Genomic DNA, 56567 nt, shown 5'->3' with positions numbered 1-56567 from the left:
TCTTCGCCACCCACTTCCGGCAGGCCCAGTCACACGCCCGGGACGTCGTGGTGCTCTCCACCGTCGCCGCCACCGTCTCACTCGCCGCCATCGCCGCCCTGCTCGGCTGAGTTGGCGAGGTCGTGCCCAACCCCGACATCGTGCTCAAGCGGCACGGTCGCGCTCAACCGGCGGCGGCGCGACGCCGGAGAGCGGCGTACCCGAGCCGGCCGGCCAGCCGGATCGCGGCGAGCCGACGCCGTGGTGCGAGCAGCCGGGCGCCGGCCAGCAGCATCGGGATCCCGGCGCGCACCTCGGCCCGGCCACCGGCCCGGAGCAGGACCAGCAGCGGCCGGGCGCACGGCCGGCGGCCGAGTCGTCGGGCCAGGACCGGGAACTCGACGGTCAGCCGGGGATCCCGGCAGGACCGGACCAGCACCTCCGGAGCCAGGATGTCGGGTAGCCGGCCAGCGATGCCGGAACACGTCCCGCACGCCGCGTCGAAGACCACCACCAGGCCGGTGATCTCGCCGCCCCGGTCTGACCCGGGCCGGTTCACCGGTCGACCAGGATCAGACCGGTGCCGAGCGCCGCCACGGTGGCCAGCGCGGTCGCCACGGCGAGCAGCCTCCGGTGCGCCCGCCAGCGCTCCTCCCACGAACCGTCGCCGCCGTAGCCGAGGCTGGCCGCGGGCATGATCCAGCGGGCCGCGGCGAAACCGATTCCGGCCGTCACCGCGCCGGCGAACGGCACCGCGAGCAGGATCGCGAGCAGCACCAGGTGCGGCAGCGCGGACGGGGAGTAGGTACGCATCCCGGTCCCCATCTCGAAGCCGAACTGGATCGTGCCGAGGAACCGCCCCCGGTGCTGTACCGCCTCGGGGACGAGTCGCTTGTTCTCCGGCACCGGCAGGGTCAGCAGCCCGGCCTCGCGCAGCAGTACGGCCCCGGCCAGCAGGGCGAGCGGCGCCAGCCGTACGGGTGCGGGCAGCAGCGCCTGGACCAGCCCGCCGAGTACGGCACCGACGACCGCCACCAGCAGGGCACCGAGTTGCAGGCCCAGGCCGAACCCGAGCAGTGGAACGGAACCGCGCCAGACCGGCGCGCTCAGCAGGAACGCCGAGTTGTTGCTTCAAGTGGAGCCCGAGTTGGCGTACCCGGCGGCCAGGCCCGCCCAGGCGAAGGCGAGCAGCGCCAGAGCCGTCCCGGCAACGTCCCCGGTGCCGCTGGTCGCGCCGAGCACCGCCGGTACGACGGCGCCGGCCACCACCGGAACGGCCACGGTGAGCGGGTGCGACAGGGCCCGGCGGAGCCGGGCACCCGTCGTACGCCCGATGGGATCGGCGGTCATCCGGCGAGATCCACGAGACAGCCCTTAGCCGTAGACGCCGATGAAGCAGACCGCGATGGTCAGGTCGGCCCGGTCGGTCCCGTCGTCCCAGTAGATGTGGGTCCAGGCGTCGGAGCACCGAAAGGTGTTACCGCTCGGGGCCGACCAGCGCCAGGCGTTCCGCCCGCTGCAATAGTGCGTGGTGCGCTGCGACCAGACGTCCTCGTACCACGGGCTGCTGTAGGTGAAGTGGCCGTCCCAGTGCCGGTTCTCCGCGTTGCACGGGCGGCCACCCCGGCGCCAGCCGCCGTGGCACATCGCCGGCCCCTCCCACCAGTTGCACGTCCCGGGGGTGTACCCGCTGGAGAGGTAGTCGGTGCAGTGCGGGTTGGTCCACTCGGAACTGGGCGCCGCCGCGGCGGCGGCCTCGCGGCGCGCGAGGACCAGGTCGAACGGGACCAGCGCGGCGGAGAGCGCCCCGACACTCAGGGCCTTGAACACCGTCCGCCGGGCGGCCGGAGGGTCGGGGATCAGCGCGCGGACCCGGCTCGGCGTGGCGTCGGCCGGAGCGGCGTCCGTGTCGGGGATGAGATCAAAGCGCACGGCTACTCCCGGAGGTCTCGGGTGCGGAGACGTCGAGTGCGGGGACGAGGCCGGCCAGCAGCGCCGGTACGTCGGTGTCGCCGTAGACGAACCGGCGGTCGGCGACGCGTCCCTCGGCGTCGATCAGGAAGACACACGGGGTGTAACCCTCGGAGAGGGCGCCCCACAGGTCGGGGTCCACGATGGTCGTCACCCCGGAGATGTCGTCGAAGGCGGCGACCGCGTCCGGCGAGGCGAAGAGCCCGACGACGCGTACGTCGTCGAGGTCCTGACCCGGCACGTGCCGGGCGGCGACCTGCCACACCAGGTGGCAGAGGGCACAACCGTCGCTGAGTTGCAGTACCAGGGTGTGCCGCTGCTCCCCGGTCGGCCACAGCGCGGTCGGCGCCGACTCGGCCTCGTCGGCCAGCAGGGCGGTACGCGGATTCAGCGCGGTCCGTTCCAGCAGGCGCAGCCTCGCGTACACGGCACCGACAGCCAGCAGGGCGAAGGCGGAGAGCAGCAGTGCGACGAGGGCGATGGCGGTGGGCAGACTCATGGCGGGCCCGTCACCCCGCCCACGAGACCTGTAGCCCGGCCAGCACCCTGTTCACGTGCTCCTCGTCCACCGCCTGGGCCAGTCGCACGCCCGGGGGCGGGGTGCTGCGGAAGGTGACGTCGAAGACCGAGGTCGAGTTGGCGAACGTGTACCGCCACTCGAAGGGCGTACCGGCCAGCCTGGTCGCGTCCTCCTCGCGGAGGTCCATCCGGCTCCGCCACACCTCGGTGTCCCCCCGGGCCATCCCCTGCCACGTCGGCAGCTCGGACCGGGCCTGCCGGGCGTCCCGGACCATCAGCGTCATCCGGGCGTCGGACCCGATCAGCATCGTCCCGTGCTGCTGGAGGTTGGCGGCGGGGTTGTCCGCCATCCGGGCCCCGATGGGCGAGTCGCTGAACGTCACCATCGAGATGATCCGGTTGAGTACCGCCGGACGGGGTGCCGGGCCACCGAACCAGGTGGTCGCCTCGTTGTGCGGCCCGGCGAAGACGAGGCAGCCGTCCGACCGGTCGGCTGCCTCGTACACGATCAGATCGAAGCCGCGCCGGCGGAACACCTCGGTCCGTCCACCCGGGAAGATCTTGTGTGGGATCACCTTGTGCGCTCCGGCCTGGGCGAAGCTGAAGTCGCGCAGGAACTGCGACCCGCTGAACCGGGTGGCGCCGTACCACTTCAGGGTGCCCGCCTCCGGGGGCAGGGTTACCGAAACCTGGGCACCGTCCGGTGCCGCGCGGACGACCTCGGTCATCTGGCCTCCTCGGTGAAACGCGACCGAGCGTGGCTGACAACTTTTGTCGGGCCATCGCTCGTATTCGAAGATTTCTATCCCGAGGGACAACCCATGTCAATGCCAGCATCCGCTGTCACGACTGGCTCTCGACCTGCTAGATCAGCAACATCGCAGGTCGCGGCACCTCCATCGAACTCGGAGAACATCCCATGACTAGCGGGTGAACGATCCGTCCAGCGTGGACGGGCCTCGGAGGCCGCCGGCCGGTCAGGCGCGGTCGTCGATCCGTACCGGGGCGTCGTCGGCGAGCCGGTAGCCGACCCCGTGCACGGTGGTCACCAGCGGCACCGACCGGGCGAACTTGGCTCGTAGCCGGCGTACGTGCACGTCGACGGTACGGGCGACGGCGTGCTCGTACCCCCAGACGTTGCTGAGCAGCTGCAACCGGGTGAACACCCGGCGGGGGTTGCGAGCCAGGAAGACCAGCAGGTCGAACTCCAGCCGGGTGAACGGGACGGGTCGCCCGCCCTGGAGTACCACCCGAGGCCCGGTCAGCACCCGCAGCGCGCCCGTGCCGGCACCGCCCGGACCGGTCGCCGACGCTGCGGCGCTGCTGCCCGGACCGGTCGGCTCGGCCCCGGTCTCCACCGGCCGGACCGGCGCGACGGCCCCGGGCACCGGACCGGCGACACCGCCCAGGAGCGGCTCCGACAGGCCCGGCAGAGCCGATCCGGCAATGCCGGGCAGGCCCGATCCGGCGACGTCGGACAGCACCGATGCGGCGACGTCGGGCAGTACCGAATCCGGCAGGCCGGTTAGCACCGAGTCCGGCAGGCCGGGCAGGCCGGGATCGGTGGCGGGCCGGCCCGGCAGGCGGGTCTCGGTCACCACGTCGGCGCCCTGGTCGCGCAGCTCCCGGACCAGTCCCAGCAGCAGGGTCAGTTCCGGGGTGACCCGCCCGCCGACCAGCGGGAGATCGACGGTGACCCGGATGACCGGTGCGGTCTCGGCGACCGGTGACCGGCGCCGGGCCGAGGCGGGCCGGCGCGGTCCGGCCGGCGACGGCGTACGCGGGTGGATGGCGACGACCGACATGGAAACTCCTTCGTGGGACGTTGGTCCGGTCCGCCCGCGTGCGGTGGCGCGCGGGGTCAGGTGAGCGCCCGCCGGGGGATCACCGGCGGGACGAAATCGGGCTGGGCGTAGACGTCGGTCGGCCCGAAGGCGGGCAGCCCGAGCCCGCGCCAGGCGACGAACCCGCCGACGATGTCGGTGGCCCGGTGCAGGCCGAGGTCCTGGAGCGCGGCGGCGGCCAGCGACGACGTGTAGCCCTCCTGGCAGAAGACGACGACCGGCAGGTCGTACCGGTCGGCGAGCGGGAGCCGGGCCGAGCTGCGCGGGTCGAACCGCCACTCGAGGACGTTCCGCTCCACCACCAGCGCGCCGGGGATCGATCCGGTGGCGGCCCGCTGGGCGGCCGGGCGGATGTCCACCAGCACCGCACCGGCGCGGGCGGCGAGGTGCCCCGCCTCCGGTTCCAGGCGGCGCAGCCGCACCCGGGCGGCGGCGAGAATCTCGTCGATGCTCCGCGAACCGGCCGGGGCCTGCGCTCGGCGACAGCCGTCGACCGGCTCTCGGAGGTTGGTCAGGTTCACCGTGCTGTCCTTCCGTCGTGTCGGGCCTCGAACCCGCGCCGGGTGCCGCACCCGGTCACCAGGCGACCCCCGCCTCGGCCACGTCCGCGACCCGCAGCCGCCCGCCGTCGAGCCGGTAGCGGGTCATGCTGCGCAGCGCGGGACGGTAGACGTGCACGCTCACCGCGGGCTGGTCGCCGTTGTTGGCGACCCGGTGCACGTGCCGGGCACCGAACCGGCGACCGGCCCCGGTGCCGAGCCGCCGGGGGTGGAGCCCGCCGCGGGCCACGGTCTCCTCGACCAGCGTTCCGGCGGCGACCAGGAAGGCGCCGGCGGATCCGCCGTGGTCGTGCAGGTCCGTGTGCTGGCCGGGCAGCCAGGTGAGCAGCCACACCTCGTGGTCGGTGGCGCTGGCCAGACGGTGGTACCAGCGTTCGACCGGATCGAAGCGCAGCGGCACCGCCCAGCCGGCCGGGCCGGCCGCGTCCGCCGCGTACCGGCGGGCGATGGCCAGCGGATCTGGCCCGGTCAACGGGTTCGGAGAAATGGAGATCATTTTCGGTCCTCAGGGCAAGTGTTCGACTACCCGCGAGAGTAGCCCATAAAACCTATCTGCTTAGTAGGTTTTACCACAAGCCCCGATCGGCACTCGGAGTGACTTTCCCGGCCACCACCAACCGGGAAAGCCCGACGAGCCCGATACCGCCCTCGGCCGGCGCCCCGAGGCCGTACTCTCCGCTCAGGCGCCGCCCTCGTTCAGCTCAGGCGCCGCCCTCGTTCAGGGTGACCGTGATCGGCTGGTACCCGGTGCCGGTGACGTCGAGGCCGGCCGCCCGTACCTGGTCCAGCGCCGCCCGGACGTGGTCGTTGGTGTACGCGGTCGGCTCCGGCCGCTTGGTCAACACCGTCTTGCCGTCCTGGTTCCGGGCGGTCAGTGCCAGGTCGACGGTGGCGTTCCAGGCCGCCTCGTCGACCACCCCGATCCCGCCCGGCGACGGCCAGACCAGCTTGTTGACCTCGTTCGCCTGCCACAGTTGGTGACTGGCGCCCAGTTTGGCCCCCCGCTTCACCACCAGATCACGGCACTGTGCCACGTTGTCCCGGCAGTAGATCCACCCCTTCAGGGTGCCGGCCAGGAACTTCGTCGCGGTCTCCTGGTACGCCTTGTCGTTCGCCAGCCGCTCGCTGCCGGCCCAGATCGCGTCCTGGAGCATCGCCGTGCCGACCGAGTTCCAGTCGAGCACGGTGAACGCCTCCGGCCGATAGAGCTGACCGGTCTTCGGATCCTTCGCCTCCAGCAGTTGGGCGTACTCGTTGTAGCTCATCGCCTGGGCGGCGTCGATGTCACCGCGCAGCAGCGCCTGCATGTCGAACTGCTGCTGCACCAGCGTCACGTCCCGGCCCGGGTCGAGGCCGGCCTTGGTCATCGCGGCGAAGAGTTCGAACTCGTTGCCGAACCCCCAGTTGCCGACCTTCTTGCCCCGCAGGTCGGCCGGCGAGCCGATCTTCCGGTCCGCGAAGCTGACCTGGTAGGTCCCGGAGCGCTGGAAGATCTGTGCGATCTGGGTGATCCCGGCACCCTGTTCCCGGGAGGCGAGCGCCTTCGGCACCCAGGCCACCGCGAAGTCGGCCTGCCCCTGTGCCAGCACGGTCTGCGGCACGATGTCGACGCCGCCCTCCAGGATCTGCACGTCCAGGCCCTGTTCGGCGTAGAAGCCCCGGTCGGCGGCGGCGATGAAGCCGGCGAACTGGGCCTGGACGAACCACTGCAACTGCAACCGGACCTTGGTGGTCCCGCCCGCCCCGGTGCTCGGGGTGCCGGCGTTGTCCGCCGTCCCGCAGCCGGTCAGCAGGGCGACGCTCAGTATTCCGGCGACGAGGCCGCGGCCGAGGTGGCCGCCGAGGCCCGGAAGCCGGCGTGCGGATGTTCGCATCGTTCCTCCAGCGGTGAACTCCGGTCGGAGCCGGTCGGCCCCGGGGTCGGGCTGCGCCGGGCGGGCGAGGGCCAGGCGGGTCGGGGCTCAGCCCGGCCGCCGCGCGCGCCAGGGCATCGCGAGGCGTTCCAGGCCGAGGGCGGCGAGATAGAAGACGAGACCGAGTACGCAGGCGCCGAGCACGAACGCCCAGGCGCGCGGGTACGCGGTGTAGGAGGCGGCCGAGGTGATCCGGGAACCGAGCCCGTCCTGCCGCCCGCCGAAGTACTCGGCCACCACGGCGGCGATCACCGCCAGCGAGGCGGCCTGCCGCAGTCCGGTGAAGACGAACGGCAGCGCCCCGGGCAGCCGTACCAGCCGGGTGAAGGCCCAGCCGCCGGCCGCGTAACTGGTCATCAGCTCCCGGTGCACCGGATTCACCTCGGCCAGCCCGCGCAGCGTGTTGAGGAAGACCGGGAAGAAGACCACGATCGCGACCACCAGCCGGCGCGGGATGCTGCTGGTCGAGGAGAACATGTTGTTCAGGATCGGGGCCAGCGCGATGATCGGCAGCGCGTTCAGCGCCGCCGCGACCGGCAGCGACACCTCGGCCAGGAAGCCGAACCGGCTGGCCAGCATCGCGGCGGCGAGCGCGGCCAGCGTACCGAGCAGCAGCCCGATTCCGGCGTTGCCGCCGCTGGCCAGTCCGACCTGCCAGATGGTGGCCCGGTTGTCCCAGAACTCGGCGCCGATCCGGGACGGTGCCGGCAGCAGGAACGGCGCCACCCGGCCGAGGGTGACCGTCAGCTCCCAGACCAGCAGCCCGAGCACGCCGAAGAGCAGCGGCGGCCAGGCCGACCGGAAAAGCCCGGTGGTTCCGGCCGCCCGGCTCCGCTGGCGGACCCCGACCGGCGCGGCCGGATCCACCGCCACGGTCGGGTCGACGAGCCCGGCCGACCCGGCCGACGAACCCGGGGCGGCTCCGTCGGAGGTCATGCCGGTGCCCCGGCAGCGGCCTGGTCCGCGCCCGCTGGCGGGGCTGACCGTGCTGGCGTACCCCGCAGCGCCTCGCGGACCCGGGTGATGCCGGCGAAGAACGCCGCCGACTGCCGGGTCGCCTCGGTCCGCTCCCCCAGCTCCACGCCGACGATCTCGACGATCCGGCCGGGCCGGGCGGACATCACCACCACCCGGTCCGACAGGTAGACCGCCTCCGGGATCGAGTGGGTGACGAAGAGCGCGCTGGTGCCCTTGCGGGCGCAGATCCGCAGCAGCTCGTCCTGCAACCGTTCCCGGGTCATCTCGTCCAGCGCCCCGAACGGCTCGTCCATCAGCAGCAGCGGCGGATCCACCGCCAGCGCGCGGGCGATCGCCACCCGCTGCTGCATCCCGCCGGAGAGCTGGTCCGGATAGTGCCCGGCGAAGTCGGCCAGCCCGACCAGTTCCAGCATCTCCCGCGCCTTGCCCTGCCGGTCCCGCCGGGACAGCCCGCGCAACTCCAGCGGCAGTTCCACGTTGCGGGCCACCGTCCGCCAGTCCAGCAGGCCGGCCTGCTGGAACGCGATGCCGTAGGCCAGGTCCCGCCGGGCCTGCCGGGCCGACCGGTCCGCCACCCGTACCGTCCCGCCGGTCGGCGGCACCAGGTCGGCCACCAGCCGGAGCAGGGTGGACTTGCCGCACCCGGACGGCCCGATCAGGCTGACGAACTCGCCCCGGCCGACGGTCAGGTCGACGCCGTCGAGTGCGGTGACCTCGTCCGGACGGCCGGCGTTGAACACCTTCGCCACTCCGGCCAGTTCCACCGCCGGACCGGGCTCGACTGGTCGGCCGGAGGCCGTGCTGGCGCTGGCCGCTCGCCCTGCGCGGCCTTTCGGGATCACGCCGCCGGTCGACGGCATCACCCGATCGATCACCGCCTCGGCCGCCCGGTCGACCACCGCCTCGCCCTCCGCCGGGTCGGTCACCGCGTCCGGCGCGCGATCGGTCACCGCACCGGCCGGCGCCGGGTCGGTCACCGCACCGGTCTCCATCTCCGTCACCGCGTCGAGGCCCTTCGTCGGGGGGACAGCAGCAGTTCCGCCAGGCCGACCGCGCCGGCCACCACCAGCCCGAGCAGCGCCGCACCGAGCAGCGCGGTGTAGACCTTGGCCGGGTCGGTGGTCGCCTCCCGGGCGTACTCGACGACCAGCCGGCCGATGCCGCCCCGGGTACCGGTGGAGATCTCCCCCACCACCGCACCGACCACCGCCGCCGCGCCGGCCAGCCGGAGCGCCGGGAAGAGGTACGGTCGGGCCGCCGGCAGCCGCAGTTTCACCAGCGTGCGCCACCAGCCGGCCGCGTAGCTGCGCATCAGCTCCTCGGCGATCGGGGCCGGGGACTGGAGTCCGCGCAGCAGCCCCACCGCGATCGGAAAGAACGCCAGGTATGTCGCGATGACCGCCACCGACATCCACGGCTGCCACGGGCGGGAGCCGATGCTGAACTGCCCGCCCCAGCCGGCGATCACCGGGGCGAGGGCGATCAGCGGTACGGTCTGGGACAGGACCACGTACGGCAGCAGTCCCCGCTCGGCGACCCGGAACCGCTGCATCAGCACCGCCAGCAGCGCACCGACCAGCACCGCCACGGCGAAGCCGACCGCCACGCCGCGCAGGGTGAACGCGGCGGCCCGCAGTACCACCATGCCGACCGGTTCGCCGCCGGCCAGTTCGGGATCGGCGAACCGGCCGAGGATCTCGGCGACGTGTGGCATCGCCGCGTCGTCGGCCCGGGGCAGCAGCCGCACCCCGAACAGCATCGTGCCGTCCGGGTCGCCGACCGCCTTGTAACCCTCCCAGAGCAGTACGCCGAGCAGCGTCGCGCCGAGCGTGCCGGCGGCCACCCGCCCCCGGCCCCGCCAACCGCCGCGACCCGACGTGGGCATGCCGCGCTCAGCCCGCCGTCGCCGGTACGTCGACACCGCCCCGGGGCGGTGGGGTCCCGGGTGCCGTACCGCCCAGCGCCGGGATGACCGACTCGCCGTACGCGGCCAGGGTGTGTTCCTTGTCGTCGTGCTGGAGATAGACGGCGAACTGGTCGACGCCGAGTTCCCGCAGCGCGGCGAGCTTCTCCAGGTGTGCCGAGACCGGCCCGAGCAGGCAGAACCGGTCGACGATCTCGTCCGGTACGAAGTCGGTGTGCGTGTTGCCGGCCCGGCCGTGCTCGGCGTAGTCGTAGCCGCGCCGCCCGGCGATGTAGTCGGTCAGCGCTCTCGGCACCGCGCCGGAGCCGTCGGCACCGTACCGGGCGACGATGTCGGCGACGTGGTTGCCGACCATCCCGCCGAACCAGCGGCACTGATCGCGCTGGTGCGCCAGGTCGTCACCGACGTAGGCGGGGGCGGCCACGCAGAACCTGATCGCCGCCGGGTCCCGGCCGGCCCGTTCGGCGGCCCGCCGCACCGTGCCGATCATCCAGGCCGCGATGTCCGGGTCGGCGAGTTGCAGGATGTAGCCGTCGCCGATCTCGCCGGCCAGCGCGAGCGCCCGGGGCCCGTACGCGGCGATCCACATCTCCAGCGCCCCGCCGCTCACCCACGGGAAGCTCACCTCCCGCCCCCGGTAGTCGGCGCTCCGGCCGTGCGCCAACTCCCGGATCACCGTCACGCAGTCCCGCAGCTCCCCGATGGTGGTCGGCGGATAGCCGAGGGTACGCAGCGCCGAGTCACCCCGGCCGATCCCGCAGACCGTACGGTTGCCGTACATCTCGTTGAGGGTGGCGAAGAGCGAGGCGGTGACGGTCCAGTCCCGGGTGCCGGGGTTGGTCACCATCGGCCCGACCATCACCCGTTCGGTCTCGGCGAGGATCTGCGAGTAGATCACGAACGGTTCCTGCCAGAGCAGGTGCGAGTCGAAGGTCCAGACGTGACTGAAGCCGGCCGCCTCGGCCCGTTTCGCCAGCGCCACCACCTCGCTGGCCGGCGGGTCGCACTGGAAGACCACCCCGATGTCCATGAGCCGCTCACCGCACCTTCGGGAAGCCGAGGTCGACCTCGCTCGAGGCCGGGTCGGGCCAGCGCGAGGTGACCACCTTGGTCCTGGTGTAGAAGGCCAGCCCTTCGGGGCCGTACATGTGCAGGTCACCGAAGAGCGACGACTTCCAGCCGCCGAAGCTGTAGTAGGCGACCGGTACCGGGATCGGCACGTTGATCCCGACCATGCCGCAGACCACGTCGTACTGGAAGCGCCGGGCCGCGCCGCCGTCCCGGGTGAAGATCGCGGTGCCGTTGCCGTACTCGTTGGAATTGACCAGCGCGACGGCCTCGGCGTAGGTGTCGACCCGGACCACCGACAGCACCGGTCCGAAGATCTCGTCGAGGTAGTAGCCGGAGTCGGTCGTGACGTGGTCCACCAGGGACGGGCCGAGGAAGAACCCGGGCCCGTCGGCGGCCGGCAGCGCCCGCCCGTCCACCACCACCTGACCGCCGGGCCGGTCGAGGTACGCCCGCACCCGGTCCCGGTGCTCGCCGGTGATCAGCGGCCCCATCTCGGCGTCCGGGTCGCTGGCCGGGCCGACCCGGATCCGCGCCATCCGCTCGGAGATCGCCTCGACCAGCGGGTCCGCGACCGCACCGACCGCGACCACCACCGAGACGGCCATGCAGCGCTCCCCGGCCGAACCGAACCCGGCCGAGACCGCGGCGTCGGCCGCGGCCCCGACGTCGGCGTCCGGCAACACCACCATGTGGTTCTTGGCCCCGCCGAGCGCCTGCACCCGCTTGCCGGCAGCGGTGCCGGCTGTGTAGATCGACCGGGCGACCGGGGTCGAGCCGACGAAGGAGAGCGCGGCGACCTCCGGGTCGGCGATCAGCGCCTCGACCGCCGACCGGTCGCCCTGGACGACGTTGAACGCCCCGTCCGGCAGCCCGGCCCGGCGCAGCAGGTCGGCCAGGAGCAGCGAGACGCTCGGGTCCTTCTCGCTCGGCTTGAGCACGAAGGTGTTGCCGGCGGCCAGCGCGGTGCAGAACATCCACATCGGCACCATGGCCGGGAAGTTGAACGGGGTGATCCCGGCGACGACGCCGAGTGGCTGCCGGATCGAATAGACGTCCACCCCGGTCGCGGCCTGCTCGCTGTAGCCGCCCTTGAGCAGGTGCGGGGCGCCGGCCGCGAACTCGACGTTCTCCAGGCCCCGGGCCACCTCGCCGGCCGCGTCCGCGACCGTCTTGCCGTGCTCGCCGGAGAGCAGGGTGGCGATCTCCTTCCGGTTGGCGTCCACCAGGTCGCGGAACCGGAACATCACCTCGGCCCGCCGGGACAGTGACGCCGCCCGCCAGCCGGGTTGCGCGGCGGCGGCGGAGCGGACCGCCGCGCGTACCTCGGCGTCGGTGGCGGCGACGATCTCGGCCTGCCGTTCGCCGGTCGCCGGGTCGTACACCGGCAGCCGCCGGTCCCCGCTGCCGGCAATCTCGGCCCCGTCGATCCAGTGTGGAATCTTCCGCATCACGCCACCTCAGTTCAGATAGGTCGACAGCCCACGCGGCAGATAGCGCCCGTGCCCGCGCCGCCCGTGGTACGCCCCGTCGGCGACCAGTACGCTGCCTCGACTGATCACGGTGTCGACCCGGCCCGCGATCTCGTAACCCTCGTACGCCGAGTGGTCCATGTTCATGTGGTGGGTGGCGACCCCGATGCTGGTCCGGCCGGCCGGGTCGTAGACCACGATGTCGGCGTCGGAGCCGGGCGCCAGCACGCCCTTGCGCGGATAGAGCCCGAACATCCGGGCCGGGGTGGTGGCGATCGTCTCCACCCAGCGTTCCAGGCTCAGCTTGCCGTCCACCACACCCTGGTAGAGCAGGTCGACCCGGTGTTCCACCCCGCCGATCCCGTTCGGGATCTTGGAGAAGTCGCCGAGCCCCAGCTCCTTCTGGTCCTTGAAGCAGAACGGGCAGTGGTCGGTGGAGACCATTGCCAGGTCGTTGCTGCGCAGCCCCTGCCACAGGTCGCGGTGGTGCGACTCGTGTTTGCTGCGCAGCGGGGTCGAGCAGACCCACTTGGCGCCCTCGAAGCCGGGGGCGCCGAGCTGGTCCTCCAGGGTCAGGTAGAGATATTGCGGGCAGGTCTCGGCGAAGACGTTCCGGCCGGCGTCCCGGGCCGCCGCGACCTGTGCGAGGGCCTGGCTGGCGCTCAGGTGCACGATGTAGAGCGGGCAGTCCCGGGCCACCTCGGCGAGCCGGATCGCCCGGTGCGTCGCCTCGGCTTCGAGGGCCTCCGGCCGGGTCAGGCCGTGGTGGATCGGGTCGGTCTCGCCCCGGGCCAGGGCCTGCTGCACGAGTACGTCGATCGCGATGCCGTTCTCGGCGTGCATCATGATCATGGCGCCGTTCTCCCGGGCCCGCTGCATCGCCCGGAGGATCTGGCCGTCGTCGGAGTAGAAGACCCCCGGGTACGCCATGAAGAGCTTGAAGCTGCTGATCCCCTCGTCGGCGACGAGCATGTCCATCGCCTTCAGCGCGTCCTCGTCCACCCCGCCGAGGATCATGTGGAACGCGTAGTCGACGTGGCAGTTGCCGTCGGCCTTGGCGTGCCAGGCGGCCAGCCCGTCCTGCACCACCTCGCCGGTCCGCTGCACCGCGAAGTCGACGATCGTGGTGGTGCCGCCGTACGCCGCCGCCCGGGTGCCGGTGTCGAAGGTGTCCGAGGCGTTGGTGCCGCCGAACGGCAACTCCATGTGGGTGTGCGCGTCGATCCCGCCGGGGATGACGTACTTCCCGGTCGCGTCGACGACCTGGTGGTCGCCGTCCGGCGCCCGCCCCGGGGCGAAGAGCGCGACGATGGTCTCGCCGTCGACCAGTACGTCGGCGGCGTGCGTGCCGGTCGCCCCGACGACGGTGCCACCACTGATCAGCAGTGTCATGAGCTGCGCCTCCCGTCTACGGCTGGACCAGTCCGTCGTACGCGTCCGGGCGGCGGTCCCGGTAGAAGGCCCACCGGTCGCGTACCTCGGCGAGCAGTCCCAGGTCGAGGTCCCGGACGATCAACTCCGGGGCGTGGTCGTCGCCGACCTCCCCGACGAACTTCCCCTCCGGGTCCACGAAGTACGACGTGCCGTAGAAGTCGTTCTCGCCGAGGTCCTCCACCCCGACCCGGTTGATCGCGCCGACGAAGTATTCGTTCGCCACCGCCGAGGCCGGCTGCTCCAGCTTCCAGAGATAGGCCGACAGCCCCCGGCTGGTCGCCGACGGGTTGAAGACCACGGTGGCGCCGGCCAGGCCGAGCGCCCGCCAGCCCTCCGGGAAGTGCCGGTCGTAGCAGATGTAGACGCCGATCCGGCCGACGGCGGTGTCGAAGACCGGATATCCGAGGTTGCCGGGGCGGAAGTAGAACTTCTCCCAGAAGCCCTTCACCTGCGGGATGTGCGTCTTCCGGTATTTGCCGAGGTAGCTGCCGTCGGCGTCGACCACGGCGGCGGTGTTGTAGAGCACGCCGGGCTGCTCCTGCTCGTACATCGGCAGCACCATCACGATGCCGAGTTCGGCGGCGAGCGCGGCGAACCGCTCCGTGGTCGGCCCGGGGATCGACTCGGCGTACGCGTAGTAGCCCTGGTCCTGCACCTGGCAGAAGTACGGGCCGTAGAACAGCTCCTGGAAACAGATGACCTTGGCGCCCTGGGTGGCGGCCTGCCGGGCGTACTCCTCGTGCGCCTTGATCATCGATTCCTTGTCGCCGGTCCAGTTCGTCTGCACCAGGGCCGCGCGGATGATCTCTGCCATGGTCGAACCTCCTCGGCACCGTGCTGGTGGTGGTGCTCGTCGGTGGAGAGTGTGCGGGCCCGCTGCCGAGCCTGCGATGACCTTGTGGTGACCTTTGATTTTCCGACCGGATGGCGTAGGACTTTAGTGACACAAGTCGGGTCGGACAATGGCCAATTTGTTACTGATTTTTTCGGAGAAGTAACATGCTGCAGCTCATCGCCAGTGCGATCGACGACCGTACGGCCCGGGGCGTCGCCGCGGCGGTGAGCCGGCTGGTCCGGACCGGTGAGCTGCCGGCCGGTACCCGGCTGCCGACGGTCCGCTCGGTCGCCCGGGAGCTGGGGATCAGCCCGACCACGGTCAGCGAGGCGTGGCGCTCCCTGGCCAGCGCGGGTGCGATCCAGACCCGGGGCCGCTCCGGAACCTTCGTACTGCCACCCAACCGGCTCCGGCAGAGCCTCCGGTACGCCCGGCTCAGCGCCAGCCCGGCGACGCTGCCGCACGACTTCTCCACCGGCGTACCCGATCATGACCTGCTGCCGGACCTGGCACCCGCGCTGCGCCGGATCGGCGACACCCGGCTCACCACCTCCTACCTGGAGGAACCGGTGCTGCCCCGGCTCGAAGTGGTACTCCGGGACCGCTGGCCCTTTCCGCCGCAGCAGCTCACCGTGGTCGACGGCGCACTGGACGCGCTGGACCGGGTGGTCGGCACGGTCGTCCGACTCGGCGACCGGGTACTCGTGGAGAATCCCACCTTCCCGCCGCTGCTCGACCTGCTCGACACCGTCGGCGCGGTGCCGGTGCCGGTCTCGCTGGACCGGTCCGGCATCGATCCGGCCTCGCTCGCCGCCGGCCTGGACCGGGCCCCGGTGGCGCTGCTGCTCCAGCCCCGGGCGCACAACCCGACCGGCGTCTCGATGACGCCGGAGCGCGCCGCCGAACTGGCCGCCGTGCTCACCAGGCATCCGCTCGGCGGCACCGTCGTGGTGGTCGAGGACGACCACGCGGGCGAGATCGCCTCCGCCCCGCCGGTCTCGCTCGGCGGGTGGCTGCCCGACCAGGTGGTGCACATCCGCAGCTTCTCCAAGAGCCACGGCCCGGACCTGCGGCTCGCCGCCGTCGGCGGGCCGGCCGCGCTGGTCGCCTCGGTCGCCGACCGGCGCCTGCTCGGCCCCGGTTGGTCCAGCCGGGTACTCCAGGCAGTGCTGCTCGACCTGCTCACCGACCCGGCGACGGTACGGGTGCTGGCCGGCGCCCGCCGCGAGTACGCCCGCCGCCGCAACCTGCTCACCGCCGCGCTGGCGGAGCGCGGCGTCGACGCTCCGGCCCCGGACGGGATCAACATGTGGATCCCGGTACTCGACCAGCAGCAGGCGATGCTCTCGCTCGCCGCGCACGGGATCGCGGTCGCCCCCGGTACCCCGTTCGAGATCGACCCGTTCGGCACCGACCACGTACGGCTCACCGTCGGGCTGGTCCGGGACGGCTTCGACGACCTCGCCGACCTGCTCGCCGATGCCGCCGGCGGACCGAACCGGGCCAGCGGCCGGCGCCTGCGTACCCTGCGCCGCAGCATCCGCTGACGCACCGGCGATCCGGTCGCTCATCGCCAGGGTGGTGGCGGTGGGGCCCGGACCGCGAAGAGGGTGTGCTCGCCGTCGGCCACGTAGACCGTCTCGCCGGTGGCGGCGGGTGCGCCCGAGTTCCGGTCCCCGGCCGGGAAGCGCCAGCCCGGCTCGCCGGTCGCCGGGTCGAACGCGTACACCGTGCCGTCGTCGGCCGCGCGGGAGTAGAGGATCGCACCGGCACTGACCAGCTCCGAGGCGTGGAACGCCGCCGACCAGAGCAGCTCACCGGTCGACGCCCGGTAGGCATTGGTACGCCAGCGGTCGAAACAGCACCCGGTGCCGACCGGTACGTAGAGGGTGTCGTCCCGGACGACCGGGCTCGCCACCAGATCGGCCTCGTGGCTCCACAGTTTCCGGCCGTCCCACAGGTCGAAGGCGCCGAGGTAACTGTCAGCGGCCGTGATGTGCACGGCCCGCTCCGAGACCACCGGGGCGGCACCCACCGGCCCCGGCAGCTCCGGATAGCTCCACCGCACCGCCCCGGTACGGGCGTCGAGTGCGTACAGCGTGTGGTCGCCACCGACGTAGACGAGGCCGTGCGCCACCGTCGGACCGGTGCCGTCGAGGTGACCCAGGTCGCGGGTCCAGCGGAGTTGGCCGGTCGCCTGGTCCAGCGCGTAGAGAGTCGGGCCGAGGCTGCCGTGCTGGTCGGCGAGGTAGACGAGCCCGTCCGCCGCGCTCAGCGTCGACCGGAGGCTGCCGCCGACCCGATAGCTCCAGCGGAGTTGGTGCGTGTCGACGTCGAGCGCGGAGAGCAGCTCGGAACCGGCGAGATAGAGGACGCCGTCGGCGACCGTCAGGGTGGTGTCCGGCTCGGGGATCGGATGCGTCCACCGGACGGTGCCGGTCGCGGCGTCGAGCGCGTACAGGATGCCGTCGGCGCTGCCGAGATAGACCGTGTCACCCGCGACGACCGGGCCGGCGTGGGTCTCGACGGCGGCGCTGAAGGTCCACCGGAGCTGCGGCCCGGTGGGGGCGGTCGGCCGGCCCGGCAGTCCCAGCCGGGCCCCGGGAAGGTAACCGAGCAGCAGCGCGAGAACGGCGCCCACCATGGCTCCGGCCAGGGTGCCGGCGGGGCGGCGCCGGGGCGGCCCGGGTGGGGCCGGCGGGCCGGTCGAGCGATGGTCGATCCCGGTGACGTTCACGTTTCCCACCCATTCCCAGCACACGTCGGCTACGACGAAGCGGGGTCCGGGTAAGCCACCACTTACGCGGTCATCGTAACCCTCGAAATGACGTACTTCAATCAAACGGGCGAACAGCGGCAAAGCACCGCGATCACGGTGGCGGGTCAAGATCCTCGGCGAGTTGTGGCCGGCTGCGAACTGTTCAGTCCCATCACAGGCGGCTGCGACCCACAGTCCGCCGAGAATCTTGGTGACCTCGACCGGGACGGCGGTCAGCGGACGCCGCACTAGGATCGACATGCCGGGCGTGCGGCCGACGAAACAACGGCCGAGAGTGCGGCCGACGGATCGGCGGGTGCGGCTCACACCGGACGGGGAGGACCTGATGGGCGCGGTGGTGACGGCGGTGTCCCGGGACGAGGGGCACCATTTCAGCAAGCCGACGAAGCACAGCATCCGGCTGCTCGCCGGGCTGGGCGTGGAGGGCGACGCGCATCTCGGCGTCACCGTCAAGCACCGCTCCCGGGTGGCGCAGGATCCGACCCAGCCCAACCTCCGGCAGGTACACCTGATCCACTCCGAGCTGCACGACGAGCTGCGCGAGGTCGGTCACGAGGTGGCGCCGGGCGAGATGGGCGAGAACGTCACCACCCGGGGCGTGGACCTGCTCGGGTTGCCGGTCGGCACGCTGCTCCGGCTCGGTGACGCGGCCGTGGTCGAGGTGACCGGGCTGCGCAACCCGTGCGCGCAGATCGACGACTTCCAGCCTGGGCTGCTCAAGCGGGTCGTGCACCGCGACGAGGGCGGCAACCTGGTCCGGCTCGCCGGAATCATGGGTGTCGTACGCGAGGGCGGCGAGATCCGCCCCGGCGACGAGATCACGGTCGAGCTGCCGCCCGAGCCGCACCGCCCCCTCGACCGGGTCTGATCCACACCTCCAGCCCGCAGAGCCGGGGTCAGACCAGCAGCCCGCCGGTCGCCCGGATGTTCTGCCCGGTGATCCACCGCGCGTCCGGCCCGGCGAGGTACGCGACGACGGCGGCGATGTCCTCCGGTTGCCCGAGCCGGCCCAGCGCGGTAAGTGTCGCGGTCCCGGTCAGCGCCTCGGCCGGGTTCGACGCCCGGAGCAGGTCGGTGTCGGTGGCGCCGGGCGAGACGGTGTTGACGGTGATGCCCCGGGGTCCGAGCTCCCGGGCCGCCACCGCCGTGAACTGTTCGAGTGCCGCCTTGCTGGCGCAGTAGAGGGCGAGCCCCGGTGCCGGCAGCACGGTGTTCAGGCTGGAGATGTTGACGATCCGGCCGCCGTCCCGCAGCACCGTGGCCGCCTCGCGCATCGCCAGCAGCGGAAACTTCGCGTTGACCGTCATCACCCGGTCGAACTCCTCGGCGGTGATCTCGGCGATCGGTGTCGACGGGCCGATCGCGGCGTTGTTGACCAGGATGTCGAGGCCGTCGCGGACCGGTGCGAACATCGGCCCGAGGCTGGCCAGGTCCGCCTGGTCGGCGCGGACCGCGACCGTACCCTCGAATCGGCGGACGAGTTCGTCGGCCGCCTCCCGGTCGTCGCGGTAGGTGAAGACCACCCGCGCGCCGGCCTCGGCGAGCCGTCCCACGATCGCCCGGCCGATCCCCCGGGAGCCACCGGTCACCAGTGCCGTCCTGCCGTCCAGTCCCATGCGTCGGAACGCTAGCCGGGCCGGGGCAGATGGTCTTGAAGAAATGCGCAAAGCTCGGTCGGGGTGAGGCCGGACAACGCCCGCACCTCGCGGGTGAAGTGCGGCTGATCGGCGTATCCGGTGTCCGCCGCCGTGCCGGCCAGGTCGGTGCCGTGCAGAAGCGATCCGACGGCGCGTTGGAACCGGGCGGTCCGGGCGACAGTCGCCGGTGACAGGCCGATCTGGCGGCGGAAGCCGAGTTCGAGATAACGACGGCTGACTCCGAGCCGGTCGGCGAGAGCGCCGATCCGGAGTCGCTCGGGGCTGTGCGAGAGCCGCCACCAGGCGGCGGCGACCAGCCCGCCGTCCGACTGCCGGTCGGCGACGGTGTCGGCGGCCCAGCTCGTCAGCACCGTGTCGAGCAGCGCGAACCGGGTCGGCCAGTCCGGGGCCGCGCCGAGCCGCTCGGCCAACCCGGCGACGCCCCGGCCACGCACGTCGGACAGCCGGGCCGCCGTCTCGGCCAGCTCCGGCATCGGTACGCCGAACAGCGCCGAAACCCCCGCCGGAGTGAGCCCGACACTCACCCCGTACGCCCAGTCGGTGTGGCCGGCGAGCGTCGGAGTGCTGCGCGCCCCGGTGACCAGGGCGTACGGGTCGGTGAAGTCGATCAGCAGCGTGGCGTGGTTCAACGGCAGGAGCCGGTGCGGAATCCGAGTGAGCGCCCCGGCCCGGAATCCGGCGTAGCCGAACACCCAGCGTCGCAGCCGTGGGTGTGGGAGCCAGCCGATCGTCTCGCACGGCGCGGACTGCGGCTGTGCCGGTATCGAATGGATCTGCGTCAGCGGGACCATCACGCACCATCATGGCGGGGCTCGGATGTTGTCGCCGGGGCCGCTTCTTCGGTGATCGCTGTCTATCTTGGAGGCGGTGGCCGAACGGGAGGTATCGACAGTGAACCATTTCCAACCTGGACCGCGCCGCGTTCACGCACTGCGTCCGGCCTCGCGGTCCGTTCGGCGGCAAGGGGAGTGGGAAAGAGGTCCGGTGCACCTGCCACCGCGCCGTACCGTGGCGGCGATGCTGACGGTCGGGCTCGTCCTCGCCGGGCAGTGGCTCGGCCCGGCACCCGCGTCCGGGCAGCCGGCCGGCGGAGCGGTTCCGGTCATCTACGACAGCGACATGGACTTCGACGACGCGTCGACCCTCGCGCTGCTCTGCGAGGAGCACAAGCTCGGCCGGATCGACCTGCGGGCGGTCACCGTGGCCAACAACGGCTTCGGCGCACCACACCGGGCGCTGACCCACGCGCGGAGTGTGCTGGAGCAGTGCGGCCTGCCCCGGGTGCCCATCGCCGAGGGTGCGACCGGGGCCGGCGTGCATCCGGCGCCGCCGGAGCTGGTCGCCACGATCGAGACGGTACTCACCGGAGCGCTCGACGATGCCGAGCATCCGGTGCCGCCGTCGCCGTGGACCGCCGCCCAGCTCATCGAACGGGCGGCCCGGACGGCACCTCGGGACGTGGTCGTGCTGGCCACCGGCCCGATGACCAACCTGGCCGACGCGCTCGCCGCCGAGCGGGTACCCGACCGGGTGGCTCGGATCCACGTGATGGGCGGCGCGCTGGCCGTGCCCGGCAACCTGTACGGCTCGGCGCTGCCCGGGTTCGACAACTCGCAGGAGTTCAACATGTGGATGGATCCGCCCTCGGCCCAGCGGATGCTGCTCCGGGCCCGACCCGGAACGGTACGCCTGGTGCCGCTCGACGCCACCCGGTTCGTGCCGATCACCCCGGAGTTCGTCACCCGACTCGGCGCCGACCAGAGTGCGCCGGGGGCGCGGATCGCGTACCGGATCGCCAGTCAGCCCGACCTGGCCGCCCTGATCGACCTCGGCATCATGTACTGGTGGGACGCGCTCGCCGCCGTCTGGCTGGTGCACGACGACATCGTCACCGCGCGGCGTACGGTGCCGATCTCGATCGTGCAGGACGGCGAGCAGTCCGGGCGTACGGTCACCGAACGGGGCGGCGCATGGGTCCGGGCCGCGTACGAGGCGGACCGGAGCGCGTTCGAGGAGCGCTTCCTCGACTCGCTCAACGGCCGCCGGTGACCCGCCGGGCACCAGTCACACGGAGCTGACGTGCGCCGCCAGCAGCCGCCATCCAGACTCGTCGGCGTGGATCCAGGTCCGGGTGTACCGGACCCGGGCGGTGAACGGCGTGTCGGCGAGCGTCCCCGCCAGGGTGCCCAGAAACCAGGTGACGCCGGTGTCCCCGCTGACCAGGACGGTCAACTCCGCCTCCTCGACCTCGGTCAGCGCCTGCTCCCCGGTGCGGTGCACCCGCAGGTCGTCCTGCTTGCCGTAGAGCCGGCCGTCCGGCCCGGTGAAGACGAGCCGCTCATCGATCAACCGGTCCAGTTCGGCCACGTCGGAGGCGAGCTGGGCAGCCTGGAGCCGCCGCTCGGCCGCACGTAGCGCCTCGACCCGGGAATCCTCGGACATCCGGCCACACCTCCGACGTCGTACCGCCCGCCGTGCCGTACGGCTCCGGCCCAGCGTGGGCCAGGCCCGCTGCGGAGGCAACGGTTTGCGCTGTCAGCGGCGAAATCAAGCCTGGCGCCACTCATCGGAAGACGGCTCCCAGACCGCGCCGTCGTGCGCGAAGAGCACCCGGGCCGGGTCGAGGTCCAGCACCCGGGGCAGCCACTCCGGCGTCGGCGGCAGCGGTTCCGCCACCCCGTCCCGGGCCGCCCGCCGGGCGAGCCGGGCAGAGCCGAACTGGTAGGCGAAGTCGTGGGCCTGCCCGGCCAGGATCACCGTGCCGTCCGGCTGGCGCAGCACCAGCGACTGGTGCCCGACGGTGTGCCCGGGGGTGGGCAGCACCCGGACCCCCGGCCAGATCTCGGCCTCGCCGTCCAGTTCCTCGTAGCGGGCGGCCGGGAAGTCGACCAGTTCGGGGATGGTGTGGCCGGGCCGGCGGGCCACCGCCAGTTCGGCCCGCTGCACCACGATCGGCCGGCCGGCCAGCGCCGGGTTGCCACCACAGTGGTCGAAGTGCAGGTGGCAGTTGACCACCAGCGAGATCTCGTCGAGGCCGATTCCGGCGGCCGCCAGCGCGGCCAGCACCGGTCGGCGGACCGGGCGGTAGTGTGCCTCGGTCTCCGGGTCGACCTCGCCGATCCCGGTGTCGAACAGCAGCAGCCCTTCCGGGCGCCGGACCAGGTAGCCGTAGGCGGGCTCGACCCGGGGATGCGGCTCGCCGGCCTCCGCCGACGGCCGGACGAAGTAGCCAAGGTCGAGTCGGCGTACCGCCGCGTCGCGCTGGTTCATCGGTTCATCCTCGCGCCCGCCGGCAGTCCGGCAAAGACCGGTTCACTACCGGCGAAACGCCGCCCCGGCGACGGCCAGCGGTACGCCCACTTGACCGGTTGAGTTCCGATCCAGTTACCTGCTTGAATATCTCGGGAGCACAGGGCCGGGCATGCTGCACCCCTCACACCGTGACAGGAGACAACCATGCTCCGCAGGCCCCTGCTCAGTACCATGCTGGCCGCGCTCGTCGTCGCGCTCGGCACGGTCGTCATCGCCAGACCCGCGCTACCGGCGGAGGCACCGGCACCCGTCCGCATCATGCCGCTCGGTGACTCGATCACCGGCTCCCCGGGCTGTTGGCGCGCCATCCTCTGGAACCGCTTGCAGAACACCGGTTACACCAACATCGACTTCGTCGGCACGCTCGGCCCGCAGGGCTGCGGACAGCCGTACGACGGGGAGAACGAAGGACACGGCGGCGCCCTGGTGACCACCGTGGCCGACCAGAACCAGTTGCCGCCCTGGCTCGCCGCCACCCGCCCGGACGTCGTACTGATGCACTTCGGCACCAACGACGTCTGGAGCAACCGGGCGCCCGCGACGATCCTCGCGGCGTACGGGAAACTGGTGGACCAGATGCGGGCCAGCAACCCGGCGATAAAGATCCTGGTCGCGAAGATCATCCCGATGGCGCCGAGCAGTTGCGCCGAGTGTGGCCAACGGGTGGTGGCACTCAACGCCGCCATTCCCGGCTGGGCAGCGTCGAAGACCACCGCCGGGTCGCCGATCGTGGTGGTCGACCAGTGGACCGGATTCAGCACGGGCAGCGACACCTATGACGGGGTGCACCCCAATGCCGCCGGTGACCAGAAGATGTCCGACCGCTGGTACCCGGCGCTGACGGCGGCACTGGACGGTGTGACGCCCACCCCGCCGCCGACCCGGACGCCGACCCCACCGCCGAGCACCACCACGCCGCCCGCCACCACTCCCCCGCCGGCCGGCGGCTGCGCGGCGACCTACCGGAGCATCGGGCAGTGGCAGGGCGGCTTCCAGGGTGAGGTGACGGTACGCAACAACGGCACCGCGACGAGCCGGTCCTGGACGGCGGAGCTGACGTTCGGGTCCGGCCAGCAGGTCAGCCAGGCATGGAACGCCACGGTCTCGCAGAGCGGCAGCACCGTGACCGCCCGGAACGTCGGCTGGAACGGCACGCTGGCTCCCGCCGGTACGGCCACGTTCGGCTTCATCGGCAGTTGGACCGGCAGCAATCCGGCCCCGGCGCTGAGCTGCACGCTCGGCTGACCGACCTGCGGGTGGTGCCCCGGCGGTTGCCCGCGCCGAGGACGTCCCCGTGCCCAGGAACCGGCCCACGTGCCCCCGTCGTGGCGGTCGGCCCCCTGGGCACGGGGACCCGCACCCGAGCGCGCCGGGTCACCTCCGAACAGGACACATCCGACGCGCGGTGCGGCTCAGTTCGCGGCGACCTTGTAGCCGGCGACCGACGGCCAGCGGACGGTGAGCACCACCGCCGGCTCCGGGGCCAGCCAGGAGTGGTCGACCCCCGGGCCCCAGACCACGTAGTCACCCGGCCTGGTCAGCACGACGGTGCGGTCCCGCAACTCGACGTGGAACCGGCCGGAGACCAGCACCAGCAGGGCGGTACGCCGTTCCCCGGTCACCCACTCGGCCCGGGTGTCACCGGCCGGGTGCACACCCCACTTGACCTCCACCTCGGCGCTGTGCCGTACGTCCAGACCGGGCGGCATGAAGTGGCCGAGCAGCCAGCCCCCGTTCTCCGCACCGTCGATGCCCGCCTGGCCGACGTAGATGCCGTCCCGCACCGGCCCTCCCCTCCACAGGTCGGGCAAGCTATCACGGGCCGCGGCGGCCGGCACGACCAGGCCGGCGACGCACCGGGCTCCCGGCCGGGGAATCGGCCGGGAGCCCGGGGTACCCGAAATCGGTCAGCTACCGCAGGTGGCGCCGTTGAGCCGGAACCCGCTCGGGCCCGGGCTCGGCGATCCACTGCTGATGAAGCCGACCGAGGCGGACGCCCCCGGCGCCAGCGACGTGCCCCAGCTCGGCGCGGTCGCCGTCACGGTGCTGCCGCTCTGCGACACGGTGGCGTTCCAGCCCTGGCTGATCGTGCTGCCGCTGGGCATGGTCCAGGTCGCCGACCACGGGTTGGCGGCCGTACTGCCGGTGTTCCGCACCGTCACCGTCGCCTGGTAGCCGCCGGTCCAGGAACTGTCCACCCGGACCGTGGCGGTGCAGGCACCGCTGCCCGGCGGGTCGGTCGGCGGGTTCGTGGGCGGATTGGTCGGCGGGTTCGTCGGCGGATTGGTGGGCGGGTTGGTCGGTCCGCCACCGCCGCCGAAGTTCACGTCCGAGCAGTTGTAGAACGCCTCTGGCGAGTCCGAGCGCTGCCAGATGGAGTAGATGATGTGCCGGCCGCTCTTGTTGGGCAGCCGGGCGTTCCACGAGTACTCCGCACCCGACTGCCCGCTGCCCATTGGCGGGTTGGTGATCTGGTCGAACGGCGTCGCCTCCAGGTCCGACCACTTCAGCGGGGCGTTCGGGTCCCAGCCGTCCCGGGTCACGTACTGGTACCAGGTGCCCGGGTGCGGCGCCCACGCGTTGTACCGGAACGTGATGTTCGCGCCGGACTGGAGGTTCGTGGTCGGCCAGTCGGGGCTGACGGCGTTGTAGGCGGCGTACTTCGTGGTGCCGGCCCCGCAGAGCTGGCCGTCCGGGATGATCTCCCGATGCCGCCCGCCGGCGTTGCCGATCAGCACGGCGAAGAAGTCCCACAGTGGCTGCTTGCCGCCCTGGGCCACCGCTGCGGCGCAGGCCGGGTTGGTCGGGTTGAGGTCGCCGCCACCACCGGCCCGCCCGTCGAGGTAGCAGGCGTAGGTCCGGGTGGCCGGGTATGTCATGGCACCGTGCGCCAGGGCGGCGTCGGGCCTGAGGACGAACGGGATGCCGGTGCCCAGCACCGCGGCGGCGATGAGGACCACCACCCTGCGTCGAATTCTCACGATCGTTGTCACCTCTCGGTGCGGTCGCACCCGTACGACGCTCCGGGTCGGCACCGATCGCTCGGCGCGACAGTCGGGGTGCCGACGGGAACGCGGGCGCGGGTCGGGCCTGTCGAGCCGCCCTCGCCCAGTTGTCGTTTCCACGATCCCGGCTGCCGACCGGGTCACCTCGGGAGCGTTTGCCCTGACCACTCCCGGACCCGAACAGGTCGGCACGACCGGCCACTCGCGACCGCCACGCGCCCCCATTTCATCACGAGATCACCAGGACAGGCAACGTACGTCGATATCCCGCCCCGGGCCGGACGCGGAACGGCCCGGTCCCCCTGCGGGAGACCGGGCCGTCGGGTGCTGCGCGTACGGTGGTGACTACCAGTTGCTGCCCAGGAAGCTGGGCTGGCTCTGCACGTTCAGCTCCTGGAACTTGACCAGGTGCGCCGTCCAGACCCGCCAGTCCCGCAACTCGAGCACGTCCAGGCCCTTCTGGATGTCGTTCGAGTAGATGTGGCCGTTGTACCAGTACGCCGACCACGAACCACCGGTGATCCGGCGCTCCGCCGAGAGCGGGCCGCGCTCCCAGAAGGCGATCTCGACCGGGCGGGCCGAGTCGGTGAAGTCGAAGACCGAGACGCCACCCTGGTACCACGCCTGGACCATGATGTCCCGACCCAGCACCGGGATCAGCGAACCGTTGTGCGCGACGCAGTTCTCCATGGTGGTGTTCAGCCGTGGGATCTTGTAGTAGCTCTTGAAGACCAGGCTGCGGCCGTCGCCCCGACCGGCGATGTCGTAGATGGCGTTGGCGCCCCGGGTGGGCGCCACCGTCTCGACGCAGGTCGCACCGGAGCCGCCACCGAGTTCGTCGGTGAAGACCACCTTGGTGCCGGAGTTGTTGAACGTCGCCGAGTGCCAGAACGAGAAGTTGACCGTGTCACGTACCCGGTTGATCACCCGGGGCGCCTCGCGGTTGGCGATGTTGAGCAGGATGCCGTCGCCCATGCAGGCGCCGGCGGCCAGGTCCTTGCTCGGGTAGACGGTGATGTCGTGGCAGCCGCTCGTGGTCGAGCTGCCGTTGCCGCCGGGGTTGCCACCCTCGTCGTCGGCGAAGAGGTTCGGCACGGCCACCACAGCAGCCTGGGTCGGCTTCTTCAGCGGCACCTTGATGATGGAGATCGAGTCGTGCGGCGGCGCACAGCCGACGTAGGTGGCCGACGGACCGTACGACGCCACGTAGATGTAGACCGACTTCTTGTCCTTGCTCGGCACCAGGGTGTGGGTGTGCGAGCCGCAGGCGGTCTGGACCGACTTGATGTAGCGCGGGTTGCGCTTGTCCTTGATGTCGAAGATCTTGATGCCCTCCCACACCGTCGCGCTGCTCGACACGCCGGTGCTGGCGCACGAGTCGTCGCTGCGGGGGGAGTCGGTGGAGAGGAACAGCAGATCGCCGTAGACCGATATGTCGTTCTGCGAGCCCGAGCACTGCACCTGGGACACGATGGAGGGTCGGGCCGGGTTCTTGACGTCGTAGATGACGAAGCCCTCGTAGTTGCCGGCGAAGGCGTACCGGCCCTGGAAGGCGAGGTCGGAGTTGAGCGCTCCCTCGGGGGCGAACGTCCCCTGCTTCGGGATGTTCGCGATCTGGCGGAGGTTCGGGCTGCTGGAGATCTCGTCCACGCCCGGCGTGCCGGCAACGTCCGATGTGGTCTGGCCGGTGTCGGCCACTGGTTGGGCGTTGCTTGCCGGAGCAACGGCAACGGTCACCACCAGGAAGGAGGCGGCGGCGAGCCCGACGATCCGGAGACGCCGCGGCCCTTGTGGGGAGAGTCTGAACATCTGGCGGCACCCTTCGAAAGGGGTTGACGATTGGGCAGACCTTACCTGGAGACAGGGTACGTCGATGTGATCCCGGTCACATTATTAATGATCAAGGAACTTATTCTGATCATCCTCCGTCCAGGCACGGTCCACAAGGCAGTAACCGGGTCCACCAGGGCCGGACAAGCCCGGCGAAGAGGTGCGGACCATGGCCGTACCGACGACCGGGGGCAGACCGGGCCCGCCGTCGAGAGCCCGCCGGACAGGGTCGCCGGGACAGCCGGTATACAGGGGGAATGCGCAACACCAGGCTGGCCGGACAGATGCGGACGGCGGCCACCGCACTGCTGGACGCCCTACCGGGGCCGGCTCGGGCACTGGCCGCCCGCCCGTTCGGCGACGAGGCGGACCGCCGCTGGATCGAGTACCGTCCGCTGCCCCGGCCGGGCGCCTGCCTCGCCGACCTCGACCGGACCGGCCGCAAGGCGACGCACCGGCTACTGGCCACCGCGCTGAGTCCACACGCGTACGCGCAGGCGGCCACCATCATGGCCCTGGAGGAGGTACTCGACCGGCAGGAGGACTGGCGGCGGGGCCGGCACAGCGACGACTACCGGATCGTGGTCTTCGGCGACCCGGCCCGGGACGACCACTGGTCCTGGCGGTTCGAGGGACACCACCTGTCGGTGACGATGACCGTCGCCGGCGACCGGGTCTCCCCCGCACCGCTCTTCCTCGGCGCCAATCCGGCGACGCTGAGCTACGCGGGCCGCCCGGTCAGCCGGCCGCTCGGGCCCGAGGAGGATCTCGCCCGCGCCCTGCTCGACGCGGTCGGCCCGGACGGGCGCGGCGCGGCGATCGTCGCCGACGAGGCACCCGCCGACATCCGCAGCGGCACCCGGGCCCGCTACGACAGCCGGATCGAGCCGGCCGGGATCCGGGGCGGCGGGCTCGGGCCGACCGGCCGGGCCCTGCTCGACCAGCTCGTCGCGCTCTATCTCGACCGGCTCCCGGCCGAACTGGCCAGCCAGGAGGCGGCCCGGGTCCGCCGGGGTGACCTCTACTTCGCCTGGGAGGGTCCGACCAGGCCGGGCGGGCGGCACTACTACCGCGTCCAGGGCGAGGACCTGCTGATCGAGTACGACAACACCAGTGAGGACGGCAACCACGCGCACACCGTGCTGCGCCGCCCGCGCGGCGACTTCGGTGCCGACCTGCTCGCCGAACACCGGGCCACCGCCCACTCCTGAGCGAGCCGGGCAGGTGTCACCGGTCGGGTGTCGCCAGGCAGGTGTCGCCGGGCGGGTCAGCCGGTTCCGCGCCGGCCGAAACCGCCGGCAACCGAACTGGCCGGCGGGCCGAAACCGTCGAAGCTGGTCGGTTCGCCACGCCCCTGGTCGAACTGCCGGACCAGGCTGCCGCCGAGCCGTACCCCGACCGCGCCGAGCAGCAGGCCGAGCAGCTCGACCGCGACCAGGCCGCCCCTCGCGCCGTGCTCCGGCTCGCCCGACCTGATCAGGCAGGCGAAGACGAAGAGCACCGCGACGGCGGCGTTCACCAGGTTGAAGGTGATCGCGGTACGCCGGGTCGGATCACCCGGCGCGTCCCACAGGTCGACCATGCCGGCCGCCATGGCGAGCCCGGCCGCGACCAGCGCCGCCACCGCCGTCCAGTAGCCGACCAGCCCCAGGATCGCCGGGCCGCCGAGCACGTCGGCCAGGTCGAAGACCGTGGCGCAGACGAAGAGCCCGAACGGAAAGGTCACCAGCATCGGCTGGATCGGATGTCCGTGTACCCGCAGGCGGCTCTGCATGGTGGCGCCTCCCCGGCTCGCTCCTCGACCAGCCCCAGCGTGCTACCCCCGAGCCACCCCGCCGAACCGGCGCCGCATCCCCGTCGCGGGTCTCGGCGTGCTCGTCGGTACCGGTCCACGGCGGAGGATCAGGTGCCGCGACGCCGGGCCACCGAGGTGACCAACCGCTCGGCCACGTCCCGTAACGGGATGGCCAGCGCCGCCGAGGCGGACCGCAACACCCGTAGCGCCTCCGTGGCCGGACAGCCACGTTGGGTCATGATAACCCCGACCGCCTGGTCGATCACCTGCCCAGCCGTGAGCGTTCCGTCGGGTTCACCGGCCGCACCGGAATGCCGGGACCGGTCCCGGACCGCACCGAGCAGCAGCCCGGCGTGTTCGGCCAGCAGCATCGCGCTGAGCTGTTGACTGGCGGTCAGCACGCCGGGCTGGCGGGCGTACAGGTTGATCGAGCCGACCACGTGCTCGTCGACGTCCACCGGTACGGCAAGCACCCCGCGTACGCCCAGGGCCAGCGCGCGGCCGGTCCACGGCCGCCACCGGGTCTCGGTACGCAGATCCGCCGACCAGACCAGTTCCCGGGAGCGGATCGCCACCATCGCCGGCCCGTCCTGCCCGTGCCGGACGTCGTCGAGATCGCCGAGGCGGGGCTCCGAGGCCGCCACCGAGGCGGGAGCACCGGCGCGTAGTACGGTCACCCCGCACCAGGTCACTGCCGGGATGGCGTCCCGGACGGTCCGTACCAGCCGGTGCAGCGCGGCGTCGAAGTCGTCGCTCGCGATCAGCCCGGCAGTCACCTCGCGGAGCAGGGCGGCGGTCTCCAGCACGCCCGGGGCTTCGGTCGACGGCTCCGTCGTCGTCCTCAGCCTCAGCACCGCGCCGGAACCCCCGCCACCACCGCGGCTGCCGCGGTACATCCGGTTCGCGCCGTCGCCTGTCTCATGGTCGCCTCTCCCCCGCGGTGCCCGGCCCCGTGCCGGTACGGACCTGCGCTACTACCCGAGCGCCGGGTGGACAAACCACCCGTTCCAGGAAGAGAACGATCCGGCCCGTCCCGGGGTTGCCGTCAGGCTTGCGACGATCAACCCCGGGATTCCGGGTGTGCCGAGGGTCAGCGCGAGCCGGAGCTGAGCCGGCGGCCGACGGCGGCGATCAGGCGGTCGAGTTCCGAGCCGAACGGGTTGTCGTGCACCAGGTAGGTCCAGGTGGCGCTGGGTCGTACCAGCTCTCCCGCGCCCGGCTCCCAGTCGTCGTCGAACTCGTTCTCCTCGAAGGTCTCCACCGTACGGGTCTCGATCTCCGGCACGAGCGCGTTGAACGCCGGCACCGCCGACCGGTGGAACTCGTCCAGCGGGTCGAGCCGGCCGAGCGCCCGCAGGTGTACGCCCTCACGTACCTCGGAGAGTTCGGCCAGATGCTGCGCCCAGAGCCGGTCGAGGTGGTAGAGCGCGATCGACCGGCCGACCCGGGAGAGGAGGTCCTCGTCCATCTCCTTGGCCCGGTCCGGGAAGCGCTCGGTCAGCATCTGCGCCGCCACCTCGGTGGTGAGCAGCCGCTCCCGGCGCTCGGCCAGCGCCTTACGCTGCTGCTCGATCACCACGCTGTACCGCCAGGTGTTGCGGTGGATCTCGTGGTTGACGCCCTCCGCGATCCGCTGGGCGTGCTCGACCGCGAAGTCGACCTGCTCGTCGGTGACCAGGCCGTCGGCGTTCATCCGGGGCGACGGCGGGATCGCGTCGGGGGCGTGCCGGATGACCAGGTTGTCCTCGAGGCTGACGGCGAAGACCGAGCGACCGGGGTCGCCCTGCCGGCCGGCCCGGCCCCGGAGCTGGTCGTCGACCCGCCGGCTGTCGTGCCGGCCGCTGCCGATCACGAAGAGGCCGCCGAGCTCGGCGACCCGGTCCCGGTCGGCCTGGTCGCTGCCGCCGAGCCGGATGTCGACACCCCGGCCGGCCATCTGGGTGGAGACGGTCACCGCGCCGTACGCGCCGGCCTCGGCGATGATCGCCGCCTCCTCGGCGTCGTTCTTGGCGTTCAGCACCGTGCACGGCACCCCGGCCTCGCGCAGCGCCTCGGCGAGCCGCTCCGACTCCTTCACGTCCAGGGTGCCGATCAGCACCGGACGGCCGGTGTCGTGCTGCTCCTGGATCTCCTGGATCAGCGCCTCTTCCTTCTCACCCCGGGTGGCGTAGATCCGGTCCGGGTCGTCGATCCGGACGCAGGGGGTGTTCGGCGGGATCACCGCGACCTCCAGCGAGAAGAACTCCCGCAACTGGTCGCCGACCAGTACCGCCGTGGCGGTCATCCCGCAGACGGTCTTGTAGAGCGCGACGTACGCCTGCACGGTGATGGTGCCCAGCACCTCACCCTCGGCGGTGGCGTCGAGCCCCTCCTTCGCCTCGACGGCCGCCTGGAGCCCGTCCGGCCAGCGGCGGCGCTGGGCGACCCGGCCGCGCATCTCGTCGATCAGCTCGACGCCGTCGTTGCGGACGATGTAGTCGACGTCCCGGTGCAGCAGGGCGTGCGCGTGCAGGGCGACGTTGACCGCGGAGAGCTGCTCGACGTGCTCGTCGTCGTAGAGGTCGACGTCGCCGAGCCGGGACTCGACCTCGGCCAGCCCGGTGTCGGTGAAGGCGACGCTGCGGCCGTCGTCGGCCACCGTGTAGTGCCGGCCGGCGCGCAGCCCGCGGACCACCGACGCGGCGGTGTGCACCGGGTCCTGCTCGCCGGGAACCGCACCGGCCAGCACCATCGGCACCCGGGCCTCGTCGATCAGGATGGAGTCGGCCTCGTCCACGATCGCGGTGGTCAGCGGCGGCTGCACCCGGTCGTCGATGTCGGTGAGGAGCTGGTCGCGGAGGAAGTCGAAGCCGGCCTCGCTGACCGAGACGTAGGTGACGTCGCAGGCGTACGCCGCCTGGCGCTCGTCGCGGGTGGACGCCTCGGTGACCCAGCCGACGGTCAGCCCGAGCAGCCGGTAGACCGGCTCCATCCACTCGGCGTCCCGGCGGGCCAGGTAGTCGTTGACGGTGAGCACGTGCACCGGCCCGTTGCCCCGCCGGACGTGCCCGTACGCGGCGATCGTCGCGGTCAGCGTCTTGCCCTCACCGGTGGCCATCTCGGCGACCTTGCCGGCGAGCAGCGACATGGCGCCGAGCAACTGCACGTCGTACGGCCGCTGGTCGAGCCCGCGCCGGGCGGCTTCGCGGCCGGCCGCACAGATCTCCACGTAGTCCTCGGCCTTGCCGGCGACCTCGGTCAGCTCCTCGTCGCTGAGCTCGGTGAGCTCCTCCTCGCGCGCCTCGATCGTGGGCAGCAGCTTCTCCAGCGGCGCCAGATCAACTGTGGTGCCCGGACGCTGGAGGAAACGCCGGACCCTGGTCTTCAACCGTTGCGACACACCCATGACGGGCAACGGTACGCGAACTCTCCGGCAAAGTGCGGCCCGCCCGGCCGGGCGCGGGATCCGCTCTCGGCCGGGTCGGTGGTCGGATGTCCGTACCGCCCGGGTGTGCCCGGATGGGCGGAATGCGGGCGCGGCCAAGCCTCTCGCGCGCCGGTCGGCGGCCTCGACATCGACGACGCCCTCGTCGAGCGGGGCCCCGCCGAGCCTCCCGGACGGTGCTCGGGACGGTTGATCCGGGAGCGGTGGGGAAGGCTGTAGGGCTGCACCAGGGCCCGGCCGGGCGCTGGTCGAGGCAGTGGGGGAGGTCGTCCCATGCGGCGCTCGCGTACACCCGTGTCACCGGCGCTGGAGGAGTGGACCACCCACCGTACCGGGGTCGCCGACCAGTGGACGCCGCGACAGCTGGCGTACCTGAAGGGAAACCGCACGGTCAGTGTGGTCATCCCGGCCCGGGACGAGGAGGCCACCGTCGGCGCGATCGTGGCGGCGATCCGGGCCTGCCTGGTCGAGCAGGTCGAACTGGTCGACGAACTGGTGGTGGTCGACTCCCGGTCCAGCGACCGGACCGCCGTGGTGGCCGCGGCGGCCGGGGCCCGGGTGATCAGCCAGGACGAGATGACCCGGGGGCTGCCCCGGCTGGACGGCAAGGGGGACGCGCTCTGGGCCGGGCTGGCCGCCTCGACCGGGGACCTGGTCGCCTTCGTCGACGCCGACCTGCGGGAGTTCCAGCCCCATTTCGTCACCGGTCTGCTCGGCCCGCTGCTCACCGACCCGTCCGTCGCGTTCGTCAAGGGCTTCTACCACCGCCCGTTGGTCGGCACCAGCGGTGTGGAGGCGGAGGGCGGCGGCCGGGTGACCGAGCTGGTGGCCCGCCCGCTGTTCAACCTCTTCTGGCCGGAACTGGCCGGGTTCGTCCAGCCGCTCGCCGGGGAGTACGCCGGCCGCCGGGACGTACTCGAACGGGTGCCCTTCGTCTCCGGCTACGGCGTCGAGACGGCGATGCTGATCGACCTGCTGGAGATGTGCGGCCTGGACGCCCTCGCCCAGGTCGACCTCGGCGAACGCCTGCACCGGCACCAGGACACCGAGGCGCTCGGCCGGATGTCCGGGCAGATCCTGCACACCGTGTGGCAGCGGCTGTGCCGGCGGGGGCTGGTCGAGGAGACCGCACCGCCGGGGAACCTGCTGGTGCAGTTCCGCCGGGACGGCAGGAGCGCGCTGCCCAACCTGGACCGGGAAATCGTGGTCACCGACGTCTCCGTCCGGGAACGCCCACCACTGGCGGAACTCCGGCCCTCGTCGTCGTTCCGGAGGGCGGCGGTATGACCGGTCAGCGCGATCCAGCCGGGCGCAACGGGAGGCCGGGGCGCGGCAGGAGGGCCGGGCGCAACGGGAGACCGGGGCGCGGCAGGAGGGCGCGCGGCGGTAGGCCGGGGCGCGGCGGTCCGGCCGGGTGGGCTGGGGAGGACGGATGGGCCTGACCGTGCTGATGAACGCCGGGCCGTGGCTGCCGGTGCCGCCGCCCGGGTACGGCGGGATCGAGAACATCGTCGCCACGCTGGTACCGGAGCTGCGCCGGCTCGGCGTACGGGTGGTGCTCGCCTCCACCGCCGACGCCACGCTGCCGGTCGACGAACTGCTGTCGGTCTTTCCCGACGGGCAGTTCGGGGCGCTGCAACGGCCGTACAACCAGGTCTGCGGGATCTCGCACGCGCACCTGAACGCGGTGGTCCGGGCGGTGCGCGAGCGGGACGACGTGGACCTGGTGCACGACCACGTGGAGGCGGTCGGGCTGGCGGTGCTGACCGCGATGGGTCCGGGGAGCGGCCCGGCGCTGCACACCCTGCACTGGGACCTCGGCAAGCATCCGGACCTCTACGGATATCTGGACGGCGGTGACCGGGTACGGGTGAACGGGGTCTCGGCGGCGCAGCTCGCCCGGGCCCCGCAGGCGCTGCGCGAGCACGCGGTCGGGCACGTGCACCTGGCCACCCCGCTGGCGGTGGACGCCGACCACCGGCCGCCGGTGGAGAAGTCCGACCACCTGGTGGTGCTCGGCCGGATCACGCCCGGCAAGGGGCAGCACGTCGGGGCCCGACTCGCCCACCAGGCCGGATTCGACCTGGTGCTGGCCGGACCGGTCGGCCCGTACCGGCGGCCCGAGGAGCTGGCCGCCGCCGGGCCGGAGGCAGGGCAGAATCCGGACGTACGGTACTGGCGCGAGCAGGTCGCCCCGCTGGTGGACGGCGACCGGGTGCGCTGGGTCGGGATGGTGGCCGGTACCGCCCGGGACGACCTGGTGGCGGCGGCCCGGGCCAGCCTCTTCCCGCTGTGCTGGGAGGAGCCGGGCGGGACGGCGGTGATCGAGTCGCTGGCGCTCGGCACCCCGGTGCTGGCGATCGGCCGGGGCTGCCTGCCGGAGCTGATCGAGCACGGCCGGACCGGACTGCTCGCCGACGACGAGGACGGCCTCGCCGACCTGGTGCGGGAGGTCGCCGGGCTGGACGAGCGGGACTGCCGCCAGGAGGCCGGCCGCCGGTTCACCCCGGCGATGATGGCCGAGCGCTACGTCGAGCTGTACGAACAGGTACGCCGGTCGGCCGTCCCCGGCCCGGGTTGATCCACCCCCGCCCGGTCCGTAGTCCGACGGCCGAGGGCCGTAGCCGGTTTTCACCCGTTAGAGGCAAAGAGAGTGGAAATTGCCAGCCTGCCGGGTTTTGCCGTTGGAATACCGGGTAGTCGCCGCCTCGTCCTAGCTGCGATCAGGTACGGGGTGAACCGGGAATGCCGAAGCGGGTCGTTACCGAACCCGGACAGGAACGCGGGCCACTGATCCTGGCGCCCGCCCGGTCCGGTGGATATCCGGGTCCGGTACGCAAGATGATCCGGGGCAGCATGCTGATCCGGCTGCTCGGCACCACCGACGCCAAGCAGATCGGCCTGCTCTACCTGGTCACCGGGTTCGGCTTCTTCCTCGTCGGCGGCGCGATGGCGATGCTGATGCGGGCCGAGCTGGGCCGGCCGGGGTTGCAGTTCCTCTCCACGGAGCAGTACAACCAGCTCTTCACCGCGCACGGCACGATCATGCTGCTGCTCTTCGCCACCCCGCTGGCGTTCGCCTTCGGCAACTACGTGGTGCCGTTGCAGATCGGCGCCCCGGACGTGTCGTTCCCCCGGCTCAACGCGCTGGCGTACTGGCTCTATCTGCTCGGCGGCTCGCTGGTGATGCTCGGCTTCCTCACCCCGAACGGCTCGGCGGACTTCGGCTGGACCGCGTACACGCCGTTGAGCCGGGACCAGCACTCGCCGGGGATCGGCCCGGACATGTGGGTGATCGGGCTGGTCCTCTCCGGGCTCGGCACCATCCTCGGCGCGGTCAACCTGATCACCACCATCCTGACCCTGCGGGCGCCCGGGATGACGATGTTCCGGATGCCGATCTTCACCTGGAACATGCTCTTCACCGCCCTGCTGGTGGTACTGGTATTCCCGCTGCTCGCCGCCGCCCTGCTCGCGCTCTACGCCGACCGGCGGATCGGCGCACACGTCTACGACCCGGCCAACGGCGGGCCGCTGCTCTGGCAGCACCTGTTCTGGTTCTTCGGCCATCCCGAGGTCTATATCGTGGCGCTGCCGTTCTTCGGCATCATCACCGAGGTCATCCCGGTCTTCAGCCGCAAGCCGCTCTTCGGTTACAAGGGCATCGTCGCCGCGACCATCGCGATCACGATCCTCTCGATGACCGTCTGGGCGCACCACATGTTCGGTACCGGTCAGGTGCTGCTGCCGTTCTTCAGTTGGTTGAGCTATCTGATCGCCGTACCGACCGGGGTGAAGTTCTTCAACTGGATCGGCACAATGTGGAAGGGGCAGTTGACCTTCGAGACGCCAATGCTCTTCTCGGTCGGGTTCCTGGTCACCTTCCTCTTCGGCGGGCTCACCGGGGTGCTGCTGGCCAGCCCGCCGGTGGACTTCCACACCACGGACACCTATTTCGTCGTCGGCCACTTCCACTACGTGCTCTTCGGCACCATCGTCTTCGCCGCGTTCGCCGGGGTGTACTTCTGGTTTCCCAAGATGACCGGCCGGCTTCTCGACGAGCGGCTCGGTCGCGTCCACTTCTGGACGATGTTCCTCGGCTTCCACGGGACCTTCCTGGTGCAGCACTGGCTCGGCAACGAGGGCATGCCCCGCCGGTACGCCGACTACCTGCCCACCGACGGCTTCACCGTGCTGAACACCATCTCCACGGTCAGCTCGTTCGTGCTCGGCGCCTCCACGCTCTTCTTCATGTACAACGTGTGGAAGTCGTGGCGGTTCGGCCGGATGGTCGACGTCGACGACCCGTGGGGCTTCGGCAACTCGCTGGAGTGGTCGACCAGTTGCCCGCCACCGCTGCGCAACTTCGACCGGATGCCCCGGATCCGGTCCGAGCGGCCCGCCTTCGACGACAAGTACGGCCCGCTCGTCGCCGACCTCGGCCGGGACCTGCCGCAGCGGTCCACCCGACCGCCGCAGGTGATCCGCGACGAACTGCACCACGAGGTACGCCACCCCGAGGCCGAGGTCGCCGCACCCGAGGGGGCGCACGGCGCCGCGGCTGCGGTCGCGCATCACCCACCGGCCCGGTCCGGCGCCCGCCCGATCGAGGTGCCCGAGCCGGACGCCGTACGCCGGCCGGAGTTCGAGCCGAGCGAACCCGACGAGAGCCTGGACGACGTCGCCCGGGGTGGCCCGGAGGGCACCCGGTGGCGGACCGGACGGGCCCCCGGCGAGGAGGAACCGGACGAGGATGGCGACCGATGACGACGAGCGGCGTACCAGGATGTCCCGTGGCTCCGGTCAGCCCGCGGGCAGCGCGGCTCAGTCCGCGGGTAACGCAACTCAGTCCGCGGGCAGTGCGGCTCAGTCCGCGGGCAGTGCGACCAGTCCGGCGGCGCTGAGCGAATGCTGGACCACGGGTTGCGCCCGAGCCAGCCGCCACCGGACTCCCGCGCGGTGCGCGGCGTCCCGGCCGGCGACCAGGGCGGCCAGCGCGGGACCGTCCAGTTTCGCCACGTCGGTCAGGTCGATCGCCACCTCCGACGGGTTCCGGTCGGCGACCGCCTCGACCACCGCCTCGCGCAACTGCTCGGCGGTGTCCCGGTCGATCTCCCCGGTCACCTCGACCACCACCCGCTCCCCCACCTGGCGCACCGAGAGTCGGGCCGGCTGGCCGCCCGCCTCGGCCCCGCCGGCCTGCCACGGCGCCGGCGAGTCGGCGAGCATCGCCTGCCGCAGCCAGGTGAGCGCCCGGGAGAGCAGCCGGGAGACGTGCATCTGCGAGATGCCGAACCGGGCGGCGATCTCGGCCTGGGTCTGGTTGCCGTAGAAGCGCATGGCGAGGATCCGCCGCTCCCGCCAGGGCAGCCGGCCGAGCAACCCGCTGACCGTCACCCGGTCGTCGACCGACTCCAGGTCGGTGTCGGACTCGCCGACCAGGTCACCGAACTCCGCCGAACTCTCCCCGCCGACCGGTGCGTTCAGCGAGGCCGGGCTGTAGCCGGCGGCCGACTCCAGCGCCGCGAGGATCTCCTCCTCCGGCGTCTCCAGCCGGGCGGCCAGCTCGGCCACGCTGGGCGAGCGGGACAGTTCGCTGGTCAACGCCGCCGTCGCCTGGCCGACCTCCAGGATCAGGTCGCGCAGCCGCCGGGGTACGTGCACCCCCCAGGTGCGGTCCCGGAAGTGCCGTTTGATCTCGCCGACGATGGTGATCGCGGCGTACGCGGTGAACGAACCCCGTTCCGGGTCGTACCGGTCGACCGCGTTCACCAGGCCCAACCGGGCCACCTGTTCCAGGTCCTCCAGCGGTTCACCCCGACCCCGGTAGCGTCGGGCCAGCCTGCCGGCGAACGGCAGGGCGAACCGGACGAGGTCGTCCCGGGCCTCCTGCCGGCGTTCCGGCGGCAGGCCGGCGATCCTGGCCGCGTACGCCAACGCCGCCGCGTCCAGGTCCTCCAGCCCACGCTCGGCCGGTGGTGTGGTGGTGATCTGTCCGAACATCCGCGCCTCCCTCAGGAAGGTCCCCCGCCCGGGATGCGAATCCGGTCATCGGTGCCGTACGGAACGGACCCGCGCCGGAAGCGAACATGTACCGAAACCGAACGAGCGAACGCCGTCGCACACCGCGATGCGCAGCGCGTGTGACCAGTAGCAGTCAGCGTTCTTCCCGCCCTGTAGGTACTCAATCACGGGACGTGACGTCCGCGAGGACGTTTTGCGATCAGGGGGATCAGCAGACCAGCAGCCCCTGCGGGGTGCCGCTGGCCCGCAGCCCGGCCAGCGCCTCCACCATCCGCAGCGGCGCGGGTGCCGGCAGGTCGTAGGGCTGGTTTCGGAGTACCTCGGTGGCGTGCCGGGTGGCCACCGAGGTCACCGGGTAGCCCCGGGCGGCGACCCGGTCCACGGCCCGGCGGCGACGCCCGAACGAGGCCACCGCGAGCCACTGCGGCAGCCCGGCCAGTGCCGGCGAGCGCAGCCCGGGCGGCTCCGGGAGTACGTCCAGCGAGCTGAACGGCGCGCTGCCGGCGAGCCACCACTCCGCCCCGGTCACGCTGCGCGCGGTGGCGTTCTCGCACCAGTACGGCACCAGCCCGGCCCGGACCACCTGCCACGGGTCGATCAGCCGCCCGCACTCCACCACGCACCGGTCGCCGCTCTTGCCGGCCCCGCGCAGCCAACTCCGGTACACGTCAGCGGCGGCGGCACTCAGCGCGTCCGGGCCGGGGAAGAGCACCCGGTGCAACGGGCTGCCGGCGCCGCGTACCCAGTCCAGCAGGCTGGTCTCGAAACCGGGCTCGACGCCCTGTTCGGCGTACCCGGGACGACCGCCCTCCGGCGCGTCCCAACTCGCCCCGTCACCGCCCGCCCCGCGCAGCACCTGCCCGAGCAGATCGCTGCCGGCCCGGAAGTCGGTCGGCTCCAGCCCGCTGGCCGGCCCGCCGAGCTGGAAGGTGTGGCCGTCGCCGGAGTCGAACACCGGCCAGGTACGCACGTCCCGCAGCAGCAGCACCGGAGCGCCCGGCGCCAACCGGCTGCCGAGGAACTCCCGGTACGCCTCCGGCAGCCGCTGCCAGCGGACCACCAGCGCCACCGTCGAGCCGGCGAGTACGCCCCGGCCGGCCGGATCGTGCACCTGCCGTACCCGTACTCCCGGGTTGTCCCCGATCAGCCGGGCCGCGATCCGGCCGCCGTACGCCACGGCCTCGACCGGGCTGTCGACCCGGCCGCCCGGCCACTGCACCGACACGTCGAAGCCGGCCGGCAGCCACGGCACGCCCATCGCGGTGGCCAGGTGGACCGCTCCGCCGTGCGGCGAGCCGAGCACGACACCGGGATACCAGCGCGGTGGATAGTGCGCGACCATCCACCGGGCCACCTCGTCGGCGTCGAGCGTCCCGGCCTGCTCGGCGGTGAGCGCGGTCCTGTTGGCCGCCCTGGCCAGCGCGGACCGGCGTACCGCCTCGGGCGCACCTCGGAAGCGCGACAGCAGCGGGTGGTACCCGAGATCCGCGCAGTCCCGGCCGCGGACCGCGCGGGACGCGACGGCCAGCAGCACCCGCCCGGTGCTCTCCGGCGAGACGATCCGGTCCGGCCCCGGGAGCCCGGACCCGCCGCCTGCGGCCAGCCACTCCTGCATCTCCCGCACCGGGCCCACCTCCCTCGTCCGCGCTGCCCGGGCCTTCCCGTCCCAATCGGGTTCAAACGGGCGGTCAGCAACCTGCCGGGCGCAATTCGGAGGACGGGCGGTTATGTCCGGCCAGTAGTGCCGCCGGCCCGGCCCGCCCGGTGCGGGTCGAGTTGCTCCGGGCGCCCCGAAGCCGGATGATCGAGCGTCGTGACCCAGTTGCGCTTCGGACCGGCCGGTGGCCCCCGGTACGCCAGTTACTTCGCGATCGCCGTCGTCCCGTTCGCCTTGGTGGTGACGGCGATGGCCGGCTGGCAGGCGGCGTCGGGCGAGGGCCTGCGCCCGCTCGCGTTGGCGACCCTGGTGACCAGCCTGGCCGGCGTGTTGGTGGCGGTCGGCCTGCTGCTGGCGGAACGGCGGAGCCGGGCCGGCCGCTCGGCGGGGCCGGACGGGATCCGCACCGGCCGGCAGGGCGTGCTCGGTTGGGCCCGGGTCGGCAAGTTGAGCCTGCACGCCGGGGCCGGCGACCAGCGCCTGCTGGCGGCCTGGCCCACCGGGGCGCGCACGCCGGTCTGGCTCGGTTCGGTCGACCGGGCCGACGTGCCGGCCGAGGAGGCGATCCGGCTGGTCGAGCAGTGGTCCGGCCGACAGGTCGAGCGCGCCTGATCCCCGCCGGGCCCCCGGAGCCCGCACTTCCCGCCGTGCTCCCAGGTAGCCGACGCTCCCGAAGGGCGCCGAGGTAAGTCGACGGTGCCGCCGGAGTCCAGGGTGCCCGGGCGGTGGCGCGGGCGGTCAGACTAGGTCGGCGCCGTTGGCGGCGCGTTCCCGCAGGGTCTGTGCGCGGCCCCGGACCGCCGTGCCGGCCCCCTCCTCGACCCCGCCGGCCGTCAGGCCACGCAGGTCGGCGAAGGGCTGTTCCGGTGCGTCCAGCGGGATCGACGGGTCGACCACCGCCTCGATCAGGGTGGGCCGGTCGGCGGCGATCGCCTCTTCCCAGGCCGGTCCGACCTGGTCCGGCCGGTCCACCCCGATGCCGTGCAGCCCGAGCAGCCGGGCCCAGCCGGCGTGCGGGATGTCTCCGGCGCGTACCGTCTCCGGTGCCGGCATCCCTCGCGCGGCCGGGCGGTCCAGGTCCGGCCAGGGTGCTCGGACGGCTCCGGTCTCCGGCCCCCGCTCCGGCTCACCGCCCCGGCCGGCCCGGTCGGAGTTGTTGAGCACCAGCAGCACGAAGCGGGGATCCGGCCACTCCGGCCAGTGCTGGGCCACGGTGATCAACTCGGCCAGTCCGCCGGACTGCATCGCGCCGTCGCCGAGCAGCACGAAGACCGGCCGGGCCGGCCGGGCGAACTTGGCCGCGATGGCGTACGGCACCGCCGAACCGACCGAGGCGAGCGTGCCGCACAGGTGTGCCTGTGCTCCGGGCGGCAGTCGCAGGTGCCGGGCGTACCAGTAGGTCACCGACCCGACGTCCACCGCGACCGCGGCGTCGGCCGGCAGTCGCGGCGAGAGTTCCCGGAGTACCAGCCGGGGGTTCAGCCGCGCGGTCCGCTCCTCGGCCCGGGCGTCGCACTCGGTCCGGGCCCGGTCGACCGCTCCCTCGATCATGTCGCGCCAGTCCCGGTTGCGCCGGTGCGGCACCCGGGACAGCAGCGCCTGCAGCGTCTCCCGGGCGTCCCCGACCAGCGGGACGTCGATCGGATACCGGCTGGCCAGCCGGCTGCCGTCGATGTCGATCTGCACCGCCGTGGCCTGCCCCGGCATCGGGTAGTAGCCGGTCCACGGGTCGTTGGTGCCGATCATCAGCAGGGTGTCGCAGCCGGCCATCAGCTGCGCGCTGGCGGCCGTGCCGACCTGGCCGAGCACGCCCGTGTGGTAGGGCAGCCGCTCGTCCAGCACCGGCTTGCCCAGCAGCGAGGTCGCCACCCCGGCGTCCAGCCGGTCGGCCAGCTCGACGATCTCGTCGGCGGCACCGTAGCCGCCCTGGCCGATCAGGATCGCGACCCGCCGCCCGGCGCCGAGCAGTTGGGCGGCGGCGTTCAGGTCCTGCTCGTGCGGCAGCACCCGGGCCGGGGGCAGGCCGGGTGCCGAGGCGAGCACGCCACCGCCGTCGGGGTGCGGCATGCCGTCGGGTACGAACTGCCCGAGCAGGTCGTGCGGCACCACCAGACAGGCCGGGCTCCGGGTCGACACGGCGGTACGGATCGCCTGGTCGACCAGGTAGGGCACCTGCTCCGGCACCGCGGCGGTACGCAGGAACTGGGCGCAGGCGTCGCCGAACAGCCGGGGCAGCTCGATCTCCTGGTACGCGCTGCCCAGCGCACTGAACGTCTGCTGTCCGATGATCGCGAGCATCGGCCTGCTGTCCAGCTTGGCGTCGTACAGCCCGCCGAGCAGGTGCAGCGCGTCCGGTCCCTGGGTGGCCAGGCAGACCCCGACCCCGCCCGTGTACTTGGCGTGTCCGGCCGCCATGAATCCGGCCGCCTCCGGCTGTCGGGACGGTACGAAGCCGGGATCGCCACCGGCCCGGCGCAGGGCCTCGACGATCAGCGCCACCCCCTCGCCGGGCTGCCCGAACACCCGGGGCACCCGCCAGGCCCGCAGCCGTTCGACCAGCAGGTCGGCGATGGTCCGGTCGGTCGTCACCGTGCCCGTCCGCACCCCGGACCGCCCCGGGTCAGCCATCGCGATCCGCCGGGGTGCTGGCGTCGACGTAGCGCAGCACCGCGCCGACCCCGTCGGTGAGGTCCGGCGCCTGCTCGGGGCCGAGCACCGTGACCCCGGCGTCGGTACCGACCAGCGCGCGGACCAGGGCGGCGTCGGCGCGTACCCGCTGCGGCTCGTCGACGGAGATCGCCCGGAGTTCGTCGGGACCGATGGCGATGTCGGTCGGCTCCGGGCCGATCCAGAGTTCCTCGATCGAGGAGGGGTCGTCCACGATCAGCATGGTGTCCACCTGGCCGCGTTGCAGTGCGGTCACCACCGCGTCCAGGCCGGCGCCGACGTCGCGCTGCATGCCGAACCTGTCCATCGCCACGTCGGTGTGCGCGGCGGCGATCTCGGCGATGGCCTGCACGGTGACGTCGTCCAGGGCGGACTGGTCGGCGCCGGCGGCCGGGAAACCGGCGTCGGTCTGCACCATCCGGTCCTGCCAGAACTCCGGCAGTTGTGCGGCGAGCAACTGCCGGGCCCGGGTGTCCCCGGCGACCACGATCACCTCGGCGCCGACCCGTTCGGCCAGTGCGGCGGTGGCCGAGGCGGCGTCTCCGGCGTTGCGCCGCCAGGACGTGATCGCGTCCCGCTGGTAGTGCGAGTGGTTCCAGCCGCCCTGCTGGACCCGGCGGAGCGGAAACTGGTTGCCGCCCTTGACGTGCGCGTGCCGGGGTACGCCACCGGCGCTCACCGCGTCCACGTCCGCGCCGGTGCGGCTGGCCAGTACCCGGACCCAGGGCACCTGCTCGCGGCGCTGCGCGACCAGCGGCATGGTGTGCGCGACCGGCCCGTACGCGGCGATGTCCTTGCGCGGCGGCGCGGAGAGGTACTCGGTGAGCACCACCTCGCCGTCGGTGGCGAACGCGGCGAGGCCGTAGTCGCCGGCCATCGGCTCGTGCCCCCGGACCACGGCGTCCAGGGCCGCCACGTCCCGTGGGTCGGTGCGCTGTTCCGCCAGCCGTTCCTGGAGGGCCCGCCAGCGCAGGTCGAGCGCGGGATGGGCGTCGTGGGTGTCCCGCGAGGCGTCCAGGTAGACCGACGTCCACGGGCCAGGATGGGCACAGATCGGACGCAGGAAGGACAGCTGCATGGGTCGTCCCCTCTCCAAGGTCGTGCCGGGGTTACCCACGCCGGTCGGCTTGTCACCTGAGCGCTCCTCCCGAACCACCCGGTGTCCGGAAGCGCCACCAGCAGCCAGGAGTGAGCGAATCGTCACGTTACGCGAAACGGATTCACTCACTGCGGATTCATTCGCCATGATCGATACAATTTGTGCTCGGGAGCGGACTCTCGGTGGTGAACGCATGGACGGTGAACTGTTTCCCGAACGGGTCGCCTGGCGCCCCGGACCGGTCATCACCGGTCACGTCGTACGGCTGATGGAGGGCTACTCCCGGGAGGTCCGGGTCGGGCAGCCCGTCCTGGTCGCCGTACTCGGCACCGCGGCGGTGGTCAGGGTGGTACTCGCGCTGTTCGCCTCGATGCTCCGGGCCGGTGCCGGCGCGGGCGCGAGGCGGAAGTGGAAGGAACTGCGCAAGGGGCCGGAGTTCCTGGTGACCCCGCTGCGACTGCGGGACGGCAGCGGGGTGCTCTGCGAGATGGAGATCCACGGACACCTGCCGCAGAGCGCGCTGGAACCGGCGGACCACGTTCAGGTGACCGTCCGCTCGCAGAAGGACGCCGGGCTCGCGCCCCGGGTGGAGCGGATCGTCAACCTCACCACCGGTCAACTGCTCACGCCGCGTACCCCGACCCTCTGGTCGCACCTCGGGCCGGCGCTGCTGCTCCAGGCCGCGGTCGGCCTGCTGCTGATCGGCGCGCTCGTCGCCTGGCTGGCGCTGGCAGGCTAGGCCACACCCCGGCCGCTGGCTGGCGCTGGCAGGCTAGGCCGCGCTCCGGCCGCTGGTCGAGCAGCCCGCACAGCTCCTGGTCGACCGCCAGGCGAAGCTGCCGTTCGCCACTGCCGGCCCCGATCGGGAACCCGGCCACCCGGCCGGGCGCGGCGGTCAGGGTCGGGCCGCGTCCTCCAGGGGCCGCTCGGCGCCGGTCGGCTCCCCCGCACCGGTGACCGCGCCGGCGGCCAACAGGCCACGACGGCGGGCCCAGCGCTCGAAGCCGAGGGTGGCGAACGGCGGCACCGCGCAGACCAGCGCGACGCCGACGATCGGCCAGCGCCACCGACCGAGCCGGGCCACCAGCAGGACCAGCCCGACGTACGCGAGGAAGAGTCCACCGTGCACCGGGCCGAAGATCTGCACGCCGATCTCGTTGCGGGGCGGCCCGTACTTGACCGCCATCCCGACCAGCAGTGCCAGCCAGGAGATCGCCTCGGCGACCGCCGCCAGCACGAACAGCCTCACCGCCGTACGGTGCATCCGCTCCGTTCCCCTCCCGCCGGGCCGACCGCTTCCGATCCGAGTCCGGCTGACAGCTTAGGCGACGCCGCCGCCCCGGCTGGCCGGACCAGTCCTTCGGCAGGAGCGGCACCGGCCACAGGGAGGAGGATCTCACCCCTCCGGGTGAACCGACCGGCGTACTTCTACGCCTTGCGACGTACAGGTGATGCCCACCACGGGGGGACGTCAGGAGCGCGGTTACGGAGGATCATGAGGTCATGACGATTCATGGTCCCGGGGGCCGGCCGTGATCGCACTGGTACTGGCGATCGTCTTGTCGGTGGCCTCGGCGGCGGCGTACGCGGGCGCGGCGGTGCTACAGGAACGGCTCGCCACCCAGGCCGGACCGACGGGGGACGCAGGGCGGGGCTATCTCGGCACCGTCCTGCGCCGGTCCGGCTGGTGGCTGTCGGTGGCGGGCAACGGCACGGGTGCCGCCCTGCACGTCGCCGCGTTGGCGTACGGGCCGCTCTCGGTGGTGCAGCCGCTCGGCGTACTCACCCTGGTGCTCGCGCTGCCGATCGCGGCGGCCACCATCGGCCGCCGGGCGTCGGCCCGGCAGTGGTCCGGGGCCGCCGCCACAGTGGCCGGTCTGGTACTCCTGCTCGCGCTGACCCTGCCCGGAGCGGGCGAGCACGCCCTCGTCCCGGGGCAGGGCTGGGCGCTGGCCGGAGTGGCGACCGCGCTGGTGGCCACGCTGGTACTCGCCGGCCGGGCGAGCCGGTCGGCGCTGTCCCGCAGCCTGCTCACCGCGACCGCGGCGGGGATCGCCTTCGCGGTGGCCTCCGCGCTCACCCAGCTCGTCTCCGGACTCGTCGCCGACGGCGGCGCGCTGCTCTCCACCGTCGGTCTGGCGGCGGCGCTGGTCGGGATGGCCGCGGCCGGGCTGCTGTTGTCCCAGGTCGCCTACCGGGGCGCCGGGCTGGGCGCGCCGCTGGCCACCGTCACGCTGGCCAACCCGGTCGCCTCGGCCGCCATCGCCATGCTGCTGCTCGGGGAGCGCACCGCGGGCGGCTACTGGGGCGGCCTCACCGCGATGGCCGGGGCCGGCCTGGCCGCCTGGGGCGTACTGCGGCTCGCCGCGGCCGACCAGCTCCCGCCGCGTCGGCGCCGGTCGCGGCCCGGCCGTCGGGGCGCGACGCGACTCAGGGGCGCACTGCCACTGCCCTGCCCGAGCCGGTCGGTACCCGCAAGCCGCTCGGCGGTCGCCCCGGTCCGTGCCGGGCGGACCGCCACAGCACCACCAGCCAGACGACCCCGATCACGGCGACGAGCGCCAGCCCAAGCCCTTCCAGCGCCGGCATCAACACCGCCTGGACCGGGGTCGGCTGGCCCAGGGAACCATCCAGGGTGAGCAGGCCGCGCGCGTCGGTGAAGAACAGGGTCAGGTAGAACGCGATCACGTGCATGGCGTCCCAGAGCGCGTGCAGGATCGACACCCCCAGATAGGCGAAGAGCAGCCGCAGCCCGACCACGAAGTGGTCCCGGCCGCTCGGCGCGAAGAGCACACCGCCGAGGATGGCGGTCCACAGCCCGTGCCCGACCGGTGCCACCAGGCCGCGAAGGATCTCCGTCTGCACCACCTGCACCACCGACAGCCCCTGCACGGTGAAGAGCGCGATGAAGGCGTACCCGGCGGACTCCAGCGCGGAGAAGCCGAAGCCGACCGCCGCCCCGAGGATCATCCCGTCCCGGATGGTCTTGGCTCTCAGTCCCCGGGTCAGCAGTGCCAACGCGGCCAGCTTGGCGGCCTCCTCGATCAGTCCCACCCCGAGGAAGAGCAGCACCGACGGGCGCAGCAGGTACGACTCCAGCACGGCCGAGGCGAGGATCCCGAGTACGCCCCCGGCGAGGAAGGTGCCGAAGACCAGGCTGACGGTGACCTCGCCGGTGTCCCGGCGCTGGAACGCCCAGGCCACGAAGGTCACCGGCACCAGGAAGCTGCCGAGCAGTACCAGGGTGGGCAGCAGGGTCGGGTTGCCGGTGAGGAAGATGACCAGCACCGTGGCGAGCCAGAGTGCCAGGCCGACCAGGAAGATCCGCAGCCACTGACGGCGCGGCGTGACCGGGACCGCCACCGTCCACTGCCTCCCGACGCCGTCCATCACGCCTCCGCACCGTCCATCGCGCCCTGGCGGCCAATCCGGGGCTGGATTTGGGGCGTACCCGCTCCGGGTGGGGTCGAACGTGCCGGGCGGCAGCGGCGGCCATCCGGCGGCCGGGCAAACCCGCTGCGGCTCGCCATCGGGCAACCCGGCCACCTCGACCGCGTTCCCGACGGCCGTGCGGCTCACCAGGAGGGACGTCAACCCGGGCTCGCCGGGGACGGAACCGGAGCGGCCGGGTTCCGGACGACAGTCCGGACCCCGGCCGTACGGGCGTCGGGCCGGCTCCGCCGCCGGCCGGTCGACTACTGGCCGACCTTGATGCCGGGCTCGCCGGCCATGAACTGGATGACCTGGCGCGGCTCCCGGCCCGGGACGTTCGGGCCGCGCATCTTGCCGATCGGCAGGATGACCCGGCGGAACGTGCCCTCCAGCATCATCGCCGTCGCGGTGTACCAGCCGATCACCGCGGAGGCGATCAGGATGTAGGCACCGGCGGTACGCCAGGGCGAGATGTTGGCGATCTGGCCGACGGCCAGGCAGGTGGCTCCGGCGGCCAGGGTCGCCAGCACCAGGGTCAGCCCGATGTTCTCGGCCAGCGCGGCGACCGCTCCGGACCAGGTGATCGCGGCGAGTGCGGCGAACCAGTAGCCGATCGCCACGAACGGGGTCGGCTGGACCAGCACCCCGACCGCGATCAGCAGGTAGAGGAGCCCGTAGGAGAGCCAGAAGGCACCCCAGATCCCGTGCATGGCGGTGGCCAGCCCGTCACGTGCCCGGTACGCCCACATCCCGGCGAGGAACTGCGCGAGCCCGCCCAGCAGGGCGGCGAACGGGAACAGGAACGTCTGGGTGGCGATGCTGCCGTACCAGCCGGCGAGGTTCGTGGCGACGACGAAGGTGGCTGCCGAGTAGCCGAAGAGTCCCAGGATCGATGGCGCGGCCACCGGCTGGAGGGAAATGTGCGCGTGATTGCGCCAGAATTCGAACTCGCCGTCATGGCTGGGTTGTGCCGAACGTGACATATGGGTCATCACAGGCTCCTTCTACGCAGCGGTTCGCACCGCTTTGACGCGGTCGGGCACGTGGGCCACCGCCGACTACCCAACGCGAGAGCCATTACACGGAAAGTGGACTTCGTCCGCCGCAGGGCGGCCCACGACGAAACCGGCCGCCGACGCGGGAGACGCGTCGACGGCCGGTGAACGACCGGGCCTGGGCGGCCTGGGCGGGATCAGCGCTTCTCGACCGGTACGTAGTCCCGCTCGGCGGCGCCGGTGTAGAGCTGCCGGGGGCGGCCGATCTTGGTCTCCGGGTCCGAGATCATCTCGCGCCACTGCGCGATCCAGCCGGGCAGCCGGCCGAGCGCGAAGAGCACGGTGAACATCTTGGTCGGGAAGCCCATCGCCTTGTAGATCAGGCCGGTGTAGAAGTCGACGTTCGGGTAGAGCTTGCGAGACACGAAGTAGTCGTCCGCGAGGGCGATCTCCTCCAACTGCATCGCGAGGTCCAGCAGCGGGTCCGGCTTGTTCATCCGGGCCAGCACATCCTGGGCGGCCTGCTTCACGATGGCGGCCCGGGGGTCGTAGTTCTTGTAGACCCGGTGACCGAAGCCCATCAGCTTGACGCCCGGCTCCTTGTCCTTCACCCGCCGGACGAAGCCCGGCACGTCGCCGCCGCTGACCCTGATCTCGTCGAGCATCTCCAGCACCGCCTGGTTGGCGCCGCCGTGCAGCGGACCGAACAGGGCGTTCACCCCGGCGGAGACCGAGGCGAAGAGGTTCGCCTGGCTCGAACCGACCAGCCGGACCGTGGAGGTGGAGCAGTTCTGCTCGTGGTCGGCGTGCAGCACCAGGAGCATGTCCAGCACCCGGGCCACGACCGGGTCGACCTCGTACGCCTCCGCCGGCACCCCGAAGGTCATCCGGAGGAAGTTCTCGACGTACCCGAGCGAGTTGTCCGGGTAGAGCATCGCCTGCCCGATCGACTTCTTGTACGCGTACGACGCGATCGTCGGCACCTTGGCCATCAGCCGCACGGTGGAGATCTCCACGTGCTCGCGGTCGAACGGGTCGAGGCTGTCCTGGTAGAAGGTGGAGATGGCGCTCACCGCCGAGGAGAGCACGGCCATCGGGTGCGCGTCCCGGGGGAAACCGTCGAAGAAGCGCCGCATCTCCTCGTGCAGCAGCGAGTGCCGCCGGATCCACTCGTCGAACTCGGTGAGCTGCGCACTGGTGGGCAGCTCGCCGTAGATCAGCAGGTACGACACCTCCAGGAAGGAGGACTTCTCGGCCAACTGCTCGATCGGGTAGCCCCGGTAACGCAGGATGCCCGCGTCACCGTCGATGTAGGTGATCCCGGAGGAGCAGGCCGCGGTGTTGACGAATCCGGGGTCGTAGGTGACGTACCCCGTCTCCTTCAACAGGTTGCCCGTGGCGATGCCGGCTGGGCCGTCGACCGCGGGCTTGACCGGAATCGACAGCTGGCCGCCCGGGTGGTCGAGTTTGACATCCGTCATGTGATCCTCGCTTCGCCGGCAGAATCTACGTTGAATTGCCTTCACTTTTTACGGTAAACGTGCACCGTAGCCGAGAACCTTGCGTGGTCGGCCGGTGAGTGATGGATCACGCTGGTCACACGTTTGCGGTCGGGCCGAAACCTGCTAGCCGCCCGGCACGGCACCGACATCCCGCCCGGCCGCCTCCGGGGACGACCGTCAGTCCTGGAAGGTCGGGCGGCCCGAACGAATGATCGTGGCGACGCCCGCGCCGGCCGGACCGAGCCCCAGGTCAGGGCCGGATCCGGGCCGGCAGGGCAGCGCGGCGGCGGAATGCCGCACGGGTACGGGTGGCCGCCGCGCGGCCGGCCGGGTCAGTCGCGCAGCGGGTGCAGGGCGCCGGTGTCGGCGACCTGGAACACGTCCACGGTGTTCCGGCCCGGCAGGAAGAGCGACTCGTCCGACACCAGGGCGCCGAACCGCTGCCCACCCGGGTCCGGCGCCACCACCGGGGCCACCGCACCGATCCGGCCGTTGACCGCCACCGCCAGCAGGGTGCCGTCCGGCACCGAGTCGGGCACGGTGCCGTAGACCAGCGCCGGTAGCCGGCCACCCGCCTGGTCGATCTGATCGAAGTCGGACCGGTTCCGCACGGTCACCGAGCCGGCCTCTGGACCGAGTGGAAGCTCGGCGACGGAACGACCGATCAGCTCCGGTCGGGGCTGCGCCGGAAGCACCGGACTGGCCCGCCCGGCGACCACGTCGGCGAAGACCCCGGCCGGCACCGTACGCGGCTGCCCCGGCTGGTCGTAGTAGCGTTTGTCCGCCGGCGCCCGGGTGGTACGCAGCGCCGAGACCCCGTCGGTACGCCACGGCACCTCGACCCCGGCCAGGTCGGCGACGGTCGGCAGCAGGTCGACGTGCTCCCAGTTCCGGTCGTCGACCACGCCGGCCCGCTGCCCCGGCGCCTTCACGAACATCGGCACCCAGAGCACCTCGCCGGGCGCCCGCTCCACCGCGCCGAGCCCGCGCCCCTGCACCCCCGGGGTGAAGCTGACCCCGTGGTCCGCGGTGAGCACCACCAGCGCGTCGTCGTAGAGGCCGGTCTCGTCCAGCCGGCGCAACGTCTCGCCGAGCAGCCGGTCGGTGTACTCCAGTTGCAGCAGGTGCCGCCGGTGGGCCAGTTCCACCCAGCCGTCCCCGTCGTTCGGCATCCCGTCCGGGGAGCCGTAGCGGATCCCGGACGGCAGGTAGTTCCACGGCGAGTGCGGCAGCAGCAGGTGCAGGAAGTGCAGCGTCGGCCGGGTCGCCGGCCGGAGGGTGCCGAGGAAGTCGCCGAACCGGGCCGGCTGGTTCTCGTCCAGCGCCCCCCAGCGGAACTGCGGATCGGTCGGCGGCGGCGGCTCGTCGGCGTCCCCGGCCTCGCGCCGGGTGATCTCGCGGTAGGAGTCCTCCGGGTCGCGCTGTCCCGTCTCGGAGGGCGAGACGATCTGCTCCAGCAGGGTGGCGCTCTCCCGCAGCAGCGTCGGCAGGCCGCCCCGGGCGGAACCGGCGGCCCGGTCCGGGCAGAGTCGCGGCGGGCAGAGCTGGGTGATGCTCTCCTGCGCCTGGATCTGGTACGGCCCGCCGAACGCCGTGAAGAGGTTGTCCGGATAGCGCGAGTGGTGCGGCGCCTGCTGCTCGCTCGGATAGCGGCCGGTCAACATCGCCGGCAGCGCGTACGGGGTGTAGCCGCTCACCCCGGTCGCGTTGCGGTACCAGGTCGACTCCCCGGCCAGCCGGGCGAAGTTCGGATAGCGGCCGGCGTCGATCGCACCCGTCCCGTCCAGCAGGGAGGTCAGCGGAAACTCGTCCAGGATCAGCATCACCACCGGCGGGTGGGTGTTCCCGCCCCGGCTGGCCCCCGCACCGGCTCCGGACCGCTCGCCCGGCAGCACCACGGCCGAGGCGGGCGAGGCGAAGACGAAGAGCAGTACGAAGACGAGTGGACCGACCGCGGCGACCCGGAGCACCTGGCCGGTCACCTGCCAGCGCCGGTACGCGTACGCCCCGGCGGCGCCGAGCACGGCCGCGAGCAGGACCAGCGGCACTCCGCGTACCGGGGTGAGGTGCTTGCCCACCTGGATCGCCAGCGCGGCGAGCAGCAGGCCCAGGGTCACCGTGTGCAGTACCGTCCGGACCGCCCGACCCCGGGCCGGCCCCGCCACCCGGCGGGCCAGCAGCCCGAGCAGTGCACCCGTCCCCCACAGCACCAGCGGCGGCACCACCGTGTACGCCGCCACCAGCAGCAGGATGTCCCGCCGGCCGGCACCGTGGAAGAGGAAGAAGTCGGGGCTCTTCCCGGTCACGTCCAGCAGCGGCTGGGTGATCACCAGCCCGCAGAGCGCCACGATCTCCACCAGGGCCCGCAACTCGACCCGGCCCGCCGACCGCTCCGCCGGCCCCGATCGCTCCGCCGTCCCTGGCTGGTCCGCCGTCCCCGACTGCCCCGCCGCCGGTGGCTGGTCCGCCGCCGTCTCCGGCCGGTCTGCCGTCGCTGCCTGGTCCGCCGCCGCTGGCTGGTCCGTCGTCGTTCCCGGCCGGTCTGCCGTCCCTGGCTGGTCCGTCGTCTCCGGCTGCTGCTCGCCCGAGGTGCCGGGCTCAGCCACGCGGCGTCCCGAGGTCACGCGGCGTCCCGAGGTAGAGGGTGCGGGTGCCGGACGGCAGTTCGAGCCGGCGGACGATCGTGCACCGCTGCCCGAGCAGCCGCTCGAACTCCTCCCGGCGGTAGTCCGGGAAGAGGCCGGCCGGCTTGTTGGCCAGCAGCCGGGCCGCCATCGGGTCGTCGGGATGCACGAACTCGACCACCAGCCGGCCGCCGGCCCCCGCCGTCGTCAGGAGCCCGACCAGCCAGTCGACGACCTCCGGCAGCGGGACGTTGCGCCCGATGGCGAGGTGGTGCACCACGGCCAGCGCGAGCACCACGTCCGCCTCGGCCCGGGCCGCGAAGGACCCGCGCTCCACCCCGCGCCAGCCGCCGCCCGGCGACGGATCGGCCAGATCCATCACCAGCGGTAGCACCCGACGCTCGCCGTCGGCCCGCAGCCGCCGGTAGAGCTGGTCGACCACGGCCGGGTCGCTCTCCACCGCGACCACGTAGTCGGCGTACCCGGCGGCGAGTCGTGAGTATGTGCCGTCGTTGGCCCCGAGGTCGAGCACCAGCCGGGACCGGTCCCCCTCGGCCAGTGCCTCGGCCACGAACCGTTCCTTGGCCTCCCGGTCGGCGTCCGAGTAGGTGCAGGTCTCCCGGTAGCCGGACCAGTGGCTGGCCGGGGGCTGCCAGTCGAGCCGGCCGACCAGCTTCCGCAACGCGCCGAGGGTGGCCAGGACCAGTTCCCGGGAGAAGCCGGCGTCCTTCAACTCCGCCCGGACGGTGCCGGTACTGGCGGCGGCGTACCGGGACTGGATGGCGTCGTGCAGGTGGACGTGCTTGAGCACCCCGGCCCGGAACCGTCGGGTACCGCCGAAGAGCTTACGCAGCTCGCCCGCCTCGATCCCGTCGATCCGGGACCGCAGCCAGGGCTGGAAGTCCAGCCCAAGATGCGCCTGGAGCAGCAGCGGATAGAGCAGGGTCTGGCAGAACTGCCGGTAGCCGGCCCACGGCTCGCCGTCCCGGGCCGGCTCGAACGAACCGATGTCGATGAAGACCGGCTCGGCGCCCCGCCACTGGAGGTTGTACGCCGAACCGTCCTTGGTGGTGAAACCGGCCGGTACGGCCGTACGGAGGATCTCCAGGTGCAGCAGCGCGGCGTCACGCAACATCGCGAACGACCACTCGTACGGGTACGACACGAACGGGATGCGCTCGTGCCGGAGTACGGTCGCCCACTGCCCGACAGGGTTCGCCGACAGCGTTTCCGGGTCGGCTGTCTCGGTGCCGCAGATCTTGCCGTCGGCGAGCAGCCGGCCGAAGAACTCGGCTCCGGCGAGCGCCCGCCAGTCCTCGGCGGCCTGCGGGCCGAGCCCGCGGAAGACCTGACCGTCGGCGTGGAACACCCGGTTCGCCGGGTCGCGGAAGGAGCCGGGATCGGCTCGGGGAGGGGAATCGGGGGCGGTGGTGAACGTCGCCGGGACGGGAGGTGGTGCGACCATCGGGTGTGGACCGCCCTCAGTCCTGCTTCGATGGCTGCTTGCGGAACCGGCTGGTGAGTCTGCGCCAGTAGAGCTTCGCCGCCACCGCGACCCCGGCGACGCCGCCGACCACGGCCTGCACGATGAGGCTGCCCGATCCCGCATCCAGGTAGGCCAGACTTCTCATCTCTCGGCCACCTCCCTTTCTGTCTGCCCCCGTACCCGAAAAAGGAGCGCCGTGTCCGGCCGCCTGTCCCGACGACCTGACCCGCGCGCACGACAACGCGGCCGACCATCCGCAACCCACCGGTCAGGTGGCGGAAAGCTGGACGTCGGATGCCGTTAAACACACCGTACGCCGATGATCCGCCGACCGCATCGGCACCCGGAACGCCGATCCGGCAGGTCCGATTCGTTCAAGACGCCGGCGCGACCGGTTCCTACGCTGGCCGAATGACACCGAGACTAGACGCATTCGGCCTGGTCGTGGCCGACATGGCCCGATCTCTCGCCTTCTACCGGAAGCTGGGGCTGGACATCCCGGCCAGTGCCGACGCCGAGCCGCACGTGGAGTTCGCGCTGCCCGGCGGGCTGCGCCTGATGTGGGACACCATCGAGATGGTCCGCTCGTTCGAGCCGGACTGGTCGCCGCCGGGCGGGTCGCAGGTGAGCCTCGCCTTCCGGTGCGCCGATCCGGCCGAGGTGGACAGCGTGTACGCCGAGATGACCGCCGCCGGCCACCGAACGCATCTCAAGCCGTGGGACGCGCCCTGGGGCCAGCGGTACGCGGTGCTGCTCGACCCGGACGGCAACAGCGTCGACCTGTACGCCCCGCTGGAGCCGGCGGCCGGCTAGCGGCCGACAAGCCGTCCGAGGGGTACCCCGGCCAGGTTCTTGACCTCGCGGGACAGGTGCGCCTGGTCGGCGTACCCGATTCGGGCGGCGACCTCGGCGGCCGGGGTGCCGGACCGGGCCATGGCCAGCGCGCGGCGCATCCGCAGGATCCGGGCCAGCGTCTTGGGGCCGTAACCGAACAGTGCCAGGCTGCGCCGGTGCAATTGCCGGGTCCCGAGCCCGAACGCGTCGGCCGTGCCGGCGACATCGCGACCGGCGGCGAGCCCGGCGGCCAGCGGTGCGGCGAGCGGATCCGGGCCGCCGTCGGCGGCGAGCCGGGCGGCGGCGATCGACTCCAGCACCCGGCCGGGCCGGTCGTCCGACGCCACCCGCTCGGCCAACTCGGCCACCTCCGGCCCTGGCCAGAGCGCGGCGAGCGGAACCCGCTGGTCCCGCACCGCGTGTGCCGGCAGCCCGAAGACCGCCGGACCGGTCCCGGGCGGGAAGCGGAGTCCCACGTACCGCTCACCGGCCGGCCCGGCGGCGACCTGGGCGACCGTGTCCGGGCCGGCCACCAGCAGACCGCTCCGGCTCGACCAGATCAGGTCCATGCAGCCGTCCGGCAGGACCCGCCCCGGGCCGGCGTCGGCGGTCCGGGTGACCGTCCAGACGACGGCGCCGGCCAGCCCGGACATCCGCTCCCGATACACGGCCCCCAGCCTGCCAGCCGAACGGGCACGGCTGCCCGGTGCGGGCCGGGTTTGTAGCCAAGGCGACACCGCCGTGCGGCGCGGAATGCGAGCCTGTCCCGCATGGCGACCTTCGCCGGCAAGAAGATCGAGGCGTACGTCGGCCCTCGGGAACTCGGCGCGGCCGACGACCTCGAACAGGTGGTGGTCGACTTCATCGCCGGCGCCAGGGAGAGCCTCGACATCGCCGTCCAGGAACTCGACTCGGAGCCGATCGCCCAGGCGATCCTCGACGCCCGGTTCCGGGGCGTCAGCGTGCAGATGGTGCTGGAGCAGGACTACCTGCGGACGGCGAAACTGCCCCGGGTCACCGCCCGGCCCGGCGAACCGGAGGCGGACGCCCGGCACCGGGTCCAGTGGGAGCCGGAGCCCGGCAGCCGCAGCCTGGAGCCGAACCGGCGGATCATGGCCGCCCTGCTGCGCTGCGACGTCGACGTCAAGGCCGACTACAACCCGGCGATCTTCCACCAGAAGTTCGCGGTCCGCGACTACCGGCAGCGGGTTGCCGGGCGGGCGGCGGTGCTCTCCGGCTCGGCGAACTTCACCGGTACCGACTGCCACCGCAACCTGAACCACGTCGTGATCTTCCACGACGCCCGGATCTGCCAGGAGTACGCCGACGAGTTCGCCCGGCTCCGGCAGGGCCGGTTCGGGCGCGGCGAGCACGGCCGGGTGCCGAACGCGTACAACGTGGCGGGGGTGCCGGTGAAGGTGCTGTTCGCGCCGGACCACACGCCGGAGCTGGAGATCATGAAGCAGATGCTGAAGGCGACCGCCCGGGTCGACTTCGCCATCTTCACCTTCTCCGGCTCGTCCGGCATCGACGACGCGATGATCGCGCTGGCCGCCGCCGGGCGCACCGTCAGCGGGGCGGTGGACCCCGGCCAGGGGGTGCAGAAGTGGGCCGCCACCCACGACCTCGACCGGGCCAACATCGCGCTCTACGCCCCGATCCGGTCACCGGCCTTCGGCAAGCTGCACCACAAGCTGATGGTGATCGACGAGGCGGTGGTGATCGCCGGTTCGTTCAACTACACGGCGCCGGCCAACCAGTACAACGACGAGAACATCTTCGTGCTCGGCAGCCCCTATCCGGACCTGCCCCGCCGGGAGGGCGGCCCAACCGACCTCGACCGGTGCGCCGAGATCGCCGGCTTCTTCCGTACCGAGATCGAACGGATCGAACTCGCCGGCCAGCGCTTCCTCGGGGAACGGCTTGATCGGCGCCGTTAGCGTGGTC

General features: G+C 72.4%; 53 protein-coding genes and 1 pseudogene (1 of these 54 cut by a window edge). 14 read left to right on the top strand and 40 right to left on the bottom strand.

Features of this window, described 5'->3' with window-relative positions; all coding sequences use genetic code 11:
- On the top strand, positions 1-110 hold the end of the coding sequence (locus Pma05_RS08170; RefSeq protein ID WP_203856693.1) for an AEC family transporter. The gene continues 814 nt to the left of window position 1, outside the view; 110 of the gene's 924 nt are visible here — the last part of the coding sequence; the start codon falls outside the window, past its left edge; its stop codon occupies positions 108-110.
- A gap of 53 nt (positions 111-163) precedes the next feature.
- Here the strand turns inward: Pma05_RS08170 and Pma05_RS08165 are convergent, their stop codons facing one another.
- The 17 genes from Pma05_RS08165 to Pma05_RS08085 form a co-directional block, all read right to left on the bottom strand.
- Positions 164-538 (bottom strand): hypothetical protein, encoded by a 375-nt coding sequence (locus Pma05_RS08165; protein WP_203856692.1) that lies wholly within the window; start codon positions 536-538, stop codon positions 164-166.
- Entirely contained in the window at positions 535-1014 is a 480-nt protein-coding gene (locus Pma05_RS08160) for a hypothetical protein (RefSeq protein ID WP_203856691.1), read from the bottom strand. Before Pma05_RS08160 ends, Pma05_RS08165 begins: the two co-directional genes overlap by 4 nt.
- 96 nt (positions 1015-1110) lie before the next feature.
- Entirely contained in the window at positions 1111-1329 is a 219-nt protein-coding gene (locus Pma05_RS08155) for a hypothetical protein (protein ID WP_203856690.1), read from the bottom strand.
- Between the two features lie 24 nt (positions 1330-1353).
- Positions 1354-1911: a hypothetical protein gene (locus Pma05_RS08150; RefSeq protein ID WP_203856689.1), complete on the bottom strand. Its 558-nt coding sequence runs from the start codon at positions 1909-1911 to the stop codon at positions 1354-1356.
- Positions 1901-2449 carry a TlpA family protein disulfide reductase gene (locus Pma05_RS08145; RefSeq protein ID WP_203856688.1) on the bottom strand — a complete coding sequence of 183 codons (549 nt, stop codon included), beginning with the start codon at positions 2447-2449 and terminating at the stop codon, positions 1901-1903. The genes Pma05_RS08150 and Pma05_RS08145 overlap by 11 nt, the downstream gene beginning before the upstream one ends.
- A gap of 10 nt (positions 2450-2459) precedes the next feature.
- Complete coding sequence (locus Pma05_RS08140) at positions 2460-3197, bottom strand: hypothetical protein (RefSeq protein ID WP_203856687.1); 738 nt, start codon at positions 3195-3197, stop codon at positions 2460-2462.
- A 249-nt stretch (positions 3198-3446) separates the two neighbouring features.
- Positions 3447-4274 carry a winged helix-turn-helix domain-containing protein gene (locus Pma05_RS43930; protein WP_203856686.1) on the bottom strand — a complete coding sequence of 276 codons (828 nt, stop codon included), beginning with the start codon at positions 4272-4274 and terminating at the stop codon, positions 3447-3449.
- Between the two features lie 56 nt (positions 4275-4330).
- Complete coding sequence (locus Pma05_RS08130) at positions 4331-4828, bottom strand: rhodanese-like domain-containing protein (protein WP_203856745.1); 498 nt, start codon at positions 4826-4828, stop codon at positions 4331-4333.
- Positions 4829-4889: 61 nt separating this feature from the next.
- Positions 4890-5369 (bottom strand): cysteine dioxygenase, encoded by a 480-nt coding sequence (locus tag Pma05_RS08125; RefSeq protein ID WP_203856685.1) that lies wholly within the window; start codon positions 5367-5369, stop codon positions 4890-4892.
- Positions 5370-5574: 205 nt separating this feature from the next.
- Positions 5575-6747, bottom strand: a complete 1173-nt coding sequence (locus Pma05_RS08120) for an ABC transporter substrate-binding protein (RefSeq protein ID WP_203856684.1) — start codon at positions 6745-6747, stop codon at positions 5575-5577.
- 87 nt (positions 6748-6834) lie between these two features.
- The gene (locus Pma05_RS08115) at positions 6835-7722 is read right to left on the bottom strand and encodes an ABC transporter permease (RefSeq protein WP_203856683.1); all 888 of its coding nucleotides are present in this window, start codon (positions 7720-7722) and stop codon (positions 6835-6837) included.
- Entirely contained in the window at positions 7719-8756 is a 1038-nt protein-coding gene (locus tag Pma05_RS08110) for an ABC transporter ATP-binding protein (protein WP_239311909.1), read from the bottom strand. The genes Pma05_RS08115 and Pma05_RS08110 overlap by 4 nt, the downstream gene beginning before the upstream one ends.
- A gap of 5 nt (positions 8757-8761) precedes the next feature.
- Complete coding sequence (locus Pma05_RS08105) at positions 8762-9649, bottom strand: ABC transporter permease (protein WP_203856682.1); 888 nt, start codon at positions 9647-9649, stop codon at positions 8762-8764.
- Between the two features lie 7 nt (positions 9650-9656).
- Positions 9657-10718 (bottom strand): TIGR03842 family LLM class F420-dependent oxidoreductase, encoded by a 1062-nt coding sequence (locus tag Pma05_RS08100; RefSeq protein ID WP_203856681.1) that lies wholly within the window; start codon positions 10716-10718, stop codon positions 9657-9659.
- 7 nt (positions 10719-10725) lie between these two features.
- Entirely contained in the window at positions 10726-12207 is a 1482-nt protein-coding gene (locus Pma05_RS08095; protein WP_203856680.1) for a CoA-acylating methylmalonate-semialdehyde dehydrogenase, read from the bottom strand.
- A gap of 9 nt (positions 12208-12216) precedes the next feature.
- On the bottom strand, positions 12217-13620 hold the full coding sequence (gene hydA, locus Pma05_RS08090) for a dihydropyrimidinase (RefSeq protein WP_203856679.1): 1404 nt from the start codon (positions 13618-13620) through the stop codon (positions 12217-12219).
- Between the two features lie 16 nt (positions 13621-13636).
- Positions 13637-14476, bottom strand: a complete 840-nt coding sequence (locus Pma05_RS08085) for a nitrilase-related carbon-nitrogen hydrolase (RefSeq protein ID WP_203856678.1) — start codon at positions 14474-14476, stop codon at positions 13637-13639.
- Between the two features lie 185 nt (positions 14477-14661).
- On the opposite strand from Pma05_RS08085, the gene Pma05_RS08080 reads away from it, so the two are divergent.
- On the top strand, positions 14662-16044 hold the full coding sequence (locus tag Pma05_RS08080; protein ID WP_203856677.1) for an aminotransferase-like domain-containing protein: 1383 nt from the start codon (positions 14662-14664) through the stop codon (positions 16042-16044).
- A gap of 20 nt (positions 16045-16064) precedes the next feature.
- Here the strand turns inward: Pma05_RS08080 and Pma05_RS08075 are convergent, their stop codons facing one another.
- A complete protein-coding gene (locus Pma05_RS08075) occupies positions 16065-17234 on the bottom strand; it encodes an outer membrane protein assembly factor BamB family protein (RefSeq protein WP_203856676.1) in 1170 nt (389 codons plus the stop codon).
- A 337-nt stretch (positions 17235-17571) separates the two neighbouring features.
- On the opposite strand from Pma05_RS08075, the gene Pma05_RS08070 reads away from it, so the two are divergent.
- The gene (locus tag Pma05_RS08070; RefSeq protein ID WP_239311905.1) at positions 17572-18144 is read left to right on the top strand and encodes an MOSC domain-containing protein; all 573 of its coding nucleotides are present in this window, start codon (positions 17572-17574) and stop codon (positions 18142-18144) included.
- A gap of 28 nt (positions 18145-18172) precedes the next feature.
- On the opposite strand, the gene Pma05_RS08065 is transcribed toward Pma05_RS08070, so the two are convergent.
- Both Pma05_RS08065 and Pma05_RS08060 read right to left on the bottom strand, forming a co-directional pair.
- Complete coding sequence (locus Pma05_RS08065) at positions 18173-18892, bottom strand: SDR family oxidoreductase (RefSeq protein ID WP_203856675.1); 720 nt, start codon at positions 18890-18892, stop codon at positions 18173-18175.
- Between the two features lie 11 nt (positions 18893-18903).
- Positions 18904-19725 carry an AraC family transcriptional regulator gene (locus Pma05_RS08060; protein WP_203856674.1) on the bottom strand — a complete coding sequence of 274 codons (822 nt, stop codon included), beginning with the start codon at positions 19723-19725 and terminating at the stop codon, positions 18904-18906.
- Positions 19726-19918: 193 nt separating this feature from the next.
- Between Pma05_RS08060 and Pma05_RS08055 the strand changes: the two genes are divergently transcribed.
- The gene (locus tag Pma05_RS08055; RefSeq protein WP_203856673.1) at positions 19919-20983 is read left to right on the top strand and encodes a nucleoside hydrolase; all 1065 of its coding nucleotides are present in this window, start codon (positions 19919-19921) and stop codon (positions 20981-20983) included.
- Positions 20984-20998: 15 nt separating this feature from the next.
- Here Pma05_RS08055 and Pma05_RS08050 read toward each other — a convergent pair whose 3' ends face one another.
- Entirely contained in the window at positions 20999-21376 is a 378-nt protein-coding gene (locus tag Pma05_RS08050; protein ID WP_203856672.1) for a nuclear transport factor 2 family protein, read from the bottom strand.
- A gap of 105 nt (positions 21377-21481) precedes the next feature.
- Complete coding sequence (locus Pma05_RS08045; protein ID WP_203856671.1) at positions 21482-22204, bottom strand: N-acyl homoserine lactonase family protein; 723 nt, start codon at positions 22202-22204, stop codon at positions 21482-21484.
- Positions 22205-22390: 186 nt separating this feature from the next.
- On the opposite strand from Pma05_RS08045, the gene Pma05_RS08040 reads away from it, so the two are divergent.
- On the top strand, positions 22391-23491 hold the full coding sequence (locus Pma05_RS08040; RefSeq protein ID WP_203856670.1) for a cellulose binding domain-containing protein: 1101 nt from the start codon (positions 22391-22393) through the stop codon (positions 23489-23491).
- A 167-nt stretch (positions 23492-23658) separates the two neighbouring features.
- Here the strand turns inward: Pma05_RS08040 and Pma05_RS08035 are convergent, their stop codons facing one another.
- The 3 genes from Pma05_RS08035 to Pma05_RS08025 form a co-directional block, all read right to left on the bottom strand.
- Positions 23659-24030 (bottom strand): cupin domain-containing protein, encoded by a 372-nt coding sequence (locus Pma05_RS08035; RefSeq protein WP_203856669.1) that lies wholly within the window; start codon positions 24028-24030, stop codon positions 23659-23661.
- Between the two features lie 123 nt (positions 24031-24153).
- On the bottom strand, positions 24154-25227 hold the full coding sequence (locus Pma05_RS08030; RefSeq protein WP_239311903.1) for a lytic polysaccharide monooxygenase: 1074 nt from the start codon (positions 25225-25227) through the stop codon (positions 24154-24156).
- 369 nt (positions 25228-25596) lie between these two features.
- A complete protein-coding gene (locus Pma05_RS08025) occupies positions 25597-27060 on the bottom strand; it encodes an LVIVD repeat-containing protein (RefSeq protein ID WP_239311901.1) in 1464 nt (487 codons plus the stop codon).
- Between the two features lie 278 nt (positions 27061-27338).
- Between Pma05_RS08025 and Pma05_RS08020 the strand changes: the two genes are divergently transcribed.
- The gene (locus Pma05_RS08020; RefSeq protein ID WP_239311899.1) at positions 27339-28292 is read left to right on the top strand and encodes a DUF3500 domain-containing protein; all 954 of its coding nucleotides are present in this window, start codon (positions 27339-27341) and stop codon (positions 28290-28292) included.
- A 56-nt stretch (positions 28293-28348) separates the two neighbouring features.
- On the opposite strand, the gene Pma05_RS08015 is transcribed toward Pma05_RS08020, so the two are convergent.
- The 3 genes from Pma05_RS08015 to secA2 all read right to left on the bottom strand — a co-directional run bounded on the left by Pma05_RS08015 (position 28349) and on the right by secA2 (position 32261).
- Positions 28349-28855 (bottom strand): DUF2231 domain-containing protein, encoded by a 507-nt coding sequence (locus tag Pma05_RS08015; protein ID WP_203856668.1) that lies wholly within the window; start codon positions 28853-28855, stop codon positions 28349-28351.
- A gap of 128 nt (positions 28856-28983) precedes the next feature.
- Positions 28984-29721 carry a GAF and ANTAR domain-containing protein gene (locus Pma05_RS08010; RefSeq protein ID WP_239311957.1) on the bottom strand — a complete coding sequence of 246 codons (738 nt, stop codon included), beginning with the start codon at positions 29719-29721 and terminating at the stop codon, positions 28984-28986.
- Between the two features lie 245 nt (positions 29722-29966).
- Positions 29967-32261, bottom strand: a complete 2295-nt coding sequence (gene secA2, locus Pma05_RS08005) for an accessory Sec system translocase SecA2 (RefSeq protein ID WP_203856666.1) — start codon at positions 32259-32261, stop codon at positions 29967-29969.
- 312 nt (positions 32262-32573) lie between these two features.
- Here secA2 and Pma05_RS08000 point away from each other — a divergent pair, with 312 nt between their 5' ends.
- From Pma05_RS08000 to ctaD, 3 genes are all read left to right on the top strand, one after another.
- Positions 32574-33587 carry a glucosyl-3-phosphoglycerate synthase gene (locus Pma05_RS08000; protein WP_203856665.1) on the top strand — a complete coding sequence of 338 codons (1014 nt, stop codon included), beginning with the start codon at positions 32574-32576 and terminating at the stop codon, positions 33585-33587.
- A gap of 145 nt (positions 33588-33732) precedes the next feature.
- Positions 33733-34881, top strand: coding sequence for a glycosyltransferase (locus Pma05_RS07995; RefSeq protein WP_203856664.1), 1149 nt, complete (start codon positions 33733-33735; stop codon positions 34879-34881).
- A gap of 164 nt (positions 34882-35045) precedes the next feature.
- Complete coding sequence (gene ctaD / locus Pma05_RS07990) at positions 35046-37067, top strand: aa3-type cytochrome oxidase subunit I (protein ID WP_203856663.1); 2022 nt, start codon at positions 35046-35048, stop codon at positions 37065-37067.
- Between the two features lie 99 nt (positions 37068-37166).
- Here ctaD and Pma05_RS07985 read toward each other — a convergent pair whose 3' ends face one another.
- Together Pma05_RS07985 and Pma05_RS07980 are read right to left on the bottom strand one after the other, a co-directional pair.
- Positions 37167-38303 (bottom strand): SigB/SigF/SigG family RNA polymerase sigma factor, encoded by a 1137-nt coding sequence (locus Pma05_RS07985; protein ID WP_203856662.1) that lies wholly within the window; start codon positions 38301-38303, stop codon positions 37167-37169.
- Between the two features lie 229 nt (positions 38304-38532).
- Complete coding sequence (locus Pma05_RS07980) at positions 38533-39927, bottom strand: hypothetical protein (RefSeq protein WP_372441440.1); 1395 nt, start codon at positions 39925-39927, stop codon at positions 38533-38535.
- A gap of 210 nt (positions 39928-40137) precedes the next feature.
- Here Pma05_RS07980 and Pma05_RS07975 point away from each other — a divergent pair, with 210 nt between their 5' ends.
- Positions 40138-40593 (top strand): hypothetical protein, encoded by a 456-nt coding sequence (locus Pma05_RS07975; protein ID WP_203856661.1) that lies wholly within the window; start codon positions 40138-40140, stop codon positions 40591-40593.
- A 126-nt stretch (positions 40594-40719) separates the two neighbouring features.
- Here Pma05_RS07975 and Pma05_RS07970 read toward each other — a convergent pair whose 3' ends face one another.
- Both Pma05_RS07970 and Pma05_RS07965 read right to left on the bottom strand, forming a co-directional pair.
- On the bottom strand, positions 40720-42570 hold the full coding sequence (locus Pma05_RS07970; protein WP_239311897.1) for a thiamine pyrophosphate-binding protein: 1851 nt from the start codon (positions 42568-42570) through the stop codon (positions 40720-40722).
- 31 nt (positions 42571-42601) lie between these two features.
- Positions 42602-43726: a baeRF2 domain-containing protein gene (locus Pma05_RS07965; protein WP_203856659.1), complete on the bottom strand. Its 1125-nt coding sequence runs from the start codon at positions 43724-43726 to the stop codon at positions 42602-42604.
- A gap of 214 nt (positions 43727-43940) precedes the next feature.
- On the opposite strand from Pma05_RS07965, the gene Pma05_RS07960 reads away from it, so the two are divergent.
- Entirely contained in the window at positions 43941-44486 is a 546-nt protein-coding gene (locus Pma05_RS07960) for a hypothetical protein (RefSeq protein WP_203856658.1), read from the top strand.
- A gap of 156 nt (positions 44487-44642) precedes the next feature.
- Here Pma05_RS07960 and Pma05_RS07955 read toward each other — a convergent pair whose 3' ends face one another.
- On the bottom strand, positions 44643-44996 hold the full coding sequence (locus Pma05_RS07955) for a DUF3817 domain-containing protein (RefSeq protein ID WP_307836841.1): 354 nt from the start codon (positions 44994-44996) through the stop codon (positions 44643-44645).
- A gap of 283 nt (positions 44997-45279) precedes the next feature.
- Between Pma05_RS07955 and Pma05_RS42395 the strand changes: the two are divergent.
- Positions 45280-46101: pseudogene (locus Pma05_RS42395) on the top strand (DMT family transporter); the annotation flags it as partial.
- 76 nt (positions 46102-46177) lie between these two features.
- Here the strand turns inward: Pma05_RS42395 and Pma05_RS07950 are convergent.
- From Pma05_RS07950 to Pma05_RS07925, 6 genes are all read right to left on the bottom strand, one after another.
- A complete protein-coding gene (locus Pma05_RS07950; protein ID WP_203856656.1) occupies positions 46178-47137 on the bottom strand; it encodes a PrsW family intramembrane metalloprotease in 960 nt (319 codons plus the stop codon).
- A gap of 305 nt (positions 47138-47442) precedes the next feature.
- Positions 47443-48171 carry an acetate uptake transporter family protein gene (locus Pma05_RS07945; RefSeq protein ID WP_203856655.1) on the bottom strand — a complete coding sequence of 243 codons (729 nt, stop codon included), beginning with the start codon at positions 48169-48171 and terminating at the stop codon, positions 47443-47445.
- 200 nt (positions 48172-48371) lie between these two features.
- Positions 48372-49655 (bottom strand): citrate synthase, encoded by a 1284-nt coding sequence (locus Pma05_RS07940; protein WP_203856654.1) that lies wholly within the window; start codon positions 49653-49655, stop codon positions 48372-48374.
- Between the two features lie 353 nt (positions 49656-50008).
- Positions 50009-52282, bottom strand: a complete 2274-nt coding sequence (locus tag Pma05_RS07935) for a sulfatase-like hydrolase/transferase (RefSeq protein WP_203856653.1) — start codon at positions 52280-52282, stop codon at positions 50009-50011.
- Complete coding sequence (locus tag Pma05_RS07930) at positions 52275-53765, bottom strand: class I SAM-dependent methyltransferase (protein WP_203856652.1); 1491 nt, start codon at positions 53763-53765, stop codon at positions 52275-52277. The genes Pma05_RS07935 and Pma05_RS07930 overlap by 8 nt, the downstream gene beginning before the upstream one ends.
- 16 nt (positions 53766-53781) lie before the next feature.
- Positions 53782-53931 carry a hypothetical protein gene (locus tag Pma05_RS07925; RefSeq protein ID WP_203856651.1) on the bottom strand — a complete coding sequence of 50 codons (150 nt, stop codon included), beginning with the start codon at positions 53929-53931 and terminating at the stop codon, positions 53782-53784.
- Positions 53932-54197: 266 nt separating this feature from the next.
- Between Pma05_RS07925 and Pma05_RS07920 the strand changes: the two genes are divergently transcribed.
- The gene (locus Pma05_RS07920; protein ID WP_203856650.1) at positions 54198-54599 is read left to right on the top strand and encodes a VOC family protein; all 402 of its coding nucleotides are present in this window, start codon (positions 54198-54200) and stop codon (positions 54597-54599) included.
- Here Pma05_RS07920 and Pma05_RS07915 read toward each other — a convergent pair.
- Positions 54596-55288: a helix-turn-helix domain-containing protein gene (locus Pma05_RS07915; protein WP_239311895.1), complete on the bottom strand. Its 693-nt coding sequence runs from the start codon at positions 55286-55288 to the stop codon at positions 54596-54598. The genes Pma05_RS07920 and Pma05_RS07915 overlap by 4 nt on opposite strands.
- A 102-nt stretch (positions 55289-55390) precedes the next feature.
- Between Pma05_RS07915 and Pma05_RS07910 the strand changes: the two genes are divergently transcribed.
- On the top strand, positions 55391-56560 hold the full coding sequence (locus Pma05_RS07910) for a phospholipase D-like domain-containing protein (RefSeq protein WP_203856649.1): 1170 nt from the start codon (positions 55391-55393) through the stop codon (positions 56558-56560).
- Positions 56561-56567 lie beyond the last annotated feature (7 nt).

It is taken from the genome of Plantactinospora mayteni (assembly GCF_016862935.1).
Taxonomy (GTDB): domain Bacteria; phylum Actinomycetota; class Actinomycetes; order Mycobacteriales; family Micromonosporaceae; genus Plantactinospora; species Plantactinospora mayteni.
This window is presented reverse-complemented; position numbering and strand designations above follow the sequence as displayed.

Bases quoted from the DNA above. Each gene is read 5' to 3' on its own strand.
- Pma05_RS08155 (WP_203856690.1), bottom strand. From the start codon at position 1,329: ATGACCGCCGATCCCATCGGGCGTACGACGGGTGCCCGGCTCCGCCGG.
- Pma05_RS08145 (WP_203856688.1), bottom strand. From the start codon at position 2,449: ATGAGTCTGCCCACCGCCATCGCCCTCGTCGCACTGCTGCTCTCCGCC.
- Pma05_RS08140 (WP_203856687.1), bottom strand. From the start codon at position 3,197: ATGACCGAGGTCGTCCGCGCGGCACCGGACGGTGCCCAGGTTTCGGTA.
- Pma05_RS43930 (WP_203856686.1), bottom strand. From the start codon at position 4,274: ATGTCGGTCGTCGCCATCCACCCGCGTACGCCGTCGCCGGCCGGACCG.
- Pma05_RS08125 (WP_203856685.1), bottom strand. From the start codon at position 5,369: ATGATCTCCATTTCTCCGAACCCGTTGACCGGGCCAGATCCGCTGGCC.
- Pma05_RS08120 (WP_203856684.1), bottom strand. From the start codon at position 6,747: ATGCGAACATCCGCACGCCGGCTTCCGGGCCTCGGCGGCCACCTCGGC.
- Pma05_RS08115 (WP_203856683.1), bottom strand. From the start codon at position 7,722: ATGACCTCCGACGGAGCCGCCCCGGGTTCGTCGGCCGGGTCGGCCGGG.
- Pma05_RS08110 (WP_239311909.1), bottom strand. From the start codon at position 8,756: ATGGAGACCGGTGCGGTGACCGACCCGGCGCCGGCCGGTGCGGTGACC.
- Pma05_RS08105 (WP_203856682.1), bottom strand. From the start codon at position 9,649: ATGCCCACGTCGGGTCGCGGCGGTTGGCGGGGCCGGGGGCGGGTGGCC.
- Pma05_RS08100 (WP_203856681.1), bottom strand. From the start codon at position 10,718: ATGGACATCGGGGTGGTCTTCCAGTGCGACCCGCCGGCCAGCGAGGTG.
- Pma05_RS08095 (WP_203856680.1), bottom strand. From the start codon at position 12,207: ATGCGGAAGATTCCACACTGGATCGACGGGGCCGAGATTGCCGGCAGC.
- hydA (WP_203856679.1), bottom strand. From the start codon at position 13,620: ATGACACTGCTGATCAGTGGTGGCACCGTCGTCGGGGCGACCGGCACG.
- Pma05_RS08085 (WP_203856678.1), bottom strand. From the start codon at position 14,476: ATGGCAGAGATCATCCGCGCGGCCCTGGTGCAGACGAACTGGACCGGC.
- Pma05_RS08080 (WP_203856677.1), top strand. From the start codon at position 14,662: ATGCTGCAGCTCATCGCCAGTGCGATCGACGACCGTACGGCCCGGGGC.
- Pma05_RS08065 (WP_203856675.1), bottom strand. From the start codon at position 18,892: ATGGGACTGGACGGCAGGACGGCACTGGTGACCGGTGGCTCCCGGGGG.
- Pma05_RS08060 (WP_203856674.1), bottom strand. From the start codon at position 19,725: ATGGTCCCGCTGACGCAGATCCATTCGATACCGGCACAGCCGCAGTCC.
- Pma05_RS08050 (WP_203856672.1), bottom strand. From the start codon at position 21,376: ATGTCCGAGGATTCCCGGGTCGAGGCGCTACGTGCGGCCGAGCGGCGG.
- Pma05_RS08045 (WP_203856671.1), bottom strand. From the start codon at position 22,204: ATGAACCAGCGCGACGCGGCGGTACGCCGACTCGACCTTGGCTACTTC.
- Pma05_RS08040 (WP_203856670.1), top strand. From the start codon at position 22,391: ATGCTCCGCAGGCCCCTGCTCAGTACCATGCTGGCCGCGCTCGTCGTC.
- Pma05_RS08025 (WP_239311901.1), bottom strand. From the start codon at position 27,060: ATGTTCAGACTCTCCCCACAAGGGCCGCGGCGTCTCCGGATCGTCGGG.
- Pma05_RS08020 (WP_239311899.1), top strand. From the start codon at position 27,339: ATGCGCAACACCAGGCTGGCCGGACAGATGCGGACGGCGGCCACCGCA.
- Pma05_RS08015 (WP_203856668.1), bottom strand. From the start codon at position 28,855: ATGCAGAGCCGCCTGCGGGTACACGGACATCCGATCCAGCCGATGCTG.
- secA2 (WP_203856666.1), bottom strand. From the start codon at position 32,261: ATGGGTGTGTCGCAACGGTTGAAGACCAGGGTCCGGCGTTTCCTCCAG.
- Pma05_RS08000 (WP_203856665.1), top strand. From the start codon at position 32,574: ATGCGGCGCTCGCGTACACCCGTGTCACCGGCGCTGGAGGAGTGGACC.
- Pma05_RS07995 (WP_203856664.1), top strand. From the start codon at position 33,733: ATGGGCCTGACCGTGCTGATGAACGCCGGGCCGTGGCTGCCGGTGCCG.
- ctaD (WP_203856663.1), top strand. From the start codon at position 35,046: ATGCCGAAGCGGGTCGTTACCGAACCCGGACAGGAACGCGGGCCACTG.
- Pma05_RS07985 (WP_203856662.1), bottom strand. From the start codon at position 38,303: ATGTTCGGACAGATCACCACCACACCACCGGCCGAGCGTGGGCTGGAG.
- Pma05_RS07965 (WP_203856659.1), bottom strand. From the start codon at position 43,726: ATGCAGCTGTCCTTCCTGCGTCCGATCTGTGCCCATCCTGGCCCGTGG.
- Pma05_RS07960 (WP_203856658.1), top strand. From the start codon at position 43,941: ATGGACGGTGAACTGTTTCCCGAACGGGTCGCCTGGCGCCCCGGACCG.
- Pma05_RS07950 (WP_203856656.1), bottom strand. From the start codon at position 47,137: ATGGACGGCGTCGGGAGGCAGTGGACGGTGGCGGTCCCGGTCACGCCG.
- Pma05_RS07945 (WP_203856655.1), bottom strand. From the start codon at position 48,171: ATGACCCATATGTCACGTTCGGCACAACCCAGCCATGACGGCGAGTTC.
- Pma05_RS07940 (WP_203856654.1), bottom strand. From the start codon at position 49,655: ATGACGGATGTCAAACTCGACCACCCGGGCGGCCAGCTGTCGATTCCG.
- Pma05_RS07930 (WP_203856652.1), bottom strand. From the start codon at position 53,765: ATGGTCGCACCACCTCCCGTCCCGGCGACGTTCACCACCGCCCCCGAT.
- Pma05_RS07925 (WP_203856651.1), bottom strand. From the start codon at position 53,931: ATGAGAAGTCTGGCCTACCTGGATGCGGGATCGGGCAGCCTCATCGTG.
- Pma05_RS07920 (WP_203856650.1), top strand. From the start codon at position 54,198: ATGACACCGAGACTAGACGCATTCGGCCTGGTCGTGGCCGACATGGCC.
- Pma05_RS07910 (WP_203856649.1), top strand. From the start codon at position 55,391: ATGGCGACCTTCGCCGGCAAGAAGATCGAGGCGTACGTCGGCCCTCGG.